At 66.0% G+C, this 44,856-nt stretch carries 40 protein-coding genes; 27 read left to right on the forward strand and 13 right to left on the reverse strand.

The window, feature by feature from the left end; genetic code table 11:
- The 5 genes from BUA29_RS07090 to rnfB form a co-directional block, all read left to right on the forward strand.
- A partial coding sequence (locus BUA29_RS07090) for an integrase core domain-containing protein (RefSeq protein ID WP_143148844.1) occupies positions 1 to 365 on the forward strand: 365 nt, incomplete at its 5' end.
- A gap of 68 nt (positions 366 to 433) precedes the next feature.
- Entirely contained in the window at positions 434 to 3,382 is a 2,949-nt protein-coding gene (locus tag BUA29_RS07095) for a TonB-dependent receptor domain-containing protein (RefSeq protein WP_072755917.1), read from the forward strand.
- Positions 3,383 to 3,663: 281 nt separating this feature from the next.
- On the forward strand, positions 3,664 to 4,104 hold the full coding sequence (locus tag BUA29_RS07100) for a DUF2147 domain-containing protein (RefSeq protein ID WP_072755918.1): 441 nt from the start codon (positions 3,664 to 3,666) through the stop codon (positions 4,102 to 4,104).
- A gap of 129 nt (positions 4,105 to 4,233) precedes the next feature.
- Complete coding sequence (metG, locus tag BUA29_RS07105; protein ID WP_072755919.1) at positions 4,234 to 6,288, forward strand: methionine--tRNA ligase; 2,055 nt, start codon at positions 4,234 to 4,236, stop codon at positions 6,286 to 6,288.
- Positions 6,285 to 6,719: an Rnf electron transport complex subunit RnfB gene (gene rnfB, locus BUA29_RS07110; RefSeq protein WP_072755920.1), complete on the forward strand. Its 435-nt coding sequence runs from the start codon at positions 6,285 to 6,287 to the stop codon at positions 6,717 to 6,719. Before metG ends, rnfB begins: the two co-directional genes overlap by 4 nt.
- A 15-nt stretch (positions 6,720 to 6,734) precedes the next feature.
- On the opposite strand, the gene BUA29_RS07115 is transcribed toward rnfB, so the two are convergent.
- From BUA29_RS07115 to BUA29_RS07145, 6 genes are all read right to left on the reverse strand, one after another.
- Entirely contained in the window at positions 6,735 to 7,688 is a 954-nt protein-coding gene (locus BUA29_RS07115; RefSeq protein ID WP_072755921.1) for a TraB/GumN family protein, read from the reverse strand.
- Entirely contained in the window at positions 7,685 to 8,638 is a 954-nt protein-coding gene (locus tag BUA29_RS07120; RefSeq protein WP_084602391.1) for a DUF1684 domain-containing protein, read from the reverse strand. The genes BUA29_RS07115 and BUA29_RS07120 overlap by 4 nt, the downstream gene beginning before the upstream one ends.
- Complete coding sequence (gene mutL, locus BUA29_RS07125) at positions 8,617 to 10,398, reverse strand: DNA mismatch repair endonuclease MutL (protein ID WP_072755923.1); 1,782 nt, start codon at positions 10,396 to 10,398, stop codon at positions 8,617 to 8,619. Before mutL ends, BUA29_RS07120 begins: the two co-directional genes overlap by 22 nt.
- A 287-nt stretch (positions 10,399 to 10,685) precedes the next feature.
- Positions 10,686 to 12,191, reverse strand: coding sequence for an N-acetylmuramoyl-L-alanine amidase (locus BUA29_RS07135; protein ID WP_084602392.1), 1,506 nt, complete (start codon positions 12,189 to 12,191; stop codon positions 10,686 to 10,688).
- 85 nt (positions 12,192 to 12,276) lie between these two features.
- Entirely contained in the window at positions 12,277 to 12,756 is a 480-nt protein-coding gene (gene tsaE, locus BUA29_RS07140) for a tRNA (adenosine(37)-N6)-threonylcarbamoyltransferase complex ATPase subunit type 1 TsaE (protein ID WP_072755926.1), read from the reverse strand.
- A 4-nt stretch (positions 12,757 to 12,760) separates the two neighbouring features.
- Positions 12,761 to 14,233, reverse strand: a complete 1,473-nt coding sequence (locus BUA29_RS07145; protein WP_072755927.1) for a bifunctional ADP-dependent NAD(P)H-hydrate dehydratase/NAD(P)H-hydrate epimerase — start codon at positions 14,231 to 14,233, stop codon at positions 12,761 to 12,763.
- A 130-nt stretch (positions 14,234 to 14,363) separates the two neighbouring features.
- On the opposite strand from BUA29_RS07145, the gene queG reads away from it, so the two are divergent.
- The 10 genes from queG (at position 14,364) to BUA29_RS07195 (ending at position 27,317) form a co-directional block, all read left to right on the forward strand.
- Positions 14,364 to 15,428, forward strand: coding sequence for a tRNA epoxyqueuosine(34) reductase QueG (gene queG, locus BUA29_RS07150; protein ID WP_072755928.1), 1,065 nt, complete (start codon positions 14,364 to 14,366; stop codon positions 15,426 to 15,428).
- Positions 15,429 to 15,437: 9 nt separating this feature from the next.
- On the forward strand, positions 15,438 to 17,687 hold the full coding sequence (parC, locus tag BUA29_RS07155; protein ID WP_072755929.1) for a DNA topoisomerase IV subunit A: 2,250 nt from the start codon (positions 15,438 to 15,440) through the stop codon (positions 17,685 to 17,687).
- Positions 17,688 to 17,763: 76 nt separating this feature from the next.
- Entirely contained in the window at positions 17,764 to 18,438 is a 675-nt protein-coding gene (locus BUA29_RS07160; RefSeq protein ID WP_072755930.1) for a thiopurine S-methyltransferase, read from the forward strand.
- A gap of 24 nt (positions 18,439 to 18,462) precedes the next feature.
- Complete coding sequence (hemN, locus tag BUA29_RS07165) at positions 18,463 to 19,884, forward strand: oxygen-independent coproporphyrinogen III oxidase (protein ID WP_178137903.1); 1,422 nt, start codon at positions 18,463 to 18,465, stop codon at positions 19,882 to 19,884.
- A gap of 40 nt (positions 19,885 to 19,924) precedes the next feature.
- Positions 19,925 to 20,680 carry a helix-turn-helix domain-containing protein gene (locus BUA29_RS07170; RefSeq protein WP_072755932.1) on the forward strand — a complete coding sequence of 252 codons (756 nt, stop codon included), beginning with the start codon at positions 19,925 to 19,927 and terminating at the stop codon, positions 20,678 to 20,680.
- Positions 20,681 to 20,800: 120 nt separating this feature from the next.
- Positions 20,801 to 23,050: a nitric-oxide reductase large subunit gene (locus BUA29_RS07175; protein WP_072755933.1), complete on the forward strand. Its 2,250-nt coding sequence runs from the start codon at positions 20,801 to 20,803 to the stop codon at positions 23,048 to 23,050.
- Between the two features lie 182 nt (positions 23,051 to 23,232).
- A complete protein-coding gene (locus BUA29_RS07180) occupies positions 23,233 to 24,378 on the forward strand; it encodes a polyamine ABC transporter substrate-binding protein (RefSeq protein WP_084602396.1) in 1,146 nt (381 codons plus the stop codon).
- 1 nt (position 24,379) lies between these two features.
- The gene (locus BUA29_RS07185; RefSeq protein ID WP_072755934.1) at positions 24,380 to 25,528 is read left to right on the forward strand and encodes an ABC transporter ATP-binding protein; all 1,149 of its coding nucleotides are present in this window, start codon (positions 24,380 to 24,382) and stop codon (positions 25,526 to 25,528) included.
- 119 nt (positions 25,529 to 25,647) lie between these two features.
- On the forward strand, positions 25,648 to 26,514 hold the full coding sequence (locus BUA29_RS07190) for an ABC transporter permease subunit (RefSeq protein ID WP_072755953.1): 867 nt from the start codon (positions 25,648 to 25,650) through the stop codon (positions 26,512 to 26,514).
- Positions 26,511 to 27,317 (forward strand): ABC transporter permease subunit, encoded by an 807-nt coding sequence (locus tag BUA29_RS07195; protein ID WP_072755935.1) that lies wholly within the window; start codon positions 26,511 to 26,513, stop codon positions 27,315 to 27,317. The genes BUA29_RS07190 and BUA29_RS07195 overlap by 4 nt, the downstream gene beginning before the upstream one ends.
- On the opposite strand, the gene rlmKL is transcribed toward BUA29_RS07195, so the two are convergent.
- Complete coding sequence (gene rlmKL / locus BUA29_RS07200) at positions 27,318 to 29,453, reverse strand: bifunctional 23S rRNA (guanine(2069)-N(7))-methyltransferase RlmK/23S rRNA (guanine(2445)-N(2))-methyltransferase RlmL (RefSeq protein WP_072755936.1); 2,136 nt, start codon at positions 29,451 to 29,453, stop codon at positions 27,318 to 27,320.
- Between the two features lie 4 nt (positions 29,454 to 29,457).
- A complete protein-coding gene (locus BUA29_RS07205; RefSeq protein ID WP_072755937.1) occupies positions 29,458 to 29,982 on the reverse strand; it encodes a hypothetical protein in 525 nt (174 codons plus the stop codon).
- Positions 29,983 to 30,004: 22 nt separating this feature from the next.
- Here BUA29_RS07205 and BUA29_RS07210 point away from each other — a divergent pair, with 22 nt between their 5' ends.
- The 3 genes from BUA29_RS07210 to BUA29_RS07220 are packed head-to-tail and all read left to right on the forward strand — an operon-like array spanning position 30,005 to position 32,308.
- Positions 30,005 to 30,589 carry an N-acetylmuramoyl-L-alanine amidase gene (locus BUA29_RS07210; RefSeq protein WP_072755938.1) on the forward strand — a complete coding sequence of 195 codons (585 nt, stop codon included), beginning with the start codon at positions 30,005 to 30,007 and terminating at the stop codon, positions 30,587 to 30,589.
- Between the two features lie 7 nt (positions 30,590 to 30,596).
- Complete coding sequence (tesB, locus tag BUA29_RS07215) at positions 30,597 to 31,472, forward strand: acyl-CoA thioesterase II (protein ID WP_072755939.1); 876 nt, start codon at positions 30,597 to 30,599, stop codon at positions 31,470 to 31,472.
- Positions 31,469 to 32,308, forward strand: coding sequence for a putative signal transducing protein (locus tag BUA29_RS07220; protein WP_072755940.1), 840 nt, complete (start codon positions 31,469 to 31,471; stop codon positions 32,306 to 32,308). The genes tesB and BUA29_RS07220 overlap by 4 nt, the downstream gene beginning before the upstream one ends.
- Positions 32,309 to 32,435: 127 nt before the next feature.
- On the opposite strand, the gene BUA29_RS07225 is transcribed toward BUA29_RS07220, so the two are convergent.
- The gene (locus tag BUA29_RS07225; RefSeq protein WP_072755941.1) at positions 32,436 to 32,921 is read right to left on the reverse strand and encodes an EF-hand domain-containing protein; all 486 of its coding nucleotides are present in this window, start codon (positions 32,919 to 32,921) and stop codon (positions 32,436 to 32,438) included.
- Positions 32,922 to 33,056: 135 nt separating this feature from the next.
- Here BUA29_RS07225 and BUA29_RS07230 point away from each other — a divergent pair, with 135 nt between their 5' ends.
- From BUA29_RS07230 to BUA29_RS07255, 6 genes are all read left to right on the forward strand, one after another.
- Positions 33,057 to 33,788, forward strand: coding sequence for an arginyltransferase (locus BUA29_RS07230; RefSeq protein ID WP_143148845.1), 732 nt, complete (start codon positions 33,057 to 33,059; stop codon positions 33,786 to 33,788).
- Positions 33,789 to 33,835: 47 nt separating this feature from the next.
- Positions 33,836 to 34,750, forward strand: coding sequence for a site-specific integrase (locus tag BUA29_RS07235; protein ID WP_072755943.1), 915 nt, complete (start codon positions 33,836 to 33,838; stop codon positions 34,748 to 34,750).
- Between the two features lie 252 nt (positions 34,751 to 35,002).
- Positions 35,003 to 35,866 (forward strand): SPFH domain-containing protein, encoded by an 864-nt coding sequence (locus tag BUA29_RS07240; protein WP_072755944.1) that lies wholly within the window; start codon positions 35,003 to 35,005, stop codon positions 35,864 to 35,866.
- 12 nt (positions 35,867 to 35,878) lie between these two features.
- Entirely contained in the window at positions 35,879 to 36,085 is a 207-nt protein-coding gene (locus tag BUA29_RS07245) for a type II toxin-antitoxin system antitoxin (RefSeq protein ID WP_072755945.1), read from the forward strand.
- Between the two features lie 10 nt (positions 36,086 to 36,095).
- Positions 36,096 to 36,611, forward strand: coding sequence for a PH domain-containing protein (locus BUA29_RS07250; protein ID WP_072755946.1), 516 nt, complete (start codon positions 36,096 to 36,098; stop codon positions 36,609 to 36,611).
- Between the two features lie 25 nt (positions 36,612 to 36,636).
- Entirely contained in the window at positions 36,637 to 37,455 is an 819-nt protein-coding gene (locus BUA29_RS07255; protein ID WP_072755947.1) for a M15 family metallopeptidase, read from the forward strand.
- 81 nt (positions 37,456 to 37,536) lie between these two features.
- Here BUA29_RS07255 and rfbD read toward each other — a convergent pair whose 3' ends face one another.
- Positions 37,537 to 38,439, reverse strand: coding sequence for a dTDP-4-dehydrorhamnose reductase (gene rfbD, locus BUA29_RS07260; protein WP_072755948.1), 903 nt, complete (start codon positions 38,437 to 38,439; stop codon positions 37,537 to 37,539).
- Positions 38,436 to 38,996 (reverse strand): dTDP-4-dehydrorhamnose 3,5-epimerase, encoded by a 561-nt coding sequence (gene rfbC / locus BUA29_RS07265; protein WP_072755954.1) that lies wholly within the window; start codon positions 38,994 to 38,996, stop codon positions 38,436 to 38,438. The genes rfbD and rfbC overlap by 4 nt, the downstream gene beginning before the upstream one ends.
- 561 nt (positions 38,997 to 39,557) lie before the next feature.
- Here rfbC and nirK point away from each other — a divergent pair.
- The 3 genes from nirK to BUA29_RS07285 are packed head-to-tail and all read left to right on the forward strand — an operon-like array spanning position 39,558 to position 42,482.
- Entirely contained in the window at positions 39,558 to 41,084 is a 1,527-nt protein-coding gene (gene nirK, locus BUA29_RS07275) for a copper-containing nitrite reductase (RefSeq protein WP_072755949.1), read from the forward strand.
- 4 nt (positions 41,085 to 41,088) lie between these two features.
- Positions 41,089 to 41,871, forward strand: coding sequence for a formylglycine-generating enzyme family protein (locus BUA29_RS07280; RefSeq protein ID WP_072755950.1), 783 nt, complete (start codon positions 41,089 to 41,091; stop codon positions 41,869 to 41,871).
- Positions 41,868 to 42,482 carry an SCO family protein gene (locus tag BUA29_RS07285; protein ID WP_143148846.1) on the forward strand — a complete coding sequence of 205 codons (615 nt, stop codon included), beginning with the start codon at positions 41,868 to 41,870 and terminating at the stop codon, positions 42,480 to 42,482. The genes BUA29_RS07280 and BUA29_RS07285 overlap by 4 nt, the downstream gene beginning before the upstream one ends.
- A gap of 125 nt (positions 42,483 to 42,607) precedes the next feature.
- Here the strand turns inward: BUA29_RS07285 and BUA29_RS07290 are convergent, their stop codons facing one another.
- Both BUA29_RS07290 and BUA29_RS07295 read right to left on the reverse strand, forming a co-directional pair.
- On the reverse strand, positions 42,608 to 43,843 hold the full coding sequence (locus BUA29_RS07290; RefSeq protein WP_072755956.1) for an MgtC/SapB family protein: 1,236 nt from the start codon (positions 43,841 to 43,843) through the stop codon (positions 42,608 to 42,610).
- A 55-nt stretch (positions 43,844 to 43,898) separates the two neighbouring features.
- The gene (locus BUA29_RS07295; RefSeq protein ID WP_072755951.1) at positions 43,899 to 44,669 is read right to left on the reverse strand and encodes a helix-turn-helix domain-containing protein; all 771 of its coding nucleotides are present in this window, start codon (positions 44,667 to 44,669) and stop codon (positions 43,899 to 43,901) included.
- Between the last annotated feature and the right edge of the window lie 187 nt (positions 44,670 to 44,856).

Genomic DNA, 44,856 nt, shown 5'->3' on the forward strand with positions numbered 1-44,856 from the left:
TGCCCCAAGTGCCCAAGCGGGTGCTCTCCGATAACGGCTCCGAGTTCGAGGCCGACTTCTCCAAGGCGCTCGCCACGCAGGGGATCCAGCGCTGGTACACGTATCCCAAGACACCCAAGATGAACGCGCATGTCGAACGCTTCAATCGAACCGTGCAGGAGTCCTTCGTGGACTACCACGAAGACCTGCTCTTTACCGACCTGGATGCGTTCAACCAGCAGCTGGCCAACTGGCTCGTCTTCTACAACGCCGAGCGCCCCCACCACGCCCTCGGCCAGCGACCCCCGCTACACTTCCTGCTCCAGCACCAACCCGAGTGCCAAAGGTGGTGGACTCATACAAACACTTGCGCCCCCATGAAATAAGCATTAATTTTCGGTAACGTCCAGCGTATGGCTGGCGTTCATTTTTCAACCACAAGGGGGCTCACCAAATGAAAAAGGCACAGAGTGCTCGTCTGCGCCAACTGCCGTTGTTCATCGCCGTGCTTGGCTGCCTCTATGGCATGCCTGCTCTGGCCCAGGACAGCAATGCTGACAAGGCCGATCAGGCCAAGCAGCAGGAAGAGGCCAAAAAAGAACCCAAGGAGCTGGACAAGGTCGTTGTGACCGGCTCGCTGATCAAGCGGCTGGAGTACGACACCATCTCGCCCGTGCAAGTGATCTCCGCTGACATCAGCATCGATGTCGGCCAGATCAGCACCGCTGAGTTGCTGCAGAAGTCCAGTGTCGCCGCTGGTTCCACCCAGATCAGCAACCAGTTTGCCGGCTTTGTGGTCGAAGGTGGCACCGGCGTCCAGACCATCAACTTGCGCGGTCTTGGCGCACAGCGCACCGCTGTCCTTCTGAACGGCCAACGCCCGGGCCCTGCCGGCACCCGCGGCCAGGTTCTGGCGTTCGACCTGAACGTGATTCCCCAGTCGATTCTGCAGCGCGCTGAGATCGTGAAGGACGGTTCGTCTTCAATCTACGGCTCCGATGCTGTGGCCGGCGTGGTCAACCTGATCACCCGCAAGAACTTCACTTCGCCAGAGTTCACTTTCCTCGCACGCAACCCGCAGAAGGGCGGTTACGAGACCGTCTCGCTGTCGTTTGCCAATGGCTGGGATTTCGGCAAGGGCACGATCGCTGGCGCGGTCGAGTATTACCTGCAGGAGCCGCTGCGCTTCCGTGACCGTGACTTCCTGCGCTGCGCCGAGGATCTGGTGTGGGACCAGAACGGTAACCGCATCGACCGTCAGGACCGCTCCATCCTTGCCGGAACTCCTCTCGGCGGCTGCACTGCTGGCAACCTCTACGCCAACACCGTGATCGATGCGGTGTACGGTAGGCGTTACATTCCTTCGCCTGATGGCACCACTATCGGCCTGATCCCCGGCTACCGCCCACGCACCAATACAGGCTACAGCGCAGGCAACACCGGCCAGGCCTACTATGAAGACGTTCTCAACTTCGACTTCTTCGGCGAGCAGCAGCTGATCGACCGACAGGAGCGCTTCAGCCTGTTCACGACGGCTGATTTCAATTTGGGCCCGGTCAACTGGACCACCGACTTCCTGTACAACCGTCGCGGCACCGACACCCACCGCTGGCGTCAGTTCTTCCCGCTGACGGGTGGCACCACTGCTACCCGCGCCGCATACAAGTACACCGATGGTTCGAGCTTCGCCAGCCCAGTGCCCAGCGGTATTGCCCAGCCGATAATGCCGTTCCCGTCCGACCAGAAGGTTCGCGTCAACTACTACTACCTGCGGACTGGTCTGGATGGCTTGATCGGCGGAACCGAGACCTGGAGCTGGTCGGCCAATCTGTCCTACACCCGTTCGGACGGCGATTACAGCGCGCTGTCCATTCTCAAATCCAAGTCAGGTGACGCCGATCCTGCCCTGCGCCCGTGGACTGGCGGCAAATCACCTTCGGTGAACTACTTTGACCCGTGCTTCCTCAGCGGTGCCTGCATGAGTCAGCTGGTTCAGGCGGTCGGCCAGTGGCACACCGGCAATACCGTCTATGACCAGTACCTGTTTAACGCGACAGCAACCGGTGAGCTGTTCCAGCTGCCGGCTGGTGCAGTCAATGTGGCGATTGGCGGCGAGTACCGCAACTTCGGCATCAACGACCAGCCCAGTCAGTACGAGCGCAACGGCGACCTCTGGGGCCAGAGCTCGGCGGTGGTGACCAAAGGGCGTGATCATGTGAAGGAGCTGTTCACCGAAGTCGAGGTTCCTCTGCTCAAGGGTCTCCCAGCGATCGAATCGCTGACCATGAACCTGTCCGCACGCGCCTTCGACTATGCATCGGTGGGCAAGTCCGATTCGGTCTGGAAACTGGGGCTGGGCTGGCAAGTGATCCCGTCGCTGCGCCTGCGCGCCACTAAAGGCACCTCGTACCGTGCTCCTGGCCTGTACGAACTCTATCTTGGCAATCTGTCGAGCTTTGTCTCGCAGACCTCAATCGATCCATGTATCAACTGGGGTCAGAGCACCAACGACTATATCCGGGCCAACTGCGCGGCAGCCGGTATCCCCGACAACTTCGCTGGTGCTACTTCATCGGCGACAGTGATCACGCAGGGTGGCGCTGGCGTGCTCAAGCCCGAGACCTCGAACGCCAAGACGGCAGGCCTGGTGTTCACCCCGACCTCAATCCCGTTCAGCCTGGCAGTGGACTACTTCGAATACACCGTGCGCGACCAGATCGCCCGGCTGACTGCCGCCACCATCCTTGGCGGCTGCTACGGCGCCCAGGTGTACCCGAATCAGTTCTGCTCGCTGTTCGTGCGTAATCCGCCCGACCACCCGACCGCACCCAACAAGATCGAGACGGTTTACCAGAAGTACGTCAACGTGAACCGCCAGAAGGTCCGCGGCTATGATCTGCTGACGCGCTATGACGGCGACTTCAGCTTTGGCAAGTTGGAGGTGGAGGGCCAGGCAACCTATGTGATGGAAGACTTCGAGGAGTTTTTCAGCACCTCGGCCGCTAGCGGTTTCAGTTCCTCCAACCGCAACGGAGCCATCGGCCGTCCCAAGCTGGTGGGCAATCTGCGCACAACGCTGAAGCGTGGCGACTGGAGCTGGACTTGGTACATGAACTATGTCGGCGAAACCAAATCGCTGACCCTGTCCCCCACCTTCACCTATTTCGGCTGGACCAATGCGGTTCGCGACATCGTTGCCGAATCGCGGCTTTACCACACGCTGTCGGTGCGGTATGACCAGCCGAAGTGGTCGGTGCTCTTTGGTATCCAGAACGTGACAGACAAGGATCCGCCAACAATCTCCAGCGGCGTCGACACGCGGTACGGCAACGTACCGGCATTCGCCACCCAGTACGACCTGCTGGGCAGGACGTTCTACACCCAGCTGAGCTTCAAGTTCTAAGCGGCGCTGGTCAATGCAAGACCCGGCACCGAATGGCCCCAATCATTCGGTTTCCGGCCCCAACAACGCCCCGGCCATCCGGGGCGTTTTTTTGGCTCGGTCAATGGGATATCCGATCCGCGATGGGGTGGCGTCGACATGCCAACGACGCCCTTCCTACCGCCCTATCTGAATGCGGCGGCCCACCCCCTCTCCATACCGCCACGGATGGGGTATAACTCGCCGCAGGGGCGCGCGTCGCGTCCTGTCCAACCCGCAAAACCTGGAGGAGGGGAGAAACAATGCGCAAAACGATCCTGATGACCATGGCAACGGTGCTGGCGTCGCTGTCACTGAGCGCCACGGCCCAGCACGCGGCGTCGCCGGTCGGCAAGTGGAAGACCCTGGATGACGAGACCGGCAAGCCGATGACGATCACCGAAATCTACGAAGCCAAGAACGGCACGCTGGCGGCCAAGATCGTCGAGAACCTGGGCCTGCCGGCCACCTGCGACAAGTGCAGCGGCCAGTACAAGGGCAAGCCGTTCGTCGGTATCGTCACCCTGTGGAACCTCAAGCCGCTGGGCGATGGCATCTGGGGCGACGGCAAAGGCTACAAGCCTTCCGAAGACCGCAGCTTCAACGCCAAGTCGATCAAGCTGCTCGACGGTGGCAACAAGCTGGAAGTCAAAGGCTGCGTGGCGTTCTTCTGCAAAACCGCCACCTGGGTTCGGGTGAACTGACGCTCGCATCCTGCTGTCCCCTGCACCCCCCCGGCTGGTCCGGGGGGTTGCCATTTCCGGCTCGACCGGCTCGGCCTGCGCTGCGTGCGATAATCCGCGCCCCCTTCACGCATTCTGCCGCTGCTGCCCATGACCCGCGCCGCGCTCGTCACCAACGCCCTGCCCTACGCCAACGGCCCGCTGCATCTTGGCCATCTGGTCGGCTATATCCAGGCCGACATCTGGGTGCGGGCGCGACGCATGCGCGGGGACACCGTCCACTACGTCTGCGCCGACGACACCCACGGCACGCCGATCATGCTGGCCGCGGAAAAGGCCGGCACCACGCCGGAGGCGTTCATCGCCCGGATCCAGGCCAGCCACATGCGCGATTTCGCCGACTTCGGGGTGGCATTCGATCATTACGACTCCACCCATTCGGCTGCCAACCGTGCGCTGACCGAACGCATCTACGCGGCGCTCGAGGCCGGTGGCCACATCAGCCGCCGTCACGTCGCGCAGTTCTATGACCCGGCCAAGGGCATGTTCTTGCCCGACCGCTACATCAAGGGCATCTGCCCACGCTGCGGTGCGCCCGACCAGTACGGCGACAACTGCGAGGCGTGCGGCGCCACCTACGCCCCGACCGAGCTGGTGCAACCTCGCTCGGCGGTCTCCGGTGTCACGCCCGAGCTGCGCGAGTCGGAGCATTTCTTTTTCGAACTGGGCCATTTCGAGGGCGTTCTGCGCCAGTGGCTGGCTGGCGACGTCGCCGTGCCCGGGGTCAAGGCCAAGCTGATGGAGTGGCTGGACGGGGAAGGCGGCCTGCGCGCCTGGGACATCTCGCGCGATGCGCCGTATTTCGGCTTCGAAATCCCCGGCCACCCGGGCAAGTTTTTCTATGTCTGGCTGGATGCGCCGATCGGCTACCTGTCCAGCTTCCAGACGCTGTGCGCCCAGGCCGGGCTGGACTTTGAAGCCTTTGTCCGCGCCGGCGCCGAGGCGCAGACCGAGCTGCACCACTTCATCGGCAAGGACATCGTCAACTTCCACGGCCTGTTCTGGCCGGCGGTGCTGCACGGTGCCGGCCTGCGCACGCCCACCCGCCTGCACGTCAACGGCTATCTGACCGTAGACGGCGCCAAGATGAGCAAGTCGCGCGGCACCTTCATCATGGCCCGCACCTATCTGGATGCCGGCCTCGACCCGGAGGCGCTGCGCTACTACTTCGCCGCCAAGTCCTCCGGTGGCGTGGACGATCTGGACCTAAACCTGGCCGACTTCGTGGCGCGGGTGAATGCCGACCTGGTGGGCAAGTTCGTCAACCTGGCCAGCCGCTGCGCCGGCTTCATCGAGAAGCGCTTTGCCGGCCAGCTGGCGCCGGCACTGGCCGATGGCGAGCAGTACGCACGCTTTCTGGCCGCGCTGGAGGACGTGCGCGCCGCCTACGAGCGCAACGATCCGGCCGCCGCGATCCGGCACACCATGGCGCTGGCGGACGAAGCCAACCGCTATATCGACGACCGCAAGCCGTGGGTCATCGCCAAACAGGCCGGTCAGGACGCCGAACTGCAGGCGGTCTGCACCCAGGGGCTGAATCTGTTCCGGGTGCTGGCCGCGGCGCTGGCGCCGGTACTGCCGCGTGTCAGTGCGCAGGCAGCGGCGTTCCTCGGCGCACCGGTGCTGACCTGGCAAGACCTCGAAACGCCCCTGCTCGACCGCACCATCCAACCCTACACCCCGCTGTTCACCCGTATCGACCCCAAGCAGATTCAGGCCATGATCGACGCCAGCAAGGACACGCTCGGCGCGGCGCCTGCCGCCACGCCCACGCCCGCCCCCCCGTCACCCGCGACCCCGCCCGCACAGGCGCCCACGGTCACGCTGGATGACTTTGCCAAGCTCGACCTGCGCATCGGCAAGGTGCTGGAGTGCAGCGTCGTGGATGGCAGCGACAAGCTGCTGCGTTTCGTGCTGGACGCCGGTGAACTGGGGCAACGGCAGATCTTCTCCGGCATTCGTGCCAGCTACGGCCAGCCGGAAGCGCTGGTCGGCCGTCACGTGGTGTTCATCGCCAACCTGGCGCCGCGCAAGATGCGCTTCGGGGTCAGCGAGGGCATGATCCTCTCCGCCGGCTTCGATGGCGGCGGGCTGTTCCTGCTCGATGTCGATGCCGGTGCCCAGCCCGGCATGCCGGTGAAGTGAATCCGCGCGCGCCGCTGCATTCCAAGGCCCTGGTCGAACGGCTCGACCGCCTGTTGCCGCAGACCCAATGCGGCCAGTGCGGTTTTGCCGGTTGCCGCCCGTATGCCGAGGCAATGGCACGCGGCGAGGCCGATATCGACCGCTGCCCGCCCGGTGGCGACGCCGGTGCTCGTGCGCTGGCGCATGTGCTGGGCGTACCGGCCCGGCCGTATGACCGCGCCCGCGGCCAGCAGAGCCCGCCGCATGCCGTGCAGATCGTCGAGGCCGACTGCATCGGCTGCACCAAGTGCATTCAGGCCTGCCCGGTGGATGCCATCGTGGGCGGCCCCAAGCACATGCACAGCGTGCTGGAGCCACTGTGCACCGGCTGTGACCTGTGCATTCCGGCCTGCCCGGTGGACTGCATCATCCGCGTACCGACCGGGCGCTGAGCCGCGCCCACCGGCTCACTGGCCGCTGGTCGCAACCGAACAACTGTCGCAGATCCGCTCCACGCGATAGCCGCGGGCGCGCAACTGTTCCACCAATCCCTCCGGGCCGAGCAGATGCAGGGCACCGACCACCACCAGGGTGCGGCCCGGCGTGGCCGCGGTCAGGCGGGCGTCCACCTGCGGCAGCCAGGCCTGGTTGCGCTCCACATTGAGCAGGCGGTAGCTCTCGGGTGTTTTCTGCGCCATCTCCATGCGCATGCGCCGGTCGAGCACCTCGACATCGCCGGCGCGCCACCAGTCATGCAGCTGCTGCAACTGCTGCGCCGCCTTTTTGGGGTCGGCCAGAAACTCATCCAGGCTCTGCACCTGCTCCTGGTACGGCACCCGGTCCATAGCCTGGACCTGGGCTTGCACGGTCTCCAGCCCGGCCACTGGCTTGCCGGCCTGCGCCGCGCGCGCCATCAGCTGCCGGTCCAGACCCAGCTCGGCCCGCAACCCCAGCGCGTTTGCCACCGCCAGAGTCATGCCCAGGTTGACCGCCCACGGTTCGCTGTGCTCCAGCGCGTCCAGGCTGCCACCGCTGGCCCCCACCAGCACGCCCAGCCGCTGGCGCACCGGTGCCGGCAGCACCTCGCTCAACGTCTTGCCATCGCCATAGCCCATCGCCGTCTGCATCGCGGCGATGGTCTCGGGTGCGGTCAATGCCGCCGGATCCAGCTCGAACAGCAGGGCATCACTGTCCTGGAAGGCGCGTTCGATTTCCGCAGGCAGCGGTGCATCGCTGGGTGCGAGCAGATGGAACGAACCCAGCAGATACACGACGTTGCCGCCGTGTTCCGCTTTCCACAGCAGCGGACGCCAGACCGGGGCCGACGTCGCCTGGACATCCGGCCGGGCCGCCGCGGCAGCCTGCCCCCACGGCGCCAGCAAGGCCAGACAAAACGCCAGCAGTAACCGCAGCGCACTCATGCCGACGGCACCAAAGGGGCGGGCTTGCGATAGGCCTTTTCGCCGGCCTCCACACGCAGGCGCAGGCGGTTCTGCGGCGGCGGCAGCGGGCAGGTGGCAAACAGGGTGAAGGCACATGGCGGGTTGTACGCGCGGTTGAAATCAAGCCGCACCTGCCCCTGCGCATCCGGCCAGGGCGCCTGAAGGAAACGGCCAGCGCCATAACTGCCGTGACCGCTGGTGGCATCGGCAAACACGATGAACAGCTGGCCGTCGCCCTGATCCAGCGCCTCCAGCCGGTAGCGGGTGCCGTTGCGGCGGAACTCCAGCACGCCGGGATTGGGCATGGGCTCGGTCATCCCGAGGACGTTCATCACCGACAGCGTGGTACCGGGCGGGTGCGGAATGAACCGCGCCGGCAGGATCCAGTCCGGCCCGCCCGGCCAGTAGTCCAGCCCGGTGAAGCGAAGCCGGCTGTCGGCATCGGCATGTTTGACTCGCAACGCCAACCGACCACCACGGGCGATCACCATCGCCTGCCCCTTGCCGTCATCGAAACCGATCACGCTGGCACCGGCGGGGTCGGCATCACTGCGGAGTTGACCGCCGCGACTGGTCACCCCGTCCAGGGTGACGTCGGTGTCGGCGGTGAAGAACACCGTGCCGTCTTTTTTCACCTGGAAGATGCCCAGGTGGGCCGGGCCCATCGCCAACCGGATGCCATTATCGGCACCGCTACCCACGCGATGGGTACCAGGCTCCAGCCAATGCAGGCCAATCAGGCTGGTCCAGCCGTCGGGGCGGGTCAGCTCGGCCACGCGCGCACGACGCCAGGACTGCTCGGAGGCCTCGAAAGCAGCGCGCGCCCGGGCCTTGGCGGCCAGCGCCGCCGGATCCGGCCCGGTCTGCGCCTGACAGGCCACAAGCAGCACTTGCAGGGCGCAGAGCATCAGCGTCCGCGTAGAAACCATTTGTCGATCTCCGCCAGGGAAACCCGAGTCCAGGTGGGGCGCCCATGATTGCACTGCCCGGAGCGTTCGGTGGCCTCCATCTGCCGGAGCAGGGCATTCATTTCGGCAATGCTGAGCCGGCGATTGGCGCGCACCGCGCCATGACAGGCCATGGTCGCCAACAGGGCATCGCGCTGCTCGGCCACGCGCCGGGTGGCGCCATGCTCACGCAAATCGGCCAGGACGTCCCGCAACAGGGCCTCGACATCGCCCTGCGCCAGCAACGCCGGCACGCTGCGTAGCAGCAGTGACTGCGGGCCGCTGCGCTGCACCTCGAAGCCCAGCTGCTCCAGCGTGTCAGCCTCGCGTTCGGCCAGATCGGCCTCGCGCTCGGACACCGCCAGGCTGACCGGCACCAGCAGGGGCTGGGTGCGCAGGCCGACGCCGTCATGCGCCGCCTTGAGTGCCTCGTACACGATGCGCTCATGGGCGGCGTGCATGTCCACCACGATCAATCCGTCGGCACTCTCGGCCAGGATGTAGATGCCATGCAGCTGGGCGATGGCATGCCCCAGCGGCGGCATGCCTTCCGGCCCATCCGCCGGCAGCGCTGGTGCCGGCGGTGGGGACGGGGTCGCCGTCACCTCGGTTCGGGTCGGGCCGGCATATAGGGCCTGATATGCCTGCGGTGCATCGGCCAGACGCAGGCCGATCGTGGCCTGCTGGGGTGCCGGCAGCGTCGGCGCGGCGGGCTTGAGGGGCGGCAAAGGGGCCGCAGCCTGACCGGCACGCGTCTGCGCCAGCACGGCATGCAGACTGCGATAGACGAAATCGTGGACCAGCCGCGCCTCGCGGAAACGCACCTCGTGCTTGGCTGGATGCACGTTCACGTCAACGCCACGCGGGTCGAGCTCCAGAAACAGCACGTAGGCTGGATGTCGGCCGTGGTAGAGCACATCGCTGTACGCCTGCCGCACGGCATGGGCGATATTGCGGTCGCGCACGCTGCGCCCATTGACGTACAGATACTGCTGATCGGCACTGGCGCGATGGTAGGTCGGCCGCGCGATCCAGCCGTGCAGGCGCAGGCCGGCACCGGCCTGGTCGACCGCCAGTGCGTTGTGGGCAAATTCCTGGCCCAGCGCCTCGTGCAGGCGGACGTCGTTGAGCAAGTGCCCATCCCCTTTCCAGCGCCGCAGCGGCTTGCCGTTGTGGGTCACCCGGATCTCGACGTCGGGCCGTGCCAGCGCCAGCGTGCGCAGCCAGTCCTCGATATGGGCCAGCTCGGTGCGCTCGGCACGCAGAAACTTGCGGCGCGCCGGTACGTTGTAAAACAGATCGCGCACTTCCACCGTGGTTCCAGGCGGATGCGCCTGCGGCGTCACCTGCCCGGGCTTGCCGCCGTCGATGCGCAACTCCGCCCCATGCGCGGCCCCGGCCTGCCGGGAGACGATGCGGAACCGGCTCACCGACGCCATCGAGGGCAGCGCCTCGCCGCGGAAGCCCAATGTCGCCACGGCTTCCAGGTCTTCGATGCTGGCGATCTTGCTGGTGGCATGGCGGCTGACGGCCAGCGGCAGTTCCTCCGGCGCGATGCCACTGCCGTCATCGCGCACCCGGATCAGGCGAATACCGCCTTCCTCGAGGTCGATGTCGATCCGGCGCGCGCCGGCGTCCAGCGCGTTTTCGACCAGTTCCTTGACCACCGACGCCGGACGTTCGACGACTTCGCCGGCGGCGATCTGGTTGATGAGGGTGTCGGGGAGTTGGCGGATCGTCATTGCAACTCCCCCAGGTTTCCAGGCTCGATCATCCTGATCTCGCCAGGAAACACGGCCCTGCGCATCCTGCTTCGGGCGTTCGCCAACGCGCGAAGTGACGTTAAGTCACTTCGCAAGCGCGTTGGCTCACCTTCGCCGGCGGCGATCTGGTTGATGAGGGTGTCGGGGAGTTGGCGAATGCTCACCGGAGGATTCTAGGGAATCTCCGAGCACTTCGGAGATTCCCGTCGACCAACGCCGGTTGGATCACATGCGCGACCCGCCGCCAAGGTGCCGCCGATTCCGGGTCAGGGGCTGGCGCCCGCGCCGAGCGGAGTGCGCTCCGTCGTCCGCTCGGGTGACGTGACTTGCGCCGCCTGCTTGCCCTGCGCGCGCAGCGCGTACAGGGTGCCGGGCGGCGGCTGCCGCGAGAAATAGGCGTCCACGCCGTCCAGGATCGCCCGCGCCAAGCGGCGCTGGTAGTCCGGATCGGTCAGCTTGCGCTCTTCCTCCGGGTTGGAGATGAACGCGGTTTCCACCAGCATCGCCGGCATCTTGTCGGACGTGCGCAGCACCGCGAAGTTGGCGCGCTCGATCCCATCCTTGTGGATGTCGCCGATCCGCTTCAGCCCGCCCAGCACGTGCTGGGCAGCATCTTCGGAGGCTTTCATATTGCCGCTCTGGGTCAGATCCAGCAGCACCGAGGTGAGGGTGCTGTCGGCCGTCCGCAGAACACGCGCACCACCGATCACGTCAGCAGCATTTTCCTTGTCGGCCAGCCAGCGCGCCCGTTGCGAGGATGCCCCGCGGGTGGACAGGATGAACACTGATGAGCCACGCGCGCTGCGGTTTTCGGCAGCATCGGCGTGGATCGAAATGAAGATGTCGGCCTTGTTGGCGCTGGCACGCCGGGCGCGGTATTCAAGCGGAATGAACACGTCGCTGTCGCGGGTCAGATACGCCTTCAGCCCCGACGTGGCGTTGACCTGCCGGGCCAGCTCGCGGGCGATGGCCAGGGTGACGTCCTTTTCCCGAGTCCCACCGGGGCCACGGGCACCTGGATCCTGCCCCCCGTGCCCGGCGTCGATGGCCACCACCAGTGGCCGCACCCCGGCCTGCTCCGCCGACCGTGAAGGCGGCAGCGGGGCAAGCGCCGGCGCCACCGGCGGCGCCGTGGCCGGCCCGGGCAAAGACGCAGGCGCCGGTTGGGATGCCCTCGCAGCGGCCTGCGCGGGGTCTGTTGCCACGGGCAAGGGCCGGCTGGCAAACGCGGCGATCGGATCGGCCGGATCAGACGAGGTCGGTGCCGACGGCGATGACGCGGACGCGCCCGCGACCGGCGACGATGCGGGGTTGGGATGCGTGACAGACAAAGCGGCTGCGGCGGGGAGTGGCGCAGGGGTGGCGGCGATCGTCGGCCCATCCCCCGGCCACTCCAGCACCAGTACGGTGCCGCCGGACGCATCCTGCAGAGTGGTCGGAATGGCCCGCACCGCACCGGCCAGGTCGAATACGACGCGCAGGGTGCCGGGCATCGGCTGCCCGGTGCGCACGGATTTGACGACACCGGCCGGCGCCGGCAGCGCCACGCCTGCGGCCAGGCGGCTTTGCGGGAGATCCACCACCAGCCGGTCCGGATGGGTCAGAGGAATCAGACGATACGTTTCGCTGCGGTCCAGATGCAGCTCGGCACGGGTGCCGGTCGCGCCAGTCTCGACCTTCAACTGCCGGAGTTCCGCCGCGTTTGCCACGCCCAGCGCAAGCACGGCCAGCCCCAAGGCAGCCGTAAGCACGGACCGGCAGTGACTCCCCATTCGGCGCATGGCCGGGAGTCAATCACCATTCGCCCGAAAATGCAAGCGTTTTTCCCTTGCGTTTCCGATACATGCAGAATGTTTCTCAGGCGTCCGGAAACTTGTCTGCGCAAGTGGCCAGTAAATCGTTCAGCCATGCCTGCCCCACCGGGCTGGCGGGCTGCAGGCTGACCTGCCGGCCCAGCCCCTGCACCCGCAGGACGATGTCCAGATCCGGCGGCGGTAGTGCGCCGTGGCCACGCTCGGGCCATTCCACCAGCCACAGCCGGTGGTCTTCATCGTCCAGACCAAGGAACGCCAGCTCGCCCGGATCGCCGATCCGGTACAGGTCCAGGTGCACGGCCACCCCGCCTGCGGGCAGGGCATAGGGCTCGACCAGGGTGTAGGTGGGGCTGCGAATGGTGCCGGTCACCCCAAGCCCACGCAGCACCGCCCGGGCCAGGCTGGACTTGCCTGCCCCCAGATCGCCGTGCAGATACACCACGGCACTCGCGGGCAGGGTATGCGCCAGACAGGCGCCGAAGGTGTCGGTGGCCGCGGCGTCGGCAAGGAAGAACGCTGTCATCCGGTTATCGTCGCATCGGATTGGCCAGCCGGCGCAGCCAGGGCATGAGATCGGACGGCAGCAGACCACGCTCGCCATCGCCGCGGGCAGCGGCATCACCTGCGGCTGCATGCAGCAAGGCACCGGCCAGCGCCGCATCGCCAGCCGCCATCCCCTGCCCGCGCAGGGCCGCCACCACCCCGGTCAGCAGATCGCCCATACCGCCGGTGGCCATGCCCGGATTACCGGCGCAGATCACCGCGGGCGGTGCCGCATGGCGCTGTACCAGGGTGCCGGCGCCCTTGAGTACGACCGTGCAGCCCAGCCCGGCCTGTAGCGCCGCGGCGGCGGCGAAGCGGTCGCGCTGCAGCTCGGCGGTGCTGATGCCCAGCAATCGCGCCGCCTCGCCGGGATGCGGCGTGACCACATCGTCGGCCCGCAACCCCACGCCCGCATGCGCCAGCAGGCGCAGCGCCTCCGCGTCGAACACGCGTGGTTTGTCGCAGGCCAAGACCTGCGCAAACAGCAGCCGCCCCCATGCGCCCTGCCCCAGCCCGGGGCCGATGGCGACGACATCGGCACGCGCCAGCAACGGCTCCAGCGCTGCCGGATCCTCCACTGCGTGCACCATCGCTTCCGGACAGCGCGCCAGCAGCGCCGGCACGTGCTGCGTGCGGGTGGCCACACTGACCAGGCCGGCGCCACTGCGTAATGCGGCCTGGGCCGTCAGCAGGATCGCCCCACCGCTGCCGGCCTCGCCGCCGATGCACAGCACGTGACCATTGCGGCCCTTGTGGGTATCCCGTGGCCGCAGCGGGAAAAATCCCGCCAGCGCATCGGCACGATAGCCCAGCGCCGCGGGCGCAAGCCCCGCGAAGATGCTGTCTGGCAGGTCCAGCGTGGCCAGCTCCAGTTCGCCGCAATGATCCAGCGCCGCGCCGGTGCGCAGACCGCGATGACGGGCAAGAAACTGCAGCGTGCAACTCGCCCGCACGGCCACGCCCGGTGCGCTGCCGGTCGCCGCGTCGATGCCACTGGGCACATCCAGCGCCAGCACTGGCGCAGAATGCGCATTGATCACCGCGATCAGCGCCTCGGCGCGCCCCTCGGGCGCACGCGACAGACCGATGCCGAACAACGCATCGACGATCAGATCGGCCTCGCCCACCGCATCCACGATCACGCCACCCGCCGCCTGATACTCGGCACAGGCGCGCTGCGCCAGCGCGCTGACCGGCGGCGCCAACGGCACCACCTGCACCTGACGTCCGGCGACGTGCGCGTGCCGGGCGAGCACATACCCATCGCCCCCGTTGTTGCCCGGCCCGCAGACCACGGCAATCCGCTGCGCCTGCGGCCAGTGCTTGAGCAGGCAGCGCCAGCCTGCCTGGCCGGCGCGTGCCATCAGGGCAAACCCATCGCCCTCGCAGGCCTCGATACCGCGTGCTTCCAACCGGCGCACGGTGGCAGGATCAAACAGCGGCAACGGGGTGTGCATGCGGCAATTCTAGACCCGCCCGGACATCGGCAGCAGGCCGTGGGCGTATCCGCTGATCGCAGCACAGGGGCCTTGCCAGCCGCAATGATCGCAGCAGCGATCGCGTTCACCTTGCCTATACTGCGCGCCGATGGACACGCCCACCCCCGCCGCCCTGGCCGATCGCATCCGCACACTGGCGCGAGCTGCAGGCTTCCAGCGGGTGGGGATTTCCGGCATCGAGCTGGACGATGACGAGGCCCACCTGCGCGACTGGCTGGCGCAGGGGCTGTACGGCTCGATGGACTGGATGGCACGCCACGGCACCCTGCGGGCGCGGCCGGCCGAGCTGGTGCCGGGCACGATCCGGGTGATTTCGGTGGGGCTGGACTACGGCCAGGACCCGGACGCGGCCTGGCGGACCTTGAACGACGGCGAGCGCGCCTACGTGGCCCGCTACGCCCTTGGGCGCGATTACCACAAGCTGCTGCGCAACCGACTGCAGAAACTGGCAGAACAGGTGCAGGCGGAAATCGGCCCGTTCGGCTACCGCGCCTTCACCGACTCGGCACCGGTGCTGGAGCGCGCGCTGGCGCGCAATGCCGGGCTGGGCTGGATCGGCAAGCACACCTGCCTGATCGACAGACACGGCGGCAGCTGGTTTTTCCTCGGCGAGCTGTTCGTGGACATTCCGCTGCCCATCGACCCGCCTGCCAGCGCCCACTGCGGCACCTGCACGCGCTGCATCGACATCTGCCCGACGCGTGCCATCACCGCCCCGTACCGGCTGGACGCACGCCGCTGCATTTCCTACCTGACCATCGAGCACGATGGGAGCATCGACGAGGCACTCCGCCCGCTGATCGGCAACCGCATCTTCGGCTGCGACGACTGCCAACTGGTCTGCCCGTGGAACAAGTTTGCCCGCCGCACCGACGAACCCGACTTCCGCGCCCGCAACAACCTCGACCGCGCCAGCCTGGTCGAGCTATTCGCCTGGGAGGAGGACGAGTTCCTGCGCCGCACCGAGGGCAGCGCAATCCGCCGCAGCGGGTATGAACGCTGGCTGCGCAACATCGCCGTCGCGCTGGGCAACGCACCGACCACGCCCGAGGTCCTGGCCGCGCTGGCCAGCCGCCGCGACCACCCCTCGCCGGTGGTGCGCGAACACGTGGCGTGGGCGCTGCGCCAGCACGCCGCCAGATCGGCCCCGTAAAATGCCGGCATGACCGACCTTTCCCCTCGCTCCAGCTTTCACGGCTTTGAACAGATCCCGCTGCGCGAATACGCCGAGCGCGCCTACCTCGATTACTCGATGTACGTGGTGCTCGACCGCGCCTTGCCCTTCATCGGCGACGGCCTGAAACCGGTCCAGCGCCGCATCATCTATGCCATGAGCGAGCTGGGGCTGAACGCCTCGGCCAAGCCCAAGAAGTCCGCGCGCACCGTGGGCGATGTGATCGGCAAGTTCCACCCGCATGGCGACTCCGCCTGCTACGAGGCGCTGGTGCTGATGGCGCAGCCGTTCTCGTACCGCTACCCGCTGATCGAAGGCCAGGGCAACTTCGGCTCCAGCGACGACCCCAAATCGTTCGCCGCGATGCGCTACACCGAGGCCAAGCTGTCCCCGATCGCCGAGGTGCTGCTGGCCGAGCTGGAGCAGGGCACGGTGGACTGGACGCCCAACTTCGACGGCACCCTGGAGGAGCCCGCCTGGCTGCCGGCACGGCTGCCGCACCTGCTGCTCAATGGCACTACCGGCATCGCGGTGGGCATGGCCACCGACATCCCCCCGCACAATCTGGGCGAGCTGGTCAGCGCCTGCGTGCGCTTGCTGGACGATCCCGACGCCAGCGTGCGTGACCTGTGCGAGCACGTGCGTGGCCCCGACTATCCCACCGGCGCCGAAATCATCACCCCGCCCGACGACCTGCGGGCGATCTATGAAACCGGCACCGGCAGCGTGCGCGCACGTGCGGTGTACGTGCGCGAACAGGGCAACATCGTGATTACCGAGCTGCCCTACCAGGTCAGCCCCGGCAAGGTGATCGAGCAGATCGCCCAGCAAATGCGCGCCAAGAAGCTGCCGTGGCTGGAGGACATCCGCGACGAGTCCGACCACGCCAACCCCACCCGCATCGTGCTGGTGCCGCGCAGCAACCGGGTCGATGCCGAGCAGCTGATGGGGCATCTGTTTGCCACCACCGACCTGGAAAAGAGCTACCGAGTCAACCTGAACGTGATCGGCCTGGACGGGCGCCCGCAGGTGAAGAACCTGAAGACGCTGCTGACGGAATGGCTGACGTTCCGCCAGGACACCGTGACCCGCCGGCTCAAGCACCGGCTGGACAAGGTCGAACGCCGCCTGCACCTGCTCGATGGCCTGCTGGTGGCATTCCTCAATCTGGACGAAGTGATCCGCATCATCCGCAGCGAGGACGAACCCAAGGCCGTGCTGATGGCGCGTTTTGCCCTGTCGGACGCGCAAGCCGACTACATCCTCGACACCAAGCTCAAGCAGCTGGCGCGGCTTGAGGAAATGAAAATCCGCGGTGAGCAGGACGACCTGATCGCCGAGCGCAAGACATTGCTGGCCACCCTCGACAGCAAGGCCCGCCTGCGCAAGCTGATCAAGGACGAGCTGCTGGCTGATGCCAAACGCTTTGGCGATGCCCGCCGCAGCCCACTGGTCACCCGTCAGGCCGCGCAGGCACTGGACGAAACCGAGCTAGTGGCCAGCGAGCCGATGACCGTGGTGCTCAGCGAAAAAGGCTGGGTGCGCGCCGCCAAAGGCCACGACATCGACGCCGCCGCGCTGTCCTACCGCGAAGGCGATGGCCTGCTGGCCGCCGTTCGCACCCGCAGCACTCATCAGGTGGCCTTCCTGGATTCGCATGGCCGCAGCTATTCGACGGCGGTGCACACCCTGCCCTCCGCGCGCGGCAACGGTGAACCACTGACCGGCCGCTTCAGCCCGGCACCGGGTGCGACATTCCAGGCCATGGCCAGCGCCAGCAACGAGGATCGGCTGGTGCTGGCCTCCAGCCACGGCTATGGCTTCATCACCCGCTTCGAAAACCTACTCAGCCGACAGAAAGCCGGCAAGGCGCTGCTGTCGCTGGGCGAAGGCGCACGCGTGCTGGCACCTGCCGCCGTCAACGACCCAGCCCGCGACCGTCTGGTAGTGGTGACCAGTCTCGGCCACGTCCTGGCCTTCCCGCTGGCCGAGCTGCCCGAGTTGGACAAAGGCAAGGGCAACAAGCTGATCGAGATCCCCAAGGCCAAGCGCGGCACCGAGCATGTCACTGCCATCGCCGTCGTACCGGAAGGCGGCAAGCTGCAGGTGAAATCTGGTGCCCGCACGATGACGCTGACCTACCACGACCTCGACGCCTATCTCGGCGCCCGCGGGTCACGCGGCGGCTTGCTGCCACGCGGCTGGCAACGGGTGGACGGGCTGAGCGTCGAAGCCTGAGAACGCCCATCCGTGGCCGACAGGCATCTCCGCCGTGTGCGAAAGATGCCCTGACCACCGTCAACGAGGACACCACATGCATCCGGACTTCTGGCATCAGCGCTGGGCCAACCAGGAAATCGGCTTCCATCAACCCGCCCCTACCCCGCTGCTGCTCAAGCACTGGCCAACGCTGGCGATCCCGCTGGGCGCGGAGGTGTTCGTACCGCTGTGCGGCAAGTCGCACGACCTGCACTGGCTGGCCGAAGCCGGGTATCGGGTGCTGGGCGTGGAGCTATCGCCGATTGCAGTCGAGGCATTTTTTGCCGAACACGGTCTGACCCCGGAGATCACGGACACGGCCTATGGAACCCGTTACCGCGCAGGCGCCATTGAAATCCTGTGCGGCGATGCGTTCGCCCTGGATCCGCAACGGCTGGCCGGCTGTGCTGCCGTGTTCGACCGCGCCGCCCTGATCGCGCTGCCGCCGGAGCTGCGCCGCCGCTACGCGGCTGAGCTGTACGCGCACCTGCCGGCCGGCTGCCGCGGATTGCTGATCACCCTGGAATACCCCCAGGCCGAACGAGAAGGCCCGCCATTTTCGGTTTCCGAAGCCGAGGTCCAGGCCCTGTTTGCTCAGGACTGGGCGATCGCACTGCGGGAACGCCGCCCGATTCCGCCGGATGCTCCGGGCTTCATCGCCGGTGTATCGCAGCTGGACACCGCGGTGTATGCCCTGACCCGGCGGCCTGAAAACCCCGCGCCGGTTTGACCGAGATCAAGTCGCCGGGCGGGCATGACGGTTACGCTTCGGACCATGCACGCCCAGCACGTCACCTTTGACGCCGACCTGCTACGCCGGTACGACCGGCCGGGACCGCGTTACACCTCCTACCCCACCGCGCCGCAGTTCAGCCCGGCGTTTGGGGAAGCCCAGCTGCGTGCCGCCATCCAGGCCAGCAACGAGGACCCCATCCCGCGGCAGCTGTCGCTGTACGTGCATGTGCCGTTCTGCACCAGCCCCTGCTTTTATTGCGGCTGCAACCGGGTGATCACCCGCGACACCGCCCGCGGCGAGGGTTATTTGATCCGCCTGCAGCGCGAAATCAGCCTGATTGCGCCGTTGTTCGACCGCGACCGCGAGGTGATCCAACTGCACTTCGGTGGCGGCACGCCCAACTTCCTCACGCCCGCCCAGCTGGGCGAGGTGATGGACAGCCTGCGCCGGCAGTTTCTGTTCTCCTCCGGCCCGGACAATGACATTTCAATCGAGATCGACCCGCGCGTCTGTCCGCCCGAGTGGCTGCCGGAACTGGCCAAGCTGGGGTTCAACCGCATCAGCTTAGGGGTGCAGGACTTCGACCCGACGGTCCAGGCCGCTGTCAACCGCATCCAGAGTGTGGAAGACACCCGCGCGGTGATCGAGGCCGCACGCAACGCCGGGATCGGCTCGATCAACATCGACCTGATCTATGGCCTGCCCGCGCAGACCCTGGACGGGTTCGGCAAGACCCTGGATACGGTGGTCGCACTGCGCCCAGACCGCCTGGCCGTCTACAGCTACGCGCACCTGCCGCACCTGTTCAAGCCACAAAAGCAGATTGACGAACGCCTGCTGCTGAGCGGCGAAGCCAAACTGGCCCTGCTGCAGCTGGCCGTGACCCGGCTGACTGCTGCCGGCTACGTCTACATCGGCATGGACCACTTTGCCCTGCCCGACGACCCGCTGGCGCAAGCGCAACAGCGCGGCGGGCTGCATCGCAACTTCATGGGGTACACCACCCATGCCGACAGCGACCTGATCGGTCTTGGCGTCTCCGCCATCAGCCATATCGGCAACAGCTACAGCCAGAATCCGCGCATCCTGTCCGACTGGGAAGCCGCAGTGGATGCCGGCCGCCTGCCGGTGAGCCGCGGCATGCAATTGAGTGAGGACGACACCCTGCGCGCCGATCTGATCCAGGCGCTGATGTGCCAGGGCGAGATCCCGATCACCGCCCTGGAACGTCGCTACGGCATCGAGTTCCACCACTATTTCGCGGAAGATCTCAAACGTCTGCAGCCACTGGTGGACGATGGCCTGGTGGTGCTGTCCGCACAAAGCATCCGTGCCACCTCGCGCGGGCGCCTGTTGCTGCGTAACATTGCCATGTGCTTCGACCACTACCTGACCTCCGCCACGTTGGAAACCCATCCGCGCTTCTCGCGCGCGATCTGAACGCCCCATGCCCGCCTCTACGCCCCGGCAGGAGGTTGCAGTGAGCAGCCAGCCTCCGTTCCCGCGCCCGGCTCCGACCGTGCTGTCCGATGACGGGGATGAGCTGCAGTTCTGTTCCACCTGCGCGTTCTCGCACGCCTGCCTGTCGCAAGGCATGGACAAAAGCGCCCTGCGGGATCTGCACGTACTGGTTGAACATGTCGGCCCGTTTCACGCCGGCGACACCCTGTTCCGCGAGGGGGATCCATTCGACGCAATCGCCGCGGTGCGTGCCGGTTGCGTCAAGACCCGGGTGATCGACCGCGACGGCCGTGAGCACGTGCTGGGCTTCCATTTCCCGGGTGAAATCATCGGCCTCAATGCCATCGCTGGCGATCGCTACCCGTGCGATGCGATCGCACTGGACACGGTGATGCTATGCCGGTTCTCGTTTCCCAAGATCTCGGTGCTGGCCACCCGAGTACCCGGACTGCAACGCGAACTGTTCCGGTTACTCAGCCGCGACATCGGCCGGGCATCACTGCTGGCCGGTGACTGGAGTGCCGAGCAGCGCATGGCTGCATTCCTGGTGGGGCTGTCGCGCCGGCTGGCCGCACGCGGGTTTTCCGCCACCCGTTTCCAGCTCAGCATGAGCCGCACCGACATCGCCAACTATCTACGGCTGGCCCCCGAAACGGTCAGCCGGGTCCTGCGCCGGCTGCAGGACGAGGGCGTGCTGGCGGTGGACCGTCGCGACGTGGAGCTGCGCGATCCCGATGCACTGGAAGCACTGGCAGCCCCGATACTGCGCGAATAGACCGCCAGCACACGCCTGTGCTGTTGCATTGTGGTTGACCTAGATCATGGCTGCTACGGGGCATGCGCCGGACGATAGTGCGCGCAATCCCTGTACTCCATTTCTTCAAGGAGAACCACGATGTCCACCATCCGTAGGCTATGGCTGGGCCTGGGCGCCCTGCTAGCCGTCAGCTTCGCCGTCATGCTGTGGCTGGGCGTGGACTTGGTCCACACTGCCCCGCCAGTTCCCGATCGCGTAGTGACCCAGAGCGGCCACACGCTTTACACCAAAGCTGATATCGAACGTGGCCGTCAGGTCTGGCAACGCATGGGCGGCCAGCAGCTCGGCTCGATTTGGGGCCATGGCGCCTTGGTGGCACCCGACTGGTCGGCCGACTGGCTGCACCGGGAGACCGAGGCCATGCTGGAACTGCAGGCCCGTGCCGACACCGGCCAGCCCTACGCCAGCCTGGATGCTGCCGAACAGGCGCGCATCCAGGCCAAGGTCAAGCCGCTGATGCGCGCCAACACCTATGACCAGGCCAAGAACGAACTCGTGGTCAGCGACATGCGGGCGCAGGCCATCAGCGCCGTGGCCGCACACTACGAGAGCCTGTTCTCCAACGATCCAGCCACCCATGAGCTTCGGGTGGACTATGCAATGCGCGAAAATACCGTGGCAGATGCCGATGACCGTCGCGCATTGACGGCGTTTTTCCATTGGGCGGCCTGGGCCGCGGGCACCGACCGCCCCGGCGAGACCAACCGCACCTACACCAACAACTGGCCATACGAGCCGCTCATCGGCAACCAGCCGACTGCAGGCACCTTCATCTGGTCGGTGTTCTCGCTGCTGTTCCTGATCGGTGGCATTGGCCTGCTGGCCTGGCACTACGCGGCCTACCACGGCAAGGAGGCGTTGCCGACGCCGCCGGCACAGGATCCGCTGCGGGGCCTGACCATCACGCCGTCGATGAAGGCCACCGCCAAGTACTTCTGGGTGGTGGTGGCACTGTTCCTGGTGCAGATCCTGCTGGGCGCAACCACCGCGCACTATCAGGTGGAAGGCCAGGAAGCCTACGGTTTCAAGATCGCCGAGATCCTGCCCTACTCACTGACACGCAGCTGGCACACGCAACTGGCGGTGCTGTGGATTGCGACCGCCTGGCTTGGCACCGGCCTGTTCATCGCCCCGGCGATCTCTGGGCATGAGCCGAAATACCAGCGCGCTGGCGTCAACTTCCTGTTCGTCTGCTTGCTGATCATCGTGGTGGGTGCCTTTGCTGGCCAGTGGTTTGCGGTGATGCAGAAGCTTGGACTGCAGTACAACTTCTGGTTCGGGCACCAAGGCTGGGAGTATGTGGATATTGGCCGGTTCTGGCAGGCGTTCTTGTTCATCGGCCTGCTACTGTGGCTGACCTTAATGGGCCGCGCGCTATGGCCCGCGCTGAAGCGCAAGGACGAGATGTCCTCCATCGTCGGCCTGCTGTTCCTGTCCACCATTGCCATCGGCCTGTTCTACGGCGCTGGTCTGATGTGGGGCGAACACAGCCACATCTCGGTGGTCGAGTACTGGCGCTGGTGGGTGGTGCACCTGTGGGTGGAGGGCTTCTTCGAAGTGTTTGCGGTGGCGGTGATCAGCTTCCTGTTTGTGAAGCTGGGCCTGCTGCGCGGCAAGTCGGCCACCATCAACGTGCTGTTCGCCACCATCGTGTACTTGACCGGCGGCGTGTTGGGGATGTTCCACCACCTGTACTTCGCCGGCACCACCACCGCGGCGGTTGCACTGGGCGCCTGCTTCTCGGCGCTGGAAGTGGTACCGCTGGCGCTGATCGGCCTGGAAGCCCATGAAACCTGGAGCCATAGCCGCGCCACGCCATGGATGGAACGTTACCGCTGGCCGATCATGTTCTTCCTGGCTGTGAGCTTCTGGAACCTGGTGGGCGCCGGTCTGTTCGGCTTCCTGATCAACACACCAATCGCGCTGTACTACATGCAAGGTCTGAATCTGACCCCGCTGCATGGCCATACCGCGCTGTTCGGGGTGTACGGGATGCTGGGTATCGGCCTGATGCTGTTCTCCCTGCGCAGCCTGCGCCCGCAGGTGCGGTGGCCGACCGGTTTGCTACGCGGAGCGTTCTGGAGCATGAACATTGGCCTGGGGCTGATGGCCCTGCTGACCCTGCTGCCGATGGGCGTGCTGCAGCTCAACGCTGCGCTGGAGCATGGCTACTGGTACGCCCGCTCGGCCGAGTTCATGGCACGTCCGCTCATCCACATGCTGGTCTGGATGCGGATGCCAGGCGACCTGGTGTTTGCCTCAGGCGCTTTGCTGCTTAGCCTGTTCGTCTTGCGGCTGTGGGTAGGGGCGCGGCGGGAGCAGGCCTGACCCGCGCACGACCCGATCGACGGGGCGGCCATGTGGCCGCCCCGTCGCGTTTTACCGCCAGAAGTCGCGCCAAACGCACCCCACACCCCGTCCGTACTGCCCGCCGTGATGCATCCCGGCGGCTCCATGACATCCGCAGCAGCGCGTACCATTTGCGCACCGTCCCACCCCAGGAAACCGCCGTGTCCCTGCGCCCTGCCTTCCTTACCTGCGCCATCCTGCTACTGACCGCATGCAGCAAGACCGCATCGAATGCCGAAACCACAACCGCCGCCGGCCAGGAAGAAAAGATCCTCAATGTCTATAACTGGTCCGACTATGTGGCCGAAGACACCATCGCCAATTTCGAGAAGGCGACCGGGATCAAGGTCAATTACGACGTCTATTCCGAGAACGAGACGCTGGAGACCAAACTGACGGCCGGCAGCAGCGGCTACGACCTGGTGTTCCCATCGGCGCGCCCGTTCGCGCAGCGTCAGATCAAAGCAGGCCTGTACCTGCCGCTGGACAAGAGCAAGCTGCCCAACCTCACGCACCTTGATCCGGCCATTCTGCGCGGGCTGACCGACATCGCCCCTGGCAACGCCTACGTGGTGCCTTACATGTGGGGCACCACGGGTCTGGGCATCAACGTGGACAAAGTGAAGGCCGTATTGGGCGAGAACGCCCCCATCGACTCCTGGAGCCTGCTGTTTGATCCCGCCAATGCCGAAAAACTGGCCAAATGCGGGATCAGCGTGCTGGACGACGACCAGGAAGCCTTCGGCGCCGCCCTGATCTGGAAGGGCAAGAACCCGAACGCTGGCGCAGCCGATGAAATCGAGACGGTGAAGCAGATCTATGCCGCCATCCGTCCATACATCCGCACCTTCAACAATGCCGAATACAAGGACGCGCTGGCCAACGGCGATCTCTGCGTGGCGATGGGCTATTCCGGCGACATCCTCGGTGCCGCCGACGCGGCCGCAAAAGCAGCGGAAGCCAACCACACGCCGGCGCCGAACATCCGCTATGTCATTCCGAAGGAAGGCGCGATCCGCTGGGTGGATGTGATGGCGATCCCCAAGGACGCCAAACATCCTGGCAACGCGCAGTTGTTCATCAACTACCTGCTCGATCCCAAGGTGTCGGCCGCCATCACCAATGCGGTCGGCTACGCCAACCCGAACAAGGACGCCACTGCGCTGGTGGATCCCGCCATCGCAAACAATCCCGGCGTGTACCCACCGGAGGCCGTGCGCGCCAAGCTGGTCGACCCCACGTCTCTGCCAGAAGCCGTACAGCGGCAGCGCGTGCGCGCATGGACCGCGATCAAGAGCGGACACTGACATGGCACTGGTCACCCGCTCCACCGCCCCACTGGAGCCATGGAAGGACCCATCGGCACAGCCGTTTCTGCGGATCGAAGGGATCACCAAAACCTTCGGCAAGGTGTACGCCTGCGATGACATTTCGCTGGATGTTTATCGCGGCGAATTCTTTGCCCTCCTGGGCGGCTCGGGTTCCGGCAAGAGCACCCTGCTGCGCATTTTGGCCGGGCTGGAGACGCCGGACCGTGGCCGGGTGCTGATCGATGGCGTCGATGTGACCGCACTGCCGCCCTACCGACGGCCGGTGAACATGATGTTCCAGAGTTACGCCCTGTTCCCGCACATGACGGTGGCGCAAAACATCGCCTTTGGCCTGAAGCAGGACGGCATGAGCGCGGGTGAAATCCGGGATCGCGTACAGCAGATGCTGGAGCTGGTGCAGATGCCGCAGCTGGGCGCACGCAAGCCGTCGCAACTCTCCGGCGGCCAGCGCCAGCGTGTGGCCCTGGCGCGTGCATTGGCCAAGCAGCCCAAATTGCTGTTGCTGGATGAACCGCTGGGCGCGCTGGACAAGCGCCTGCGCGAACGCACCCAGTTCGAGCTGGTCAACATCCAGGAGCGTGTGGGGACCACGTTCGTGATGGTCACCCATGACCAGGAAGAAGCGATGACCATGTCCAGCCGCATTGCGGTGATGGACGCCGGCCGTATCGTGCAGGTGTCCACCCCGGCGGCGCTGTACGAATATCCAGCAACCCGCTTTGTGGCCGAGTTCATCGGCGGCATCAATCTGTTCGAAGGCCGGGTGCTGTCATCCAATCCTGACAACGGCCTGATGCGGATCGCCTGCAATGCTGTGGCCGGCGGCGCATTGCTGGCCCGCCATGCCGACCCACTGCCGGAAGGCACTGCCGTCAGTGTCGCGGTGCGCCCGGAAAAAATCGACGTCCATGAATCTCGCCCGCAAGCCGACAACGTCGCCACAGGCAAGGTCCGCGATATCGCCTATCTCGGCGATGTCTCGATCTATCACGTCGAAACCGAAACCGGCGTCGTGATTCGCGTGCAGGAAACGCATGTCGAACGCAGCTCCGAGCCACATTACGACTGGAACGAAACGCTGTGGCTGAGCTGGCCGGCCAGCGGTGCGGTGGTGCTGGCAACATGAGCAACGGTAGCAACGGTCTCTGGTCGCAGTTGTGGGCCGAGGTTGTCCGCAACCTGTTCGGATGGTTCCGTGCGGTGGGAATCGAGTTCCGCACCCGGCGCGGGCGCTTCTTCGTGATCATGCTGCCGATGCTGTGGCTGCTGCTGTTTTTTGCAGTGCCGTTCCTGATCGTGCTGAAGATCAGTCTCGCCGAGGCGGTATTCGGGCAGGCACCTCCATACACGCCACTGGTGGAACACGGCGCCGACGGCACCACCAGCCTGCACCTGCATACCGGCAGCTATCTGCTGCTGCTTGAGGATCCACTGTATGTCACGGCCTATCTGAAATCGCTGCTGTTCGCCAGTGTGTCCACCGTGTGCTGCCTGCTGCTTGGCTATCCCATCGCCTACGGCATCGCCCGTGCCCGGCCGGCATGGCGGATGTTGCTACTGATACTGGTGATCTTGCCGTTCTGGACCAGCTCGTTGCTGCGCACCTACGCAATGATCGGCATGCTCAAGGCCAACGGCGTGCTGACCAGTGCACTGGCCTCGCTCGGGCTGGTCGAGCCTGGCACCGCGATCCTGCACACCGACCTCGCCGTGTACATCGGCATCGTCTACAACTACCTGCCGTTCATGATCCTGCCACTCACCGCCACGCTGATGCGGCTGGATTTCAGCCTGCTGGAAGCCGCAGCCGATCTCGGTGCAAAACCCTGGCAGGCGTTTCTGCGAATCACGCTGCCGCTGTCGATGCCGGGCATCATCGCCGGCGCGCTGCTGGTCTTCATTCCGGCGGTGGGTGAGTTCGTGATCCCCGACATCCTGGGTGGCCCGGATGCGCTGACCATCGGCCGGGTGCTATGGACGGAGTTTTTCACCAACCGTGACTGGCCGCTGGCGTCTGCAGTTGCGGTCGCCATGCTGCTGTTGCTGGTGATCCCGACACTGCTGTTTGAATACATCGAAAACCGCCACGAACGTCGTGAGGCGCAGTCATGAGGCGCCATCCCTGGGGGCTTTGGCTGACTATGGCGGCAGGCTACACGCTGCTGTACGTCCCCATCGTTTCAATGGTCGTGTATTCGTTCAGCGCCTCGCGCATGGCCACGGTCTGGGCGGGCTTCTCCACCCGCTGGTATGTGGCCCTGTTCTCCAACGAGCAGATCCTGCAGGCGCTGGCACGCAGCCTGACCATTGCCGCCGTGGCCGCCACCGCTGCTACCGTGCTGGGCACCGCCTGCGGGCTGGCGCTCTCGAGGTTCGGCCGCTTCCCCGGCCGCGGTCTGCTCAGCCTGATGAACTCCGCGCCCATGGTGATGCCCGATGTCATGCTCGGCCTGTCCTCGCTGCTGCTGTTTGTCACCCTGCAGCAGATGCTGGGTTGGCCGGAACGCGGCATGGGCACCATTGCCATCGCCCACATCACCTTAACCACCTGCTACGTCACGGTGGTGGTGCGCTCACGCATGAGCACACTGGATGACAGCCTGGAAGAAGCCGCGATGGATCTGGGTGCGCGTCCATGGCAGGTGTTCTGGCTGATCACCTTGCCGCTGATCGCACCCGCCCTGCTGGCGGGCTGGCTGCTGGCCTTCACCCTGTCGCTGGACGACTTGGTCATCGCCAGCTTCACCTCCGGCCCCGGCGCCAGCACCCTGCCGATGCTGATCTATTCGAAAGTGAAGCTAGGCGTGACCCCGGAGATCAATGCGTTAGCGACGCTGATCGTCAGCGTAGTCGCACTCGGCGTCGTGGCCGCCGGCCTGTTGATGCACCGGCGCGAGCAGGCCGGCAGTCGCTGATCAGCTGCCGCGCCGGATGATCCGCCAGGCGCGGTGGATCCTGGGATTGCGGGCGAAATCCGGCGGGATGGTGGACGCGCTGATGTCCTCCACCTGGGCGAACTCGGCCAGTGCCGCTTCGTCCAGCCGGAAGCGGCGGAAATTGTTGCTGAAGTACAGCACGCCGCCCGGCGCCAGCCGCGCCACCGCCGCGCGCAGCAAGCGCACGTGGTCACGCTGCACGTCGAAGTCGCTGGCACGCTTGGAGTTGGAGAACGTCGGCGGGTCGCAGAAGATCACGTCGTATTCGCCGCGATCGGCCTCCAGCCACGTCAGCGCATCGGCCTGGGTGATGCGGTGGCGGGTGCCGCCGATGTTATTGCCGCGCAGGTTGTCGGCCAGCCATTCGAGATAGGTGGCCGACAGGTCCACGCTGGTGGTCTGCGCCGCGCCCTGCACCGCCGCCTGCACGGTGGCCACACCGGTATAGCAGAACAGGTTGAGAAACCGCTTGCCGCGCGCTTCCAGCGCCATCCGCGCGCGCAGCGGGCGGTGGTCGAGGAACAACCCGGTGTCGAGGTAGTCGAACAGATTGACCTGCAGCAGCGCCGGGCCTTCGCGCACGGTCAAAAACTCACCGCGCTGTGCCAGCCGCCCATATTTGCTGCCGCCCTTGCCGGGCGCACGGGTTTTCACCGCCACCCGTTCGCGCGGCACGGCAAACACTTCGCGTACCGCCAGCAGCAGCTCATCGAGGCGCCGGCGGGTGGTGGCCTCCGGAATCTCGGCTGGCGCAGCATATTCCTGCACGTGCAGCCAGGTTTCGCCTGTGACCGTCGTGTACACATCGACGGCGCAGGCATATTCCGGAATGTCGGCATCGTAGGCACGGAAACAAGTCACCTGCGCCTGCTGGCGCCAGCGCGCTAGCTTGTCGAGATTTTTGCGCAGCCGGTTGGCCACCATTTGCGCACCCGCCGGAAGCTCGCGTCGGTCGCTGGCTTCACGTTGTGGCGGAAGGATGGGGTCGCAGACAATCAGGCTGCACGCAAGCGGTCCATTGAAAACACCATAGCGTTTCCTGGCCCGCAGACCGGTGGCGCGCGCTAACGCCTCATCACCACACAACAGCGCGGCGCGCCAGCCGGGAACCGCCCGCTTGAGCGCATCTCCAAGCTGGCGATACAGGGCCGGATCGGCCTGCAACCGCGCATCGTAGGGAGGGTTGCAGACCACGGCGCCGCGCGGGGCCGCCAATGCCGGCAGCGCAGCGATATCGCGCTGGCACAGGTCGATGGCCTCGGCCACGCCGGCGGCCTGCGCGTTCTCACGCGCGGCCCGGATCGCGGCGGGGTCACGGTCGCTGCCATGGATGCACGGGCGCAGCGCAGCGCGGCCTTGCGCTGCCCGTGCTTCGGCATCGGCGTGCAGGCGCGCCCAGGCGTCGCGGTCCAGCCCCAGCCAGCGGCTCGGCAGCCGCGCGCCATGGCGCTGCAAGCCCGGCGCCACGTCGGCGGCCATCAAGGCACCTTCGATCAGCAGGGTGCCGCTACCGCACATGGGGTCGAGCAGATCACCGCCTTGCGCATACACCTGCGGCCAGTCGGCGCGCAACAACACCGCCGCGGCCACGGTTTCTTTCAGCGGTGCCTCACCCTGGGCGCGCCGCCAGCCACGGCGGTGCATCGGGCCGCCGGACAGATCAATCGAAAGCGTGGCCCGCCCTTTGCGCACCACCAGATGGATGCGCACATCGGCGGCCTCCACGTCCACATCCGGGCGCTGCCCGGTCTGCTGCCGCAGGGTATCGACGATGGCGTCCTTCACCCGCTGTGCCGCATACCGGGCATGGGTCAACGCGTCGCCGGAGACGTGCGCGTCGATGGCGATGCTGTGCTCCGGCGACAGATGCCGCAACCACTCCACCGCCACGGCCCCGGCATACAGGGCATCCGCGTCGGCACAGTCGAACTCGGCAATCGGCCACAGGATGCGGCTGGCCAGTCGCGACCACAACACCGCCCGCAGCGCATCGTCCAGGGTGCCTTCAACGTTGACGCCGGCAATGGCGGCGGTGGCGCGCACACAGCCCAACTGCATGAGCTCGTCGGCCAGCAGGTATTCCAGACCCTTGCCGCAGGACGCGAAAAAACGCATGACGTCAGAGCGTAGCCAGCAGTGCGGCGAACGCGTCGGCACTGGCCTGCACGTGGTCGGACAGGCGGTGGGAATCATTCACCAGCAGCAGCCGCGCACTGCGTGCTGCGGCCCAGTCCACCACCTGCGCGACCGGGATCAGCTCGTCATGCCAACCGTGGATGATCGAGGTCGGCACCAGTGACGCCGGCATTGGCGGCGCACCTTCCATGACCACCGGCGGCGCCATCAGGAACAGGCCCGCCACCGGCACCTGCATCGACACCACGCCGCTGATATAGGCACCAAGACTGGAACCGGCCAGGACCAGCGGGCCGCGCTCAGCCGCTGCCCGCGCCAGCCGCAGCAAGCGCTCGATGCGCGCCGGCACGTCGCCCAGCGGGGTCACCTCGCGGCGGGCATCGAGATCGGTGTAGTCCGGGCGCTCATGGCTCCAGCCCAGGCGCTCGGCCACCTCTGCCAGCGCAGTCACCTTGGTGGCGTCGGGGCCGCTTTCGAAACCGTGGGAAAGTATGCAATGTCCTTTCATATGCGAATGCTAGCATCGGTGCATGGCCGCCCCCACGATCCACCCGCATCCTTTGCCCTATGCCGACCGGCTCGAAACGCGGTCGCCAGCGGCCATCGACACCGTGGTGATCCACTGCACCGAGCTGCCTGATCTGGCCACGGCGCGTGATTATGGCGAGCGGGTGATGTATCCATCCGGCACCGGCAACAGCGGTCATTACTACATCGACCGCGATGGGCGGATCGAGCAATACGTGCCGGTCGAGCGCATCGCCCACCACGTCCGCGGCTGGAACGCTCGCAGCCTCGGCATCGAGCTGGTCAACCGCGGCCGCTACCCGCACTGGCTGGACTCCCGCCACCAGGCGATGGACACGCCCTATCCCGATGCCCAGATCGACGCCTTGATCGGGCTGCTGCAGTGGCTCAAGACAACGCTGCCGGGGCTGACCTGGATCGCCGGCCACGAGGATCTCGATCGCGAGGCGGTGCCCGCCAGCAACGATCCGGCCATCCTGGTCCCCCGCAAACGCGATCCCGGCCCACAGTTCCCTTGGTCGCGGGTACTGGCGGCCGTGCCGCTGGCACGGCTGCCCGCCATGGCCGATGCGGGACCGCCGGTATAATCCGCGCATGAATGCCCCTGTCTCCGAGCTCATCGAGCTGCTCTCGCTGGAGCGGCTGGAAGACGACCTGTTCCGCGGTCAGAGCCGCGATATCGGCACCAAATACGTCTTTGGCGGACAGGTGCTCGGCCAAGCCCTATCCGCCGCACAGGCCACCATGACCCAGCCGCGCGCGGCCCACTCGCTGCACGCCTATTTTCTGCGCGCCGGTGACATCGAAGCGCCGATCGTCTACCACGTCGATCGCACCCGCGACGGTGGCAGCTTCTCGGTGCGGCGGGTCACTGCGGTCCAGCATGGCAAGGTGATCTTCTTCTGCGCCGCCTCATTCCAGAAAGAGGAGCCAGGCGCCGAACACCAGCTGTCGATGCCAGAGGTTCCCATGCCCGAGGACCTGGAACCGCCACCGGCGATTCCGCCGGAACGGCTGGCCCAGTTGCCCACCATGGTGCAACGCTGGCTCAACCGCGCCGGCCCGTTCGAGTTCCGCCACGTCTATCCGCGCGACGAGCTCAACCCCCCCAAGCGCCCGCCCTACCAGCAGGTCTGGTTCCGGCTGGCGGCACCGGTCGGTGACTCGCCGGAACTGCATCGGGCGCTGCTGGCCTATGCCAGCGATTTCCACCTGCTCGGCACCGCCACCTTCCCGCACGGCATCAGCTACTACCAGCCCAATGTGCAGATGGCCTCGCTGGATCACGCGCTATGGTTCCACCGCAGCTTCCGCGCCGACGACTGGCTGCTGTATTCGATCGACAGCCCGAGCGCACAAGGCGCCCGCGGGCTTGCGCGCGGCCTGATCTACGACCGCAATGGCCGGCTGGTGGCCAGCACTGCCCAGGAAGGAATGATCCGGGTTCTGCCTGAAGCCGCCACACGATGAGGAAGGTCTTTTCCAGCCTGCGCCTGGAAAACGTCGAGGCGGTGGCCCGGCTGCTGCGTGATGCCGGCATCGAGGTCAAGATCGAGCATGGCCGCAGCTACCGCGGCTACCGGCGCGGCAACTTCAGCTACGACAGCCGCAAGTTGCCCGAGCAGATGCCCGCCGTCTGGATCGTCCGCGCCGAGGACCAACCGCGCGGCCGGCAGATTTTGCGTGAACTTGGCCTGCTGGAAGACGCCCGCCAGCAGGGCGGCTACCTGCCTGCCGCCCTGCAGACCACCGAGAAAGCGACTGTCACGCGCCGTCCGGCAGCGCCAGGGAGGCGGCTGAAGCTGTGGCTGCTAGCGCTGATCGGCGCCGTGATTGCACTGGCGCTGGTGCAGACGCGCAAACCCGCGCCCGCACCCGCCAACAAGGCTCCTGCAACGGCGGCGCCGGCGATGCCAACCCTGGAGACCATCACCGATCCCCAGGTGTTCCGCTATGACGTGCCAACCGCACTGGTCGCACGGCTGCTGGAGCATGCCCTGCACGGGAAGACCCCTGCCCAGGCCTGCGTGCGCGTGGATGGACGCGACCCGTCCCCTGCGGCGCTGGCGGCCGCGCGCGTGCCGGCCGCCATCCAGCTGCGCCCCGCCTCGGCCTGCGCTGGCCAGCACGAGGCAGCAGCGAACACCATCGCCATCGATGACTACATGACCGATGGCAGCGGCAGCGGCGAAGTCACGCTGGCGGTCGGCACATCACCACCACAGGTGCTGTCGGTGACACGGCAGGGCCGGCAATGGCAGATCGGGGCGACGCGCCCGGCCAGCGCCGACGCCGACCGTCGCTAAAGAAAGAAAGCCTGAGCACTGCGATCTGCTGTCAGTCCACGCGGCATCCTTGCCGGCGGGAATCTCCGAACTGCTCGACGATTCCCGCACGCCGGCCGTGCGCCTGCCACAGCGCACGCGATCGCCATCACTTTCCAGGCGCGGGCGGTGGCGGCGCCTTATCCGGCATCGGTGGCCGCTGCCGGTGCTCACCCATCGGGTGGCACACCTGCGGGATCTTGTCGAACTCCTCTCGACTGAGCTTGCCGTCCTTGTTGCTGTCGGCCTTGTCGAAGCATTCGGCACGTTGCTCGGCCATGCGCTGCTGCCACTGCTGCCGATCCATGGGCGGCTGGCCATCCTGGCGCCAGTGCCGCGCCGGCAGTTCATCGGAGGTGAGCTTGCCGTCCTTGTTTTTGTCGAGCTGGTCGAATCGCGCTGCCAGACGCGGGAACTTGGCCGCCTCGTCACGCGTGATGACACCGTCACCATTGGCATCCACCCGTTGCATGGGCGATGCCGGCGGGGCAGGTGGCGCAGCTGGCGGGGCGGGTGGCGGGGCCACCTGCGCGATCGCCGCGGCAGAGGCCATGGTCGTCGTCAATGCCAGAAGCATCAGGTGCAGTCGTTTCATGTCGTCTCTCCTCCCGATACCGCATCGGGGTACTGCCAGAAACGCATCTACAGCGCTACGGTTGACCTGCCGATTGGGTGACCGATGCCCGCAGCTGGCAGTCGTTACACCTCACAAGGGCGCTATGCTGCACACATGCGGAGCAACGACGACACCCTCCGGCTGTTCCACTCTGTCCCGCACGCCTGCGGCTATTGGCCTGGCCGCGAGGCGCGCGATCTGGTGCTGGATCCGCGCGACCCGCGCCTGCCCACGCTCTACCCGACCGCCCTGCAGTGGGGCTTCCGCCGCTCCGGCGATATCGTCTACCGCCCGGCCTGCCAGGGCTGCCGCGCCTGCGTGCCGGTGCGGATCCCGGTGGCTGACTTCCAGCCCAACCGCAGCCAGCGCCGCTGTCTGAGCCGCAATGCCGATCTCGAGCCGCATATCGTCAGTCCGGCCTGCACCGAGGAATACCTCCGGCTGTATCAGCGCTATCTGGTGCGGCGCCATCCTGGCGGCGGCATGGACGGGCATGGGGCGCACGAGTTCACCCAGTTTCTGATTGGCAGCTGGAACGAAAGCCGCTTCCTGGAACTGCGTCAGCGCGTCACCCACACATTGCTGGCGGTGGCGGTCACCGATCTGACCGATGACGCGCTGTCGGCGGTCTATACCTTCTACGATCCCGACGAGGCCAGACGCGGTCTGGGCACACTGGCAATCCTGCACCAACTGATGTGGGCCAAACGCAGCGGTCGCACGCACCTGTACCTGGGATACTGGATCGATGGCCATCCGAAAATGCATTACAAGCGCCGGTTCGCACCGCTGCAGGCCTTCGATGGGCGCACCTGGCGCACGCTGCCACCGACCTGTCACGATTGACCATGCCCGACTGCGGAGGCGGACGTTTGCCGTGCCATCCTGATCCCATGTCGCGTCCTGCTTCCACCTGGGCTGCCCTGCCCTTGCTGACTACCTTTCTGCTTGCCGCCTGCTCGGCCCCGTCATTGCCATTTTCCCGGCTGGCTGGGCTGGTCGTGGATCCGGAACTGGACGAAATCAGCGGGCTTGCTGCCTCCCATGCGCACGATGACGTGCTGTGGATGCATAACGACAGCGGCAACCCGGCTCGCCTGTATGCGATCAACACCCGTGGCCGGGTGCTGGCACGCTTCGATGTAAAAGGGGCGCGCAATATCGACTGGGAAGACCTCGCCAGCTTTGACCTGGATGGCCGGCACTATCTGCTGCTGGCCGACACCGGCGATAACGGTGGGCAGCGACGGGAATTTTGGCTGCATGTCTTCGAGGAGCCGGCAACCCTGGCCAATGGCACCCTGCGCCCGGCCTGGTCGATCCCGGCGCGCTGGCCGGACGGCCCGCGCGACTGCGAAGCCGTCGCCGTTGATCCGCTGCGCGGCCAGATCCTGTTGATCTCGAAAAAACGCACGCCACCGGAGCTGTTCACACTGCCGCTGGCCGACCCGCATGGTGCGATCCGCGAGGCTCGCCGCATCGGCCGACTGGCCGACGTCCCGCAGGTCAGTGCACAGCTGCAGCGCCGCGACCCGCAGATGGCGGCCCTGTTTTCCCAAGTCACCGCCGCCGACATCTCCCCGGACCGCAAGACGCTTGCCGTGCTGACCTATGGCAGCGTGCTGTTTTACCGCCGCGGCCCCAACGAGTCCTGGTCTGATGCCGTTGCGCATCCGCCAGAAGCGCACGATGTCCCGCTGATCCCACAGGCCGAGGCACTGGGTTTCAGCGCCGGTGGTGCCGGTCTGTATGCCACCGGCGAATCCCGGCCCGCTCCAATCTTCTATCTGGTGCCGCAACGCGAATAAGCCCGCCGGAAGGAAAGGCCTGCGGCCACCTCTGCTGGACGCATCCGCCCATGTCGGTGCCTGAGCAGGCCCGGATTCGGCGTTCGCAAACCCAATCGCCCGCGCGATGACTCCGCGGCGCTGCCGCCCCCGGTCGGGCGTGCCACCAGAACCGACTGCCCCACGCCGTCTTGTGCCCGCCTCGCCCGGGCAACTCTTGTCATATAGATATCTTCGTGATATCTATTTGCTCATCAACCCAGGAGCGCCACCATGAAAGAACGCCTGATCTCCTCCCTTCCCGGCATCCCCATGCTGCTGCTTCTGCTGCTGGCCATGCTTGCTGGCGGTTGGCTGTTTATGCCCGCGCTGGAACAGTCGCAATGGCCGCAAATGCTCGCGGGCCTGCTGCTGGCCGGCGGTGGCGCGCTGTGTCTGAGCGGGCTGTACATGGTCGAACCCAACCAGGCCGCCGTGCTGAGCCTGTTCGGCAAGTACGTCGGTACGGTGAAGGAGGCCGGCCTGCGCTGGAACAACCCGTTCTACCTCAAGAAAAAGATCTCCCTGCGGGTGCGCAACTTCGAGTCCGGCAAGCTCAAGGTCAATGATCTGGACGGCAGCCCGATCGAAATCGCCGCGGTGATCGTCTGGCAGGTGGTCGATGCCTCGGAGGCGGTCTACAACGTGGACGACTACGAAAGCTTCGTGCACATCCAGTCCGAATCCGCGCTGCGGACGATGGCCACCAGCTACCCCTACGACCAGCACGAGGACGGCCAGATCGCGCTGCGCAGCCATGCTGCGGAAGTCTCACAGCACCTACGCGATGAACTGGCCGAGCGTCTGGCCGATGCCGGCGTGCAAGTGCTGGACGCACGCATCAGCCACCTCGCCTACGCCCCGGAGATCGCCCAGGCGATGCTGCAACGCCAGCAGGCCAACGCCATCATCGCCGCCCGCACCCGCATCGTCGCCGGCGCGGTGGGCATGGTGGAGATGGCGCTGGCCGAACTGCAGAAGAACGGCGTGGTCGAGCTGGACGAAGAGCGCAAGGCGCAGATGGTCAGCAATCTGCTGGTTGTGCTGTGCAGCGAGCGCGGCACCCAGCCGATCGTCAATGCCGGCACGCTGTACTGAGCGCCAGCCGCCGTGAACGAAAAGAAAGCCTATCCGCTGCGCATCAACGCCGAGGTCCTGGCGGCGATGCAGCGCTGGGCCGATGACGAGCTGCGCAGCCTCAACGCACAGATCGAATACGTGCTGCGCGACGCGCTGCGCAAGGCCGGGCGGCTGCCCAAACCTGCCGATGCCGGGGCGCCGGAAGGCGCTTCCGGCACGGCCAAGACGACATCATGACCACGCCACCATGCGTCGCTCATCTGCCTCCATCCGCCACTTCGCCGTCACGCCGCCACCTGCACACGCCTGGGCCATCCTGCTGGTGATCCTCGCACTATGCACCGTGGCAGGTGGACTTGCTTACCGGCAACACGGCCCACTGGCGTTGCTGGCCCCGCTACTGCTCACGATCGCCCTGCTCGCCATGCGCCGCCGGTCGGTCTCGCTGGGCAACGGCGTGCTCGAGGTCCGGGCCGCGTTTTACCGCAAGCGCATCGCCCTGGCCGAGCTGGATTTGCAGCGCGCCCGCGTGGTCGATCTGGCCGAGCACACGCAGCTTCAGCCACGGCTGAAAACCAATGGCTATGCAATCCCCGGCTTTTACGCCGGGCACTTCCGCCTACGCGGCCAGCCCGGTAAGGCGTTCTGCCTGATCACCGACCGCCGCCGCGTGCTGTGGCTGCCGTTGCGCGACGGCAGCCAGCTGCTGCTGAGCCTCGAGCAACCACAGGCCCTGCTGGATGCCTTGCGTGCGGCAACGTGACGGCCCACTGCGCTAACCTGCCCGGATGCCCCACCTGCCGCCGACCCCGCTGAAGACCCACCTGCGCAACACGGCCGAGATCGAACTCTGGCCGGCCGCACTGTTGCATGCGCGCGGCAACGCCACCGCCCGCCTGCTCGCACGTGCGCGACGGGTGCTGCGGCGCAAACGCGATGGCCTGTACCTGGCCGCGGAGCTGGCGGACGGCCTGCACCCACTGGTTCCCCGCTTGCAGCACGAACCGGGCCTGGCCGCAGCGCGACGTGCGTTGGCGCTGCCTCCTCCGCCCACAGGCGGCGCGTTCCATCCCATCGGCACGCTGCCGCTGCACCGCCTGCACGAGCGGCTGGCCACGCTGGGCCTGGATGCCCACGCATACGCCGCCCGCACCGGCCTGCCGCTGGTCGCGGAACCCGCCTGGCTGACCTTTGCCGGTTTCGACCGCTGGCGCCGCCCGTTGTGGCTGCGCTTTGATGCCGCCCGCGCCTGGCTGCGCCTGCGCGAAGCGGCGCTGATCGACGGCATCGTGCTGGACGCCATCTCCGGCTATCGCAGTCACGACTATCAGCTTGGGATCTTCGAACGGAAGCGGGCACGCGGCCAGACCGTGGCGGAGATTCTCGCGGTCAACGCCGCACCGGGCTTTTCCGAACACCATTCGGGACTGGCACTGGACATCGGCACGCCGAGCGAACCGCCCGCCGAGGAATCATTCGAGCGCACCCCGGCATTTGCATGGCTTTGCCAGCACGCCGGCGGCTACGGCTTCACGATGAGCTACCCGCGCGACAACCCGCACGGCATCGTGTACGAGCCCTGGCATTGGCGGTTTTCACCGTCGTGACCACTGCCCGGCCATTGGCCGAAAGAGGCAGCGCGGGCCTGCTCACGTTGACCCGCCAACCGACAACAGCCCCGGAGACTGTCAGCGGGCCTGCCCCTGCACGTGCGCCAGTGTACGCACGGTGTCGCGCAGCCCCTCGCGCCAATCCGGCGGGGTGAGGCCGAAATCCCGCTGCAATTTCGAGGTGTCCAGCACCGAATAGGCAGGCCGCCGTGCCGGCGTCGGGTAGTCCGCGGTGGTGATGGGCAGCACCTGCGGGCGCCGTGCCAGCAGGCCTGCGGCCAGGGCCTCGTCCATGATCGCTTCGGCAAAGCCATGCCAGCTGGTCTGCCCGGAGGCCACGCAATGCCAGACGCCAGATGCCGAGCTGCCCTGCTCAAGGATGGCGATAGTCGCCTGGGCCAGCCAGGCCGCAGGCGTCGGCGTCCCGATCTGGTCGGCCACCACGCGCAGTGTGTCCTGGGTACCGGCCAGACGCAGCATGGTGCGCAGGAAGTTGTGCCCGTGTGCGGCATACACCCAGGCAGTTCGCAAGATCACATGACGTGCACCGCTGCCGGCGATGGCCTGTTCGCCTGCGAGTTTGCTGGCGCCATACACGTTCAGCGGCGCAGGCCGGTCGGTCTCGCACAGCGGCCGACCGGCTTTGCCGTCGAACACGTAGTCGGTGGAATAGTGCAGCAACAGGCTGCCGCTGGCCGCACAGCCATGGGCCAGTGCAGCAGGCCCCAAGGCATTGACCCGGAAAGCAACATCGGGCTCGCGCTCGGCCTGATCGACCGCCGTGTAGGCGGCGGCATTGACCACCACATCCGGGGCGATGTGCATGACCAGGTCGGTCAACCCATCCGGGGCATCGAAGTTGGCCGCCACATCGGCATCCGCGCCGGTGCGGCTGGCCACCACCAACGTCCCCAGGGCCGGGAGCTGATCGCGCAGGGCCCGCCCCAACTGGCCACTGCCGCCGAGCAGCAGCACCTTCACGGCGCGTACACCGGCAAGCGTTCGGGCGGCACATCGGCCAGCAGCGGAGCCGCCGCATCCTTGGGCGACAGTGTGACCTCCGCCAGTGGCCAGTCGATGGCCAGTGCCGGGTCATCCCAGCGCAACGCCTGATCGCTGCCGCGGTGATAGGGGGCCGTGCACAGATAAGTCACCAGCGCGGTCTGACTCAGCACCAGAAAGCCATGGGCAAACCCCGGCGGCACCCAGAACTGGCGCCGGTTGTCGGCACTTAAGATCGCGGCGACATGCTGACCAAAGCTGGGCGAACCACGCCGGATGTCCACCGCCACGTCGTACACCTCACCTTCCAGCACGCTGATCAGCTTGCCCTGCGGATGCTGCGGCCACTGGTAGTGCAACCCGCGCAACACGCCATAGCGCGAGCGTGAGACGTTGTGCTGGACAAATGCCGTCGGCAGTCCCGGGCCACTCGCCCGCTGCGCGTTCCAGGCTTCGTAGAAATAACCCCGGTCGTCGACATACACCTCCGGTTCGATGACCAAACACTCGGCAAGTCGGGTCGGCAGGTGTTTCAAGGCAGACGTCATCCTGATGGGATGCCCGCGATGATAGCGGGCATCCGCCAGGCGGGGCGGATCTGATCTGAATCAAGGCACCGCCAGATGCGCCCGCCAGACTTGCGCCACGCGCCCAGGCAACATTGAGCAGGTGGGTATCGAGATTCCGCTCGCGTGGCAACGGGTTCAGGGCGCGATCACTGGCAACACGATGCACCATGTCCAGCCAGTCGTAACGCACGGTCAGGGCGGCAGTGGGACGCCAACGCGGCTCGATGGCATCGAAGGTCTGCTCGTTCTGTCGCCAACCGACATTGCCGCCCCAACGCTGGTTGTCCGGCACAATGCCCTGCCGCAAGGCACACGGATTGACGCGACAACATGGCACCCCCATCGGTTCATGAGGGGCCGCCAGATTCCACGCTTTCAGACCTCGGCTTGGTGATTCAGGCCAAACCAGCGCCCACGCAGGCAAATATTCCTTGCAATGCTTGATCTAGGTCAGGGCTGGCGCCGGCAAAAAGTTGATGATGACAGGCGTAGACAAGCTTTCCGTTCACTCCAAGCAAGGAGCCTGCCATGAAACTTCCAACCCGCCCCCTGATGCTGGCCCTAGCCATCACTACTGCGCTTGGCCTGTCGGCGTTTGCCATGACCCGCGCGCCGAGTTCAGCCGCCGGTATCGCCGCCAGCACCGACACCGGCGGCTCGGCTCAAGGGGACTTCGGCCCGCCGCAGGGCGAGCCGATCCACGCCGTATTGACCTCCCCGCCCAATGTCCCGCCGCCGGTCAACCGCAACTATCCAGCCAAGGTCATCGTGACCCTGGACGTAGTGGAAAAGGAAATGCCGATCTCCGAGGGCGTGACCTACACCTTCTGGACTTTCGGCGGCACCGTGCCGGGCAGCTTCATCCGGGTGCGCCAGGGCGATACCGTGGAATTCCATCTGCGCAACCTGCCCGGCAACAAGATGCCCCACAACATCGACCTGCACGGTGTCACCGGCCCCGGCGGCGGTGCTGCGTCTAGCTTCACGGCACCCGGGCACGAATCGCAGTTCACCTTCAAGGCACTCAACGCCGGCCTGTACGTCTATCACTGCGCCACCGCTCCAGTGGGCATGCACGTTGCCAACGGCATGTATGGCCTGATTTTGGTCGAGCCGCCGGAAGGATTGCCCAAAGTGGACCGCGAGTACTACGTGATGCAGGGCGATTTCTATACTACCGGCAAATACCGCGAAAAAGGCCACCAGGGCTTCGACATGGAGAAGGCCATCGAGGAGCATCCGACCTATGTGCTGTTCAATGGCATGGAAGGCTCGCTGACCGGTGACAAGGCCCTAAAGGCCAAGACTGGCGAGAAGGTACGCCTGTACGTGGGTAACGGCGGGCCGAATCTAGTGTCCAGCTTCCATGTGATCGGCGAAATCTTCGACAAAGTCTGGTTCGAAGGCGGCACCCGCTTCCAGGAGAACGTGCAAACCACGCTGATCCCGGCGGGTGGCGCAGCGATGATGGAATTCCACATGGAAGTGCCGGGCAGCTACGTGCTGGTCGATCACAGCATTTTCCGTGCCTTCAACAAGGGTGCGCTGGCGATCCTCAAAGCCGAGGGCGAGGACCGCAAGGACATCTACTCGGGTAAGGAAGTGGATGCCGTGTATCTGGGTGATCAGGCCACTGGCACCGACCGCACCCCGGTGTCCACGGCAGCCGCCTCGGCCAAGGCCGGCAAGCTAACCCGCGATGAGCAAATCGCCGCTGGCAAGGTTTTGTTTGCCGGCACCTGCTCCACCTGCCATCAGGCCGACGGCAAGGGTCTGGAAGGGGTCTTCCCGCCATTGGCCAACTCGTCTTTCCTGAAAGCCAACCCAAGCCGCATCACGGACATCATCTTGCACGGTCTGCAGGGCAAGGTGACCGTCAACGGTAAGGAATACAACTCGGTGATGCCTCCGATGAGTCAGCTGACTGATGACGAAGTGGCCAACATTGCCACCTACGTTCTCAATAGCTGGGGCAACCCGGGTGGCCAGGTGACCAAGGACGACGTCGCCAAGGCAAGAGCTGCCGGATCAGCCGGCCAGCCGAACGGGCACTGACAACATGCGCAAGCCATTGGCCAGCCTGCTGCTTGCCATCCTGCCACTCGCCGGCCTTGTCGCCGGCGAAGTGGCAGGACACTTTGTCAGCATCCCGGGTGGCCGCTTCGTCTCAGCACTGGACTATCCGGATGCCAGGAATGGCGTACGCATCAGCGCATACGCCCTGATGCGCCGACCGGTGACAAATGCTGAGTTTCTGGCTTTCGTCAAACGTCACCCACAATGGCGGCGCGACCGGATCCCCGCAGCATTCGCGGAGTCACGCTACCTCTCGCATTGGACAGGGCCTGACACCTTGGGCCCTGATGCCCAGCCCGACCAGCCGGTGGTCTGGGTGAGCTGGTTTGCCGCCAAGGCCTATTGCAAATCCTTGGGCGCACGCTTGCCCACCTGGCTGGAATGGGAATATGCCGCTGCCGCAGATGAAACCCGCCGCGATGCTAGGCGAGACCCTGCCTGGCGGGAACGCATCTTGCGCTGGTATGCACGCCCGTCCAGTCACCATCTTCCAAGGGTAGGGTTGCAAGCGCCCAACGTCTATGGCGTGCAGGATTTGCATGGCCTGGTCTGGGAATGGACCGAAGATGCTTCATCACTGCTAGTGGATGTCGACAACCGGACCCAGGGCGATCCTGACAAAGGCAAGTTTTGTGGCGCTGGTGCCTTAGCGATGAAGGATCGCAATAACTATGCCGTACTTATGAGGGTGGCAATGCTGTCCTCTATGGAAAGCCGCGACGCTACCGCCAATATGGGCTTTCGCTGTGCCAGGGACATACCATGAGCGAAAAAACTGGATACCTGCCAATCAAGTGGCTGCTGAGCAGCCTTACCTTGTTTCTGCTGCTGGCAATCCCGGGTGCTCCCGGCATCGCACAGCCTGTGCAGACGTTACCCGACGACTCTGTTTATCAACTGTCGTTGCCACTCACCGACAGCAAAGGCGTGACGCGCGACTGGCGCACCCTGCGTGGCACACCACGGCTGGTATCAATGTTCTATACCTCCTGCCAGTACATGTGCCCTCTGATCGTGGAATCCGGCAAGGCGATCGAACACCAGCTCACCCCGTCGCAACAAAAGAAACTGGGCGTGGTGCTGATTAGCATGGATCCGGCCCGCGACACTCCAGCAGCTCTCAATAAGGTCATTGAGCAACGCAAACTCGACCCAGCACGCTGGACGCTGGCATCACCGCGGGCAGATGATGTGCGGACGGTTGCCGGTATACTCGGCATCCGCTATCGCCAGCTGGCGGATGGTGGATTCAATCACAGCAGCGCCTTGATCCTGCTCGACGCTGAAGGCCGCATCGTGGCCCGCACCGAAAAAATCGGCAGCCAGCCCGACCCCGAGTTCGTAGCCGTGGTACGCAAGACCCTTGGGAACCCCTGATCAAATCAAAAGCCCCAAAGATCTACCTGACCGCCCCGCGAAACACTCGCGATTGGTTTTGCAAAAAGCGCGCTGGGGTATACGACGGACGCAACGCGAGCTATCCGGGCGCAGATGCTGCGAGGTCAGGACAGCCACACCCCCAGCGCAAACGCCAACAGCAGCGCCAGCACACCGGGCAGCAGGCGCAGTGTGTAGGCGCGCCCGCCGTTGCTCCAGGCCACCACCAGCTTGGTCATGGAGTTGGCGGCCAATGCCAGCGCAATCCCGGTCACCGCCGTCTGTTCCGGGATCCTGCCGGCCGCCGCCAACTGCGCCGCCGAGGCGGCAGCGGCATGGACATCGGCAAAACCCGACAAGGCCAGGGTCAACCGCACCGCCACTGGGCCCAACCACTGCTGGGCCACCGCCGATACCCACATGATCAACGCCAGGAGGCCGACGAAGCCAAGCGCCTGCCTGGGCTCGAACGCACGCCCAATCGGCATGTCTGCGCCGACAGGCTGCGATCGGGCCGACCGCGCGGCCATCAAAGCCACCACCGTCACCGCCACTCCGGAACTGACCAAGGCAGGCCATAGGTGTGCCAGCACGGCCGGCGCCAACACTCCGACCACCACCCCCAGTTGGATCACCGTACTCACGTTGGAGATCACGCCACCCCCGGCGCAGGCCAGCGCCAACGCGGGTGTCCGACGGGCACGGGCGCCCATGCTGGCGATGGTGGCGGTGCTGGACGCAAACCCACCCGCAAAGCCGGCCAGCAGCAGGCCGGTTCCGGCCCCGAAGGCACGCTGGGCAATATGCCCGAGCGCGCTGATGGCCATCACGAGCACGGCCAGCCACCACAAGCGGCGCGGGTTGATGGCCTGCCAGGGGTCGATGGCCCGGTCGGGCAGCAACGGCAGGACCACGGCCGCTGCCGCGGCCAGCCACAGGGCATCGTGCAGTTCCTGGGTGGTCAGGACCCTGTGCACGAAATGATGTGCACGCGACTTCGACGCCAGCAGCAACGCCACCATCACCCCGAGCCCTGCCGCCAGCGCCGATTCGCGCATGGCCAGCACACCCAGCAGGAACACCACCAGCATCGCCGTCTCGGTGGTCAGACCGGGGTCGCGCGCCCGGCTTGCCCGATAGGCCGCCAGTGCCGCCAGGACGACGAACGCCCCGCCAACGGCGATGCCGACGCCCCCTACGCGTTCCGCCAGTGCGCCACTTAAGCCGATCAGCGCAAACGTGCGCACCCCGGCTGTGGCCGGAACCGACCCTGTGCGATGGCGTTCACGTTCGACGCCGACCAGCAAACCGGCGCCCACCGCCACCAGCAGCCCCTGTAACACCTGAATATCCAATGCCATGCCCGGCAGCATAGCCAATCCCGGCGCGAGGCGACAATCCAGCGCCACGCTGCGCTTATGCGCGATCGCAGGCCCGTGTGGCCGATGACCCCTGGCAATCCCCGCCGCTGGCCGCCCGACGCAAGGCCTCCGGGTCGAGGATGCGCACCCTGCGGCCATGAACCTCGATCACGCCATCGTCCTGCAACCGGGAAAAGCCGCGACTCACCGTCTCCAGCGCCAGCCCCAGATAACGGGCGATCTCGTCACGGCTCATTGGCAGCTGAAACTCGTCGCCGTGCCGCCCGATCCGAGTCAACCGCTCGCGCAAGCCTTGGAGGAACAAGGCAATCCGCTCGCCAGCCTGGCGCCGGGTCAGCACATCGACGTGGTCATGGTCGCGGTCGGCGCTCTGGCCGATCACCCGGAGCAACTGCTGCTGCAGGCTGGGCAAATCGGCCGCGATTTCCGTAAGCCTGGCAAAGGGCAGCTCACAGACCAAGGCATCCGTCAGGGCAATGGCCTGGCAGCGATGCTGGCCAGAGCCGACGGCGTCCAGCCCGAACAGCTCCCCCGGCAGATGAAAGCCCAGCACGTGCTCCTCACCCTCCGCGCTCACCACCACGGTCTTGAAGCTGCCCTCGCTGGCCACGTACAGGCTGCGCAACGCATCCCCCGGCCGATACAGGGTTCCCCCTCGCGCCAACGGCCTGCGTTTGCGCACCACCGCATCCAGCCGGGCCATGTCCTCGGCGTCCACCCCAGCCGGCAGGCACAGGAAGCCGAGTGCGCACTCGGAGCAGGAACGGCGTAGCCGGGCCAGATCCAGGGGAATGGGGTCGCGCATGCCAGCGTTGCTCCAGCGAAAAACACGCCAGCCCACGCGGCTGGCGTCCTGGCAGCAATGGTGCGCTACTAACCGGCCCGGCGCAAGGAAAATGTATGAGTCCACCACCTTTGGCACTCGGGTTGGTGCTGGAGCAGGAAGTGTAGCGGGGGTCGCTGGCCGAGGGCGTGGTGGGGGCGCTCGGCGT

Source organism: Thermomonas hydrothermalis (genome assembly GCF_900129205.1).
In the GTDB taxonomy this organism is placed as follows: domain Bacteria; phylum Pseudomonadota; class Gammaproteobacteria; order Xanthomonadales; family Xanthomonadaceae; genus Thermomonas; species Thermomonas hydrothermalis.

Excerpts from the sequence above, each read along its gene's own strand:
- BUA29_RS07095 (WP_072755917.1), top strand. The coding sequence starts at position 434 with ATGAAAAAGGCACAGAGTGCTCGTCTGCGCCAACTGCCGTTGTTCATC.
- BUA29_RS07100 (WP_072755918.1), top strand. The coding sequence starts at position 3,664 with ATGCGCAAAACGATCCTGATGACCATGGCAACGGTGCTGGCGTCGCTG.
- metG (WP_072755919.1), top strand. The coding sequence starts at position 4,234 with ATGACCCGCGCCGCGCTCGTCACCAACGCCCTGCCCTACGCCAACGGC.
- BUA29_RS07115 (WP_072755921.1), bottom strand. The coding sequence starts at position 7,688 with ATGAGTGCGCTGCGGTTACTGCTGGCGTTTTGTCTGGCCTTGCTGGCG.
- BUA29_RS07120 (WP_084602391.1), bottom strand. The coding sequence starts at position 8,638 with ATGGTTTCTACGCGGACGCTGATGCTCTGCGCCCTGCAAGTGCTGCTT.
- mutL (WP_072755923.1), bottom strand. The coding sequence starts at position 10,398 with ATGACGATCCGCCAACTCCCCGACACCCTCATCAACCAGATCGCCGCC.
- BUA29_RS07135 (WP_084602392.1), bottom strand. The coding sequence starts at position 12,191 with ATGGGGAGTCACTGCCGGTCCGTGCTTACGGCTGCCTTGGGGCTGGCC.
- tsaE (WP_072755926.1), bottom strand. The coding sequence starts at position 12,756 with ATGACAGCGTTCTTCCTTGCCGACGCCGCGGCCACCGACACCTTCGGC.
- BUA29_RS07145 (WP_072755927.1), bottom strand. The coding sequence starts at position 14,233 with ATGCACACCCCGTTGCCGCTGTTTGATCCTGCCACCGTGCGCCGGTTG.
- queG (WP_072755928.1), top strand. The coding sequence starts at position 14,364 with ATGGACACGCCCACCCCCGCCGCCCTGGCCGATCGCATCCGCACACTG.
- parC (WP_072755929.1), top strand. The coding sequence starts at position 15,438 with ATGACCGACCTTTCCCCTCGCTCCAGCTTTCACGGCTTTGAACAGATC.
- BUA29_RS07160 (WP_072755930.1), top strand. The coding sequence starts at position 17,764 with ATGCATCCGGACTTCTGGCATCAGCGCTGGGCCAACCAGGAAATCGGC.
- hemN (WP_178137903.1), top strand. The coding sequence starts at position 18,463 with ATGACGGTTACGCTTCGGACCATGCACGCCCAGCACGTCACCTTTGAC.
- BUA29_RS07175 (WP_072755933.1), top strand. The coding sequence starts at position 20,801 with ATGTCCACCATCCGTAGGCTATGGCTGGGCCTGGGCGCCCTGCTAGCC.
- BUA29_RS07185 (WP_072755934.1), top strand. The coding sequence starts at position 24,380 with ATGGCACTGGTCACCCGCTCCACCGCCCCACTGGAGCCATGGAAGGAC.
- BUA29_RS07190 (WP_072755953.1), top strand. The coding sequence starts at position 25,648 with ATGCTGCCGATGCTGTGGCTGCTGCTGTTTTTTGCAGTGCCGTTCCTG.
- BUA29_RS07195 (WP_072755935.1), top strand. The coding sequence starts at position 26,511 with ATGAGGCGCCATCCCTGGGGGCTTTGGCTGACTATGGCGGCAGGCTAC.
- rlmKL (WP_072755936.1), bottom strand. The coding sequence starts at position 29,453 with ATGCGTTTTTTCGCGTCCTGCGGCAAGGGTCTGGAATACCTGCTGGCC.
- BUA29_RS07205 (WP_072755937.1), bottom strand. The coding sequence starts at position 29,982 with ATGAAAGGACATTGCATACTTTCCCACGGTTTCGAAAGCGGCCCCGAC.
- BUA29_RS07210 (WP_072755938.1), top strand. The coding sequence starts at position 30,005 with ATGGCCGCCCCCACGATCCACCCGCATCCTTTGCCCTATGCCGACCGG.
- tesB (WP_072755939.1), top strand. The coding sequence starts at position 30,597 with ATGAATGCCCCTGTCTCCGAGCTCATCGAGCTGCTCTCGCTGGAGCGG.
- BUA29_RS07220 (WP_072755940.1), top strand. The coding sequence starts at position 31,469 with ATGAGGAAGGTCTTTTCCAGCCTGCGCCTGGAAAACGTCGAGGCGGTG.
- BUA29_RS07225 (WP_072755941.1), bottom strand. The coding sequence starts at position 32,921 with ATGAAACGACTGCACCTGATGCTTCTGGCATTGACGACGACCATGGCC.
- BUA29_RS07230 (WP_143148845.1), top strand. The coding sequence starts at position 33,057 with ATGCGGAGCAACGACGACACCCTCCGGCTGTTCCACTCTGTCCCGCAC.
- BUA29_RS07235 (WP_072755943.1), top strand. The coding sequence starts at position 33,836 with ATGTCGCGTCCTGCTTCCACCTGGGCTGCCCTGCCCTTGCTGACTACC.
- BUA29_RS07240 (WP_072755944.1), top strand. The coding sequence starts at position 35,003 with ATGAAAGAACGCCTGATCTCCTCCCTTCCCGGCATCCCCATGCTGCTG.
- BUA29_RS07250 (WP_072755946.1), top strand. The coding sequence starts at position 36,096 with ATGCGTCGCTCATCTGCCTCCATCCGCCACTTCGCCGTCACGCCGCCA.
- BUA29_RS07255 (WP_072755947.1), top strand. The coding sequence starts at position 36,637 with ATGCCCCACCTGCCGCCGACCCCGCTGAAGACCCACCTGCGCAACACG.
- nirK (WP_072755949.1), top strand. The coding sequence starts at position 39,558 with ATGAAACTTCCAACCCGCCCCCTGATGCTGGCCCTAGCCATCACTACT.
- BUA29_RS07280 (WP_072755950.1), top strand. The coding sequence starts at position 41,089 with ATGCGCAAGCCATTGGCCAGCCTGCTGCTTGCCATCCTGCCACTCGCC.
- BUA29_RS07285 (WP_143148846.1), top strand. The coding sequence starts at position 41,868 with ATGAGCGAAAAAACTGGATACCTGCCAATCAAGTGGCTGCTGAGCAGC.
- BUA29_RS07290 (WP_072755956.1), bottom strand. The coding sequence starts at position 43,843 with ATGGCATTGGATATTCAGGTGTTACAGGGGCTGCTGGTGGCGGTGGGC.
- BUA29_RS07295 (WP_072755951.1), bottom strand. The coding sequence starts at position 44,669 with ATGCGCGACCCCATTCCCCTGGATCTGGCCCGGCTACGCCGTTCCTGC.